Below are 55,183 nucleotides of genomic sequence, written 5' to 3' on the forward strand. Positions count from 1 at the left end.
GCTCGCTCTGGCCAGCGCCAGACCAAGGGTGGCCAACGTGCTGATGGCCTTCGTCATGCTGCCGTTGTGGACCTCTATTCTGGTGCGCACCTATGGTTGGCTCGTGCTCTTGCGGCGCGATGGCCTGATCAACGCGGCTTTGACAGGTTCAGGGCTGACAGCCGAGCCATTGCCGCTGGTCTACAACTTCACGGGAACGCTCATCGGCATGGTTCACTACATGCTGCCGCTCTTTCTGCTGCCCGTTTATGCCGCGATGCGCGATATCGACGCAAACCTCATCCGCGCGGCGGCGAGCATGGGAGCCACTCTCGGGCAGGTGGTCCGCACGGTCATTCTGCCTCTTTCGGCCGGCGGCATCTTCTCAGGTTCTACGATCGTCTTCATCTACACCATAGGTTTTTTCATCACGCCGGCGGTGCTTGGCGGCGGCAAGGTAAATCCTCTCTCCATCCGGATCGAGCGCACGCTGTCGACCTTTCAGGACTGGGGTTCGGCGAGCGTCTTGGGCATTCTGCTCCTCGTTCTGATGGCGCTGATCGGTGTGATGTTCCTGGCGGCAAGACGGCTGATGACGCGCAACAAAGTCGGTGTGGCCCATGCTTGAAGCCTATCCGCACAACAGGCTGGCCCGTATCCTGCTGTGGGGCTTTTCTGGGCTCGTAATGGCGTTTTTGATGCTGCCGACGCTGGTGGTCGTGCCGCTCTCCTTTTCGGCGTCCGATCTTCTCGAGTTTCCGCCGCGCGCATATTCGTTGCACTGGTACGAGAATTTCTTCGGTTCAGCGACATGGATGGCCGCGCTCAGGACGAGCCTGATCCTTGGGACATTGACAGCGACGGTCGCGGTGCCCTTGGCGCTGCTGGCCTGCATCTCGATGAATCGGCTCGGCGGAAAGGCTGCGGCGACCATTCAGGGCGTTCTGCTCACCCCCTCAGTCGTGCCAGGAATTCTGCTTGCGATCGGTCTCTTCTTCGTGCTGGCGGCGCAAGGTCTGATCGGAACGCTGTTCGGCGTGCTGGTCGGGCATGTGGTGCTGGCCATTCCGGTCGTGTGTATTGTGTTGTTGCCCGCTCTGGCCCGCTTTGACTGGAACCAGGTTCAGGCGGCGCGTAGCCTTGGCGCAGACTGGGCAAGAGCCATTGGCGGAATAGTTGTTCCGCAACTTCAGATCAGCTTGTTGTCGGCAACATTGATGGCCTTCCTGACGTCGCTCGATGAGTCTGTCATTTCGATCTTCGTCGCAAGTGGTCGCAACAGCACGCTGCCGAAGCTCATGTTCCTGTCGCTGCGCGATCAGATCGATCCGACCATTGCGGCGATCTCGACATTGTGGACCGCCATCGTCGTGGCCGTCGTCCTGATTGTGACCCTTCGCCAAAAATCCTGACCGAGACTGGAAACATGCCCACCAATCACCAAGCAGCCGACGATCTGACGGATCATTCGACGGACATACCCCAGGTGGAGCTGGCGATCATCACCGGGTCGGCAAACTGGGGGCTTGCGTTCCCGGAAGATGTCGAGGTCGATGGCGTGCGCACCTTGCGGCGGGACATGAGTTTTGAAACGCCTTTCGGTCGCACCGACAACTGGAAGCTGCTCCAGTTCGATGCGTCGATTACCGCCGAAGGCAAAACGAAACGGGCCTTGTGCATGTATTCGCACGGCAATCCCCGCGACCATATTGACCATTCCTGCCATCGCCGCGCGTTCTGGGTATTGATGAAAGCGGGTGTACGGCAAGTCCTGGCCTGCTCGACCATTGGCGCCGTCAACAAGGCGATCAAGCCCGGCGACATGGTGGTGAACGCCGATATCATCGAACTGACGCAGACCCCGTTTTCACTGCTTCCCGGCCGCCAGAGCTTCGACTGCTCGGGCAAGCAGATCGTATGTCCAAGATGTGCGGCAGTTCTGGTCGAAACCGCCCGCCGTCATTGGCCGGCCGAATGCCGCGTTCATGGCATCGAACAGCAATTGGTGGCTGCCCACTGTTACGGGCCGCGACTGACAACCCCAGCCGAAGCCTTGGCGTTTCGCAGCATGGGGGCGGATGTACTCAACCATTCGATCGCCCCTGAGGCCACCTTGTCGCGCGAGATCGGCGCATGTTTCGTGCCCTGCGCCTTCGTAACGGCAGGATTCAACGATTATATGGACCGTAATCGCCAGAAGTTGCTGCAGGAGGACGTGTTGCCGAACCTCTCCATAATAGCCTCGCGAGTTGCGCTGGAAACCGCCGCACGACTTCCGGCTAATCCGGAATGCTCTTGCCAGGGTTTGAAGTCGCCTCAACCAGCAGAGCGTTCCAGCCGTTTCTGAGGTATCAGGAGTGTAGGGCGAACTCGTTGGCGAGGTCTTAGCCAGCCGGTTCGAAAACGCCGTCGATGGCCGGGTCGCCGTCGGTGCTGACGAGGCCACGCGCCACCAGATCCTCCAAATGGGCAAGCACCGACAGGCCGGCCGCACCATGCAGGCGCGGGTCGGTATCGCGATAGATCGCCTCGACCATATCCCTGATCGTGCGGTCGCCACTCCCGATGCGTTCGAGGATCGCCTGCTCGCGCATCTGGCGGTGCGCCTTCAACTCACGCATGAAGCTCAGCGGCGCGGTTACCGGCCCGCCATGGCCGGGCAGCAGCAGGCGGTCGTCGCGCTCGATCAGGCGATCGAGCGAGGCCATGTAGTCGGCCATCGCGCCATCCGGCGGCGCGACGATCGAGGTCGACCATGCCATGACGTGGTCGGCCGAAAACAGCACGCCGGTTCCCTCCAGCGCAAAAGCCGCGTGATTGGCGGTATGGCCCGGCGTCAGCACCGTCCTGATCGCCCAGCCATCGCCGCTGGTCACCGTATCGTCGGGCAAAACGACATCCGGGGTAAAGCCGGTGTCGGCACTGGCATCGAGCGGATTGACCTCGCCGATGTGCAACGGCCGCGCCGGGCGGTGCGGGCCTTCGGCCAGGATAGCGGCACCCGTACGCTGCTTCAGCCGGGCCGCCAGCGGAGAATGGTCGCGATGGGTGTGGCTGACGAAAATGTGGCTGACCGGCCTGTTTGCGATCACCTCGAGCAATGTCTGGAGATGCGCATCGTCATCCGGACCCGGATCGATTACCGCCAGCGTCTCGCGGCCGATGACGTAGCTGTTTGTTCCGTGAAAGGTGAACGGGCTGGGGTTCTTGGCAGTGACGCGCTGCACGCCGGGCGCCACGGTCACGCCCTGGCCGTAGGCCGGATCGAAGCGCGTGTCGAATTTGAGGGCCATGGCAGAAGGCGTTGAACTCTGTTCCAGGAGACGGCAAAACCGATTGCCGCATAACACGGAAGCCAATATAGGAAAATGCGAGCCCGCAACCAGCGGCAGTCCGGAATGGGGAAGATCATGGCAATTACAACAACGATGCGTCCGCTCATCTCTCTCGCTCTGCCCGAAAAGGGCGCGGCCCGCCTGGTGACGCAGCTTTTGCTGGCGATCGCTGGAACCCTGGTGCTGACCTTGTCGGCAAAGACCAAGGTTGTGCTCGGACCGGTCGATATCTCGATGCAGACCTTGGCCGTCTTCCTGATCGCCGCGGCCTTCGGCATGCGCCTTGGCGTCGCCACGCTGCTTCTTTACATGGCCGAGGGCGCGATGGGCTTTCCGGTTTTCCAGAGCACGCCGGAAAAGGGCATCGGCATCGCCTACATGCTCGGCTCGACCGGCGGTTATCTGGCCGGTTTCGTGGTCATGGCGGCAATCGTCGGCTGGGCCGCCGACCGCGGCTGGGATCGCCATCCGGTCAAGCTCTTCAATGCGATGCTGGTGGCCGAGATCGTCATGATGGCAATGGGCTTTGCCTGGCTGGCACTGCTGATCGGCCCGGAAAAGTCATGGCAGTTCGGCGTCGTGCCGTTCATCGTCGGCGACCTGATCAAGGTGGCACTGGCCGCAAGCCTGGTGCCGGCCGTCTGGTCACTGCTGCCGAAACACCCCTGAAATCTGATTGAACGGAATATAGCCGGCAGCCACTTGAAGTGGCTGCCTTCCAGACGGAGCATACGTCTGAATTTTCGCGGCGGTTGTGAGCTTCACAACCCGACGCCGCGCTTCCTTCCAAAATTCCAAGTCACGCCGTCGCCGCGCGCCACCCCAGAAAGATGATTGCCGAGTCGTTTTTCGAGCGACGGCGACCAGGGCACGAGCCTAAAACCGAGCCCGTCATCGATCATCGCGAAACGGCCGGAAGCGAGCGAGAAACGCCGCCGGTAGATGCCGGCCACACGATCGCCATCTACGGCCTTCGTGAAGGACAGACCGGTTTCGGCGGCGAGTTTAGTGCCGAGCGCATCGACCTCTCGGCTACGCAGCGTGTCGATCAGGTTGCGCGCAACAATGACGCGCTGTCCCTCGCGCCTGGCCAGATCGTGCCTGACAAGGTGATCGACCCGATCCTCCAGCGCCTGTCTTACGTCCTGGCTAAAGCCACCATCGCCGAGCTCGGCTGGCTCGCGCGCAACGAGTTGCCGGTCGAGCCACGTCGCGCCACCGGCATGGATCTGTTCTTTGATCGAAAGGTCGGAGCAGACGGCGAGCGCGACACGGCCACGGCCCTTCGCATCCTCGTAACGGCGCAACTCCACGATCGAGCCCGGTGCGGAATCTCCGGTTGCGTCGAGATCATGAAAGCGGATGTGATGTGTGCTTCCGTCGATGCCGTCGACGATGGCATAAGCCGAACCGCGCAGTTCGTCATCAAAGCCACATTCGAGCAGCCGACCGATGACTGGCGTCTCGATCTGCTCGGCCGCGAGAACATAGCCCGATGTTCCCCTGTCGATGCCGTGCTCGGCGAGACTGCGGTGCATGCGCTTGATGATATCGCCTCGTTCGCCGAGAGAGCGCATCGTCGCCTCGGCTTCTTCGGCCATCATCCATGCGCCGGGACGGATCTCGTTGGCGAGGCCGAGGCTTTCGAGCCTGCGGAGCCGCCCAACCTTAATTGTCAGGAACTCGTCGGGCTGGCTGTCCAGGTGCGGCGCGAGATCGACGAGGCCATGACGATCCATGTCGCGGGCAAGCTGGCGGTCAAGCTGTGTCCAGCGCTCAGTATCGACCTGCCGCTCGATGGTTTGGCGGATGTCCTGGTCGGTGCGGAGCCCCAGCGTCTGGGTGAGAATTTCGCCTGCGCGGTCGCGCATGCCCTGGCGGATATAGTCGCGTGAGATGACGAGATTCTCGCCGTCATCGGCGACACCGCGAACGAGGATATGAACATGGGGGTGTTGGGTGTTCCAGTGGTCGATGCCGGTCCAGTCGAGTTTTGTGCCGAGATCGCGCTGCATGTCACCCATTAGGTTGCGGGCGAAGCCTTTCAGGTCGCCCAGTTCGACAGCGTCATCAGGTGAGACGACAAAACGAAAATGATGCCGGTCATCTTTGCATCGATCACAGAAGGCATCATGATCAGTCTCGTCCGTATCAGGACCAAACATCTTCGCCGTCTTGCCGTCGCGCGTCACGCCCTCGCGGCGGAGATATTTGAGGTGGGACGCCACAGATGTGACGCGGCCGAACTGACGCACCACGCGCGCCTTGACGACGGCGCCGCGCGAGCGGCTGGTGATGAGGCGATTGGCGCGGATGCTCGCCGTCCGGCCACGTCCAAAAGTCGAGAGGCGCGGCGAGATCAAATGGCCTTCGCGTGAAATGTTCCCACCGGCACGCTGTGCGGCCGCGAGCGCCTGAAAGGTGAAAGGACGCGCGCGCAGACCGGCCTTCGAACGGATACGACCAGGCCGCACGCGGAAGTCGTCATCACGGTTCATGCCCGTCGCTCCGGTGAGGTGCGGTATCTATTTGGAATAGGTTGAGAAGTGGCGATTGCGCACATCGCAGATTTCCGACACACATCGCAAAGCGAGGCGAGAACCATAAGAAAAACAGCCGATCGGCCGAGCCGCACATCGCGGTCCTTTATCCTGCCGCTCCTCTCGGCTCGCTCTGCGTCCGACCCTCCCTCCGCAATTTCCGCGACGAAACAGACCGGAATGCGATGGACCAGGAATGCGGCGATCATCGCGGTCTCAGTGACGAACGCTGAATGAACAGGCTAGGAACAACGGGTTTCGACACCGATCCAGTTTCGCCCGGTTGTGGCTCGACCGCTGTCAGGTCAACCACAGCAACGCCCTCCGGCGACCTCATAGTAGCCAAATGGATCCTCGCGAAGATGGTCTCAGCCTCAACATCCGCGTTGCGCTTGCCATGCGATGCTGCGACATTCCGGATGTCGCTAGAGTGCACGAAAATGGCCGCATCGAGTGCGCTCGTTCTGCCCGCCGCTTGCTGTGCGCGCGACAGCGTGGTGATTGTTCCGTTGATCAGCGGCGCGAGTTTCCTGACGTAGTCGATCGTCTCGCGCGGCAGCGGACGGCCTGCTGAAAGGTGCTCTTCGTATCGCCCGGGGCCGGCATTGTAGGCAGCGAGGAAGCCGTTGCGACCGAAGCGGTCGAGCATCTCGCGGAGGTAAGCTGCACCGGCAAGAATGTTGTCGCGCGGCTGATAAGGATCGTCGCCCAGATGATGCTTGATGCGCAGTTCTTCCCATGTCGCCGGCATGATCTGCATCAGGCCCATCGCACCCTTCCGCGACACAGCATGAACATCTCCAACGCTCTCGACATGCATGACGGCGCGAAGCAACTGTTCAGGAATGGCAAAACGTTTCGCCGCCTCCCGGATATGCGCCGACCAGGGATCGCCGGATGAAGTCTCGCTGTTCGAGCGCACCGGCCGCTCACTATGCGCGGGAGGTTCTGCGCAAACAACGGTCACGGAAAGGGTAAGCATGACGCATGCAGAAAGCGCTGTGACGCCTTGGCAGATAACTGCGTAAGCACTGCCGTCCCGACGCACCAGCAGCCTGCCACCGTGCTCGCTGCCGTCAAGGGCAAGGCTTCGCCGGCCGCACTTGCTTGCCGCAAATTGCGGCGCGATGAACATCCTGAACGACGGGCAAGCGTCCGGCCGCCTTTGACCTTCGTTGTGTGCGGCAGCCGCCCGACGGGCGATCGGGTCGAAGGGTTTGACCGGCACCCGATCGATCAAAGGGTTTGATGCAGAAAGTTCGCTGAGGCGCAATCGGAGCATCCGATCAGCCTTGCTCATCGCGCTTCGACGGCCGGCTCCAGTGCAAGGCCCAGACACTTTTCTCGGCATCGAACTGGAACAAATTGGCGCGGATCGGCTGCGTGAAGGACGGGTCGTCTATGGAAACAGAGAGATAGTTGCCAGCCTTCTCGCCGGTACGTTCCCACGCCGCGCCGATCTGCATGCCTTCGCAGAAGATGCGATGGTCCGGCGCGTTTTCGGCATCCGATTTCTCGGCAGGCAGGATGGCGAGCTTCGCGTCGAGCGTCAGCGTTGAGATGTTGCCGAAGAAGCCGTCATCGTTGCGGGTGAAGCTGCCGATCTGGGCCATTGCGGTGTTCCTTTCTTGAGCGTTGATACGGGTTGGTGCGAGCCGTCACGGCTTGCCAGGAGCCGGTACGCCGCTGGTATTTGGCGCCGGAGAAGTGCGGTCGGCGGTCCAGATCGGGACCGCGTGACCGATGATCGAAGTCAGCGGGAGCGGGCCGAAATAGCGGCTGTCAAAACTATCGGCCGCGTCCCAGTTCATGAGAAAGACTTCGCCATCGGCAATGCGCCGACAGCGCTGCCAGACGGGCAACGGTCGGTCGCGACTGTCACGCTCGCGCGCATGTCCAAAGGACATGCCGTAGGCGATGATGGCTGTGCCTTGCCGACAGACCGTTGCACCTGCGAGTGCCAGCACGCGCTTCAGAAGCGGCACGCCGTGCGGCAGGTATCCACGTGCGGCCATGAAACTCGCCAGTGGCTCGGGCGGCATGACGACGGCAATATCGGCAACGCTGATCTTATCGGCCGGCTCGACGCGGTAGAGCCCGATCGGGACGCTCGCCGATGCATTCCAGATGAACTTCGGTCGATGGTCGAGCACAGGTGTGGAGACCAGGATCGAGCCGCCGAGCATCGCGGCGATGATCGCTGGGCGCATACTCATAGCTCGCCCCGCCGGCGCAGGAGCAAGACCTGGTAGCGCTTCCGCATAGTAGTGTACCGCAGGTCACGAGATGCGATCGCGCTTGCCGGTGTAGGCCGGCGCGCGCGCCGCGTGCGGCTTTGCGGGCGGAACAAAGGTCGCGTTCGTATCACTGGTGGAGGTGCGCGCGCCGAGCTCGATCCAGGCGTGCAGGTCGTCGATGTCATAAAGGATGCGGCCGCCGACCTTGCGGTATTTTGGACCGGTGCCGTAAGTCCGGTGCTTTTCCAGGGTGCGGGCGCAGAGTCCCACGATGGGTGCGGCCTCCTTCGTTCGTAGGTATTTTTGGGGCGCGTCCGCGGGACCCTTCGACATCGCTCGATCTCCATTCGGTTCTGCTGTCGTCCTGGCCTGCCGGGACGCGCGAAGTGGACGATGGCTGAAATGAGAAAGGGCGAGGGAGGGCAAAGATCGGGGTCTGCGTTTTTGCTACCCGCCAAGAATGGCTTCAGCGCCTGGATTTCTGGCTACGGCTATGAGGATAGAAGAGAAGATCGCGACAGCCGCCAGCGACCAGACGATCCGCCCTTCGCAAGATTGCCCGAACCTTGTGCCGGAGATGATGATCGCGCCAGTCTCGAGGCGCGATCGACCCTCGTGACAAAAGCACCTCCGCGATACGGCGATAGGTGGCTCCTGCGCGGCGGGCGTCATGAGCGCGCAAATTGAGGATATGCCTGACATTCGTCTGTTGCGGCAGCGCTCCGTAGGCAGGGCCTGGTGGTCGACCGTTCAGCGCCCGCCAGAACCGACGCGCTGCGTCGAGCCGTGTCTCGAAGGCATCGTCGAGCGGCAGGAGGATCGCATCGATATCGGGCGGACCGTCGCGGCTTTCGGCAACCAGTCCATGCGTTGGCGACGCCGGCCAAAGAATATGAAGCTCTTCGGCCTGCTTCCAAATGCTGGCGCTACTGAGCCTGGAAAGCCGAACTGTCTGATGCGAAGGCCCGACCGAAGAATGTATCTGCATGGCCCGGAGCACGCGCGGCGATGCCTGTTCCGTCCAGACGATGTTCTCTGCTGATGGACTCCTGTCACCGGTGACTGTGAAATCGCGCGCCCCAACGGGCGGCGAAGTCGGGCGGACCGAGAAGGTCTCCTGTATTTGCCCCTAGCGACGCAAGCTCGCTGCACTCGACAATGAAGTCGTCGTTCCGTATCAGATATTCGGCAGCGAACTCCGACGCTTCGTAGTCGCGCATATGCATGTAGACCGCCGGATTGGTCCAGTCGCCTTGCAATGTGCCAAGTCCTCTCTCGATACCCGCATTGGATCGAGCTTCGAAATCAGCATCACGAGCTATACGCAGGCTGGGTAGTTGGAGAGTCAGCAAACCGCTGTGCTGAATCAGCAAAGCGTGGCGAAGGCTGCGCTTAGTGAGGTGCACCGCCCGCCAGAAGATACCGATAGCCATTGGTCGTCATCCACCGCGCGCGGGCAAGATGGGTCTCCCACGACCTGAATGCCCGCTCCGGCTCCTGGTCGGGATCGATGTGCAGGACGATCCTGGCCACCTCGCGCCAATCAGCATCTTCGGCCGCAGCGTCGAGCAGGCGGATGTACGTAAGCAGTCGTTCCTCGTCATAGCCGGTCAGGGTCGAGGCATCCGGCGCAATGTCGGCGACATCGGGATCGAGTAAGGGCTTAAGCACAGGATTGATCGCTCATGTTTCTACTGCGATCTCGAAGGAACCATCCTCTTGATGAACCCTGATCATAACGAATAGGAACGATCATTCCTAGAACGATAGTTCCCTTTCTGGTCCCTAGTCCGTCATGGATCTCAAGGAGATCATGGCGGTCAACATGCGTCGTCTGCGCCATGACCAGAACGTGACGCAGGAGGAGCTGGCCGCGCGCTCTGGACTGAGCATGCGTTACGTCGGATCGATCGAGCGCGCGCGGGTTTCGGCAAGCGTCAGTGTTCTAGGCAGGATCGCAAGCGCACTAAATGTGGACCCATGCGAGTTGATCAGAAAATCGGCACCGTGAGTTGGCGCGGGAAATACTATCGAATTTTCGATGATTGGCGAGACGACACGTGGGACTAAAGTGCTCCAGTCACGAACATGGCCGCAGTCGCCCCCGAGCCGGCTCGGCGAGCGGCAGCTGCGCTCGGCTTGGTCGCAAAAAAGAGGTTCGGCCCCGACCGGTTCGATCCGGGCGGGGCCTTGGTCTGGGGCCTTACTCCCCGTTGCGGCGACCGCTGGGACGGGACCAGATGAGGCTATAGCCTTCGCCTTTCTCGTCATTGAAGAGGTTGGCGTAGATCGGAGCGGCGAAGCTCGGATCGTCCAGCTTCAGACCGAGGTAGTCACGGCCCTCGTTGGAGCGCTTGGACCAGGCGGCTCCGATCTCGACCCGGTCGAGGAAGACGCGGTGGCTGGGAGCGTTGTCGCCCGGGTGGTTGGCTTCGGGAACGATGCGGACGTTCTTGGCTTGGACCGTGAGGGTAACGATGTCGCCCGTGAACTCGTTGTTGCCAACGCTTTTAAATGTGCCGATGGTCGCCATGATAGTTCTCCTTGATCACTGCTTCCGAGCCCGCACCATTGCGGTCTCGATGGCGATCCACGGCCGGAGGCGACCGCCGCCGCACCCGCTTGCGGGCCGCAGCGCAAGCGTAGGATGGCGCGAGAGCGACTTTGTTGTTTCGCGAGGAATGGCGGCGCAGCCGTCAGGGGAAGAAAGTCGATCGGAGCTATTGCGGCATAGGCGGTCGAGGCGCAGCCGGCCTTCGGTCAGATCTGGCCATTGAAGAGGCCGTTTGGAGCGGTCGACCTGGCAGGGACGGATCAATGGAGGGCGTGGCGCACCTGAAGCACGGTTTTCGCTTCGTTGGCCCCTGCCTTCGCGCGGCGTGCGCACAACGGACGGGCGAACGCTGCGGCGTAATCGAGACCTGGTGCGCTATGTGAAGGTCCGCTCCACGGAAGGGTGGAATTACGAGCCCGGAGAAGAACCGCTCCTCGGCGATAACATGTTCGCCGTTGGGCAAATGAGCCACAAATTCTCGGCTTCCCACGTGGTGCGGAACGCGGTCCACCAGGACTCCAGTTTCCATGCGCAGTTAGCGGATGGTCCACGCCCGCGACTCGCCGTGGGAAAAGGTATCCTCGCATACGACCCACCCCAATCTCGCTGCGCGACCACCGCAGTCGTGCAAGGCTACGGGAGATAGGCGTCGGTCACCCGCCGCCGAACTGCCAGACCGGGATGCCGAGCCTGCGGGCCTTGTCGGCGAGATTGTGTTGGATACCAGTGCCGGGGAACAGCATCACGCCGATTGGCAGGACGTCGAGCATCTCGTCGTTGCGTTTGAAGGGGGCAGCACGGCCATGTTTCGTCCAATCGGGGGCAAAGCCGATCTGCGGCACTTTGCGATGGTCTGCCCAGCGGGAGGCGATTTTCTCGGCGCCTTTCGGCGACTTGCCGTGCATCAAAACCATGTCGGGGTGCTTGGCGTGGACCTGGTCGAGCTTGGCCCAAATCAGGCTATGGTCGTTGAAGTCGAGCCCGCCGGTAAACGCGATCTTTGGCCCTGGTGGCAGCAGCACCTCGTGTTCGGTACGCTTTTTCGCCGAGAGGAAATCGCGGCTATCGATCATCGCCGAAGTCAGCGCCTTGTGGTTGACCATCGATCCGCTGCGTGGTTTCCAGCTTGATCCGGCGTGTTGCTCGTAGTGAGCGGCGGCCTCATCGCGCATCAGCTCGAAGGTATTGCGGCGCTCGATCAGCGTCCGCCCCTCAGCCGTCAGGCGCTCCAACTCGACGGATTTCACTTCACTGCCGTCCTGTTCGCGTTGGCTGCGCCGCTGCGCCTGCTCGTTGTCGTCGAGCTCGCGTTCGACGTGGCCGGTGGCGCGGTGAAAGATATTGACAGCTGACCACAGCAAATCATCAAGGTCGGGCTCAAGTCGGGTATCGGAGAGCGCCATCACCAGGGCGTCGAACACGTCGGTGATCGCGCCGACGACGACATTGCCTTCCGGGAGAGGCCGAGGGTCGGGTTCGTCCGTAAAGGAGCGATAGCCGTAGAGCTGGAGTTCAGTGAGGACATGGTCGATCGGGGATGACGCGTGGGCGGGTTCGAAGTCGGGATCGTGCTCGCTCATGGAATTCTCCTTCGCCGGATATGACCGCGACTTTTCACGGCCTTCTGGCGACGAAAGCCGGCGGGCGCCGATGACCTGCACCCGGAGCGAAGCGCGGGCCGAAGCGGCAGCGGAGGATGACAAAGGCCGGCTATTTTGTTTCGCGCTGCAAAGCCCGAAGGGCGGCGGAAAATAGTCGGCCGCAGGCATTGCCGGTCAGAGACGTTTGCCGGCCGATCGCCCTCTCGAAGGCCGGGTCGCGTTCCTCGCCGGTGTCAAGGGGGAGCCAAGCCCGCGAGCCACGTTGGTGCGATTTCGCCAATGCGATCCTTCGGCTTATGCCGCGGTCGACATGAAGCGGCCGACGTCGTCGGGCGCGACCTGCATCCGGCTTTCCGCCCGCAGGGCCTCAAGGCCGAGGTTGCGGAGATCATCGTTGAAGTCGCAGAGCTGGGGCGACAGCACGATCGTGTCGATACCAACAGCGCGCGCCCGCGTGATGAGCGTATTGCAAGCCCAGTCGCCTGTCGGATCGTTGTCGCGGGCAACGTATAATCTGCGGAGAGTCGGCGGAAATAAGATGGCGGCAAGATGGGCGGCGGAAAGTGCGGCCAGCATCGGCATGTCCGGAAGAATCGAACGGAGTGACAAGACGGTCTCGATCCCTTCACCGGCCGCCATGACATCGTCCCCTATGCCGAAGCGTACCGCGTTGCCGAGAAGCATGCCCATTGCCCGTCGCGGGGTGTCGATTGGCGCCTTGTCACGGCTTCGGGGGTCAAGCCAAGTTCGATGCGCTCCGGTGATCCGGCCGTCGAGATCGGTGACAGCTGCAATCATCGCCGGCCAGATTGCGGCCGGGCTGTGCTCGTCAGGTCGATAGTAGCAGCGGGGATGGAACCGCACGCTTTCGGTCCCCTGCAAATGGACTATGCCGCGCTCACGCAAATACGCTTCCACGATTGTGCCCAAAATCGGCTTCGACATGCCGAAGAGACGGCGGGCTGCTTCGGGCGATCCCGTCGCTACTGGTGCCGGCTGCCCGCGGGACTGACGCTCTGGCTCGGGAGGCGGCATGCTGAGGAAGGCCCGCGCCTCGTCGGCGATATCTTTGAAGTCCACCAGGCCGCAGCTCTCGCGGATGAGGTCGAGAAGGTCGCCGTGCTCGCCGGTGGCGGCGTCGGTCCATTTGCCGGCAGCGCCTTTGCCGGATTCCGGTCCCGTCAGTCGGACGAACAATGAGCGGCCAGGCGTATTGCGGGCATCGCCGACCAGCCAATAGCGGCCCTCGCGATGTCCAGCTGAGAGATAGTAACGGCAGACGGCTTCGGCCTGGCGACCGAGACGTTGCGCAAGATCCGTTGCTGTTTGCATAGCGAACTCTCCAGACGAAAAGGGGCTCCGCCGTTGCCGGCTGGGCCTTGGGTGGACGTATTGCTCCTTCGGGTAGCCGCCTGCGATCCATCGCCGGGCCGCTCGGTCGCGACGGGAAATGACGAACTGGTTGAACCGGATGTCGCGCTACGACGACAGGGTGATTTTCTCAGTAGCCATCGGAATGACGGGCGGCCAAAGCCTCTATCGGGCTCCAACCCGTCACGAAGCCTGCGGCCCACCTCTTACTCTGAGGCGAGCCGCAGAACCGGACACACGAAGGGCATGGAACCGGGAAGCCGTGAACCGGCTCAGGCGACGAGATCTAGCAATTTCTTCGCCCGGCCCTCGAGGTCGAGCCGCGCGTCCTGGTGCGTCTTATCGCGCGCCACGGCAGTGATGCCTTGGACGAAGTCGAAAACGCTCTCGGGCTTGCGGCCTTCCTCGGCGAGTACTGTCTCTATGATCTTCGTGGTCTCGGCCTTGCTAAAGCCTCGCTTGCGGAGGAAATCGGTTCGATCTTCATCGGAGCGGGCAGCGATCCGGGCACGGGCTGCCTTGATGCCGTTGATGAAGGGTGCCGGGCTGGAGTCTGCGAACCGCGCGAGCGCAGGTGCTGCCTCGTGCGCGAAGCGTGAGGCCGCGTATTTCGAATGCCGGATCGTGATCTCCTCGAAATCCTCCACGCCCCAGAGGTTGCGGTTCTGGCAGACGGCGCGGAGATAGAAAGACGCCATGCCGAGGGTTTTGGCGCCCACCTCCGAATTCCAGCAATAGAAGCCGCGGAAGTAGAGGTCAGGTGAGCCGTCCGGCAGCCGGCCGGCCTCGATCGGATTGAGGTCGTCGACCAGGAAAAGGAAGACGTCGCGATCGGAGGCGTAGAGTGTGGTCGTGTCCTTCGTCACGTCGACACGGGGGTTGTAGGTGCCTGTCGACCAATCCAGCACGCCCGGCACCTTCCAGCGTGTGTCGCCTGTGCCGTTGCCGGCGATCCGGCGAACGGCGGCGACCAGTTCGTAGTCGTAGATCCGGCCATAGTCCGGACCCGTGACGGCGCGGAGTTCGACGCGGCCGTCATCGGTCTCAAGTGTTTTGACCTGCTCGGCCCGGTGCGAGAATAAGCCATATTGCAGGTTGATGCCCGCCAGTGCGGCGGGAAGCTGGCGAAGATAAGCGGCCGGTGCGCCGATCAGGCCCGTGAGTTGGCCAAAGCTCCAATGGGTCGGCGAGACCGGGTCGGCCGCGCCGGGGAGGATGAGGGATAGGCGTTCGGCGTTGTCGCGGCTGGCTTCGACGTGAACCGCTGCGGTCTCGATGGTCCGTGTCCTGCTGCGTTCGCTGCGGCTGTTCACGGAATTGAACAGCTCCGACAAGGACAGAAAGCGCTCGTCTTCGGGCCGGGAAAACCATTCCGACGATACGCGGCCGATCCGCTGGCCCCGACCGACATCGACCTTGTAACTGCCGTTCGCGTCGCGAGTTGCGTCCAGAACTTCAACATTGCTCATGGCTGATCTCCACGACGGACCGTCAAGAGCCTCTCTCTCGACCTTCAATCCGTCACGGCGACAGCCGCAGCCCTCTCACTCTGTCGGGGCCGTTGCGGGGCGGAGCGTCTGCTGACGGGATTAACGAGACCTTGGCTAGGGCGCGGGGGAAAGGCCCCGTTTCGATGAATTTGCCAAGTGCCCATATTGCTGAGGCTTCACGCCACAATCCGGGACCTGGCGCAAGAATCCTGGCTAATCCGCAACGATGCTCCTTTGGCTTGGGGCCGGCCAGGGCCTAAGCCACCGACGAGGCGAACCCAGACCGATGTTCGCGATGGGAACTGCGAACTTTCCGATTAGCAGGTCAAAGGGACATCTTTGCTGCAGAATCTCAAACTGCCACTTTTCGTAGTCCCAATTTTGGGCATATCCAATGCAGCGGGCGTCCCGAAACGGTGAGACATTGGTGGACACGGTGCGCTCAATTGCGACCAACTCACGGTTGGCTTCATGTGGAATACTGCGCCTGCCCGCATCGTGATGAACATACGCCTGCCATGCCACCAATCGCGATCTTGCGGCTACCTGCGGCCATGCTTCCTATTTCGGCGGAAGTAATGCTACCAACGCCGACACATCGTTACTTGCACCCGGTGCGACACATCCTCCGCTCGCGCGCTCAACGAGACCCGCGGCCCGTCTATTCTTGGGCGAAACGGTCGTACTATTGGCGATTGCCTGAGGGCTCCGCATTGAGAATTCCAGAGCAATTCGACAATACCACACCTCTTCGCGTTGAGATGGCTGCGCAAATTGCATTTCCCGACGGCTCGATGGGCGCCGCGGGCTTGCGCAAGGAACGTGACGCCGGTCGACTTGAAACGGAGTTAATCGCCGGAAAGGAGTATGTCACCTTGGCGGCCATAGCGAGAATGAGGGAGTTATGCCGCGGACGTCGAAAGGGCCCCGCCTCGTCTGGCGGGACGAAAGCTGGAAAAAGGACGGAACGCTCCGAAATAGGGCTGGATGGTTCATCCGCGACGGGTCAACCTTCATCAGCGCTGGCGGCGGCGAAAAAGGCCGTCCAGGAATTGAAAACGAAAAAGCGCTCGCGGCCTACATCGCCAATAAGTACCAGCCAGCGCGCGAGTACGGACGCAGTTCTGACGATGTCTTGATCGCCGATGTGATCAATGTCTACCTGAACGAGGTTGCGCCGAAGCATGCCGCGCCAGAACAGACGGCGGCTCGGCTGGAAAAAATCCTCGATTTCTTCGGCGAAAAGACGCTCGCCGTCATCAACGGCAAGCTCTGCCGTAACTACGTCGCGTCCAGGCCATCCGAAGCCGCTGCGCGCCGCCAACTCGAGGATCTTCGCGCGGCCATCAACTATTACCGGCGGGAAGGTTATACCACAGCCGTCCCGACGATTCCCCTGCCTGAGAAGCGCCGGGCGCGCGAGCGTTGGCTGACGCGCAGTGAAGCGGCCACCCTCGTCTGGGCCGCGTGGCGCATGAAGCAGACGTGGAAAGGCCACGAGAGCGGCCGGCGCACCGGACGCCATCTGGCCCGCTTCATGCTCGTCGCCCTCTACACGGGGACGCGCTCGGCCGCGGTCTGCGGTGCCGCCATCCGTCCAACCGAAGGGCGTGGTTATATGGACCTCGACCGCGGCGTCTTTTATCGCCGCGCTGATGGCGCCAAAAGGACCAAAAAACGCCAGCCGCCCGTGCGCCTGCCGGACCGGCTGCTGGCGCATTTGCGACGTTGGGCCTGCGCCGATCTCGATATCAAGACCAAGGGGCGGGGCAAGAGCGCGAACATTGGCCGCAAGATATCGCAGGATTTTGTCGTTGAGTGGAACGGAAAGCCGGTCGGATCGATCAAAAAGAGCTTTAGGACGGCGCGTAAAATCGCTGGCCTCGGTCCCGATGTCACTCCGCACATCTTCCGCCACACCGCCGCGACCTGGCTGATGCAGGCCGGTGCCGACCTGTGGCAGGCGGCGGGCTTTCTCGGCATGACCGTGGATGTCTTGATCGACACTTATGGTCACCATCATCCCGATTTCCAAGCAGACGCGGCCGAGAAGATCGCGAAGAAACACGTTGCCACCAACGCGTCGAAAACCATCCTCAGGACGGGCGAAAACAAAGCACGAATGCCGCGCTACTTCCAAACAAAACTGGGCACTTCGGCAGGAGTTGCCCCGCCGCCCATCACAAGCCTTTCAAGAACCGCTCTACGGCCGTGAATGCGGATTTCCGCATCGTCCACCTCTACTTCGTCGATGGCAGACCGGATGTAGGCGCGCCTGAAGGACGTATCACTGCTGAGCACGTTCGTGCGCATCACTTGCGTGAACGCTGCAATCTTCTCCTCGGTGAGACGGGCGCCCGGCCGCGGCAACGGCCCGGTCAAATGTGATCTGATGTCACATTCAGTCTTCACCGTCGCGACCCGCTCTTTGAGCGTCGCGTCGGTCGGATCGGCGATGACGCGCCGGTTCCATCCGCGTGGGAGCTGATGGCGATAGCCAACCGCTGCGATGACCCGGAATGGACTGCTGCCCTATGAAAGAGGCGAGGCGGGAATTGAGGCCCACGTGATGCGGGCCAAAAGGTCTCGTTTTTATAATGTTCATAATAATGGTCGCTAAGTCACTTTTCGTTCATTTTCCTGGACATAGCTGGCACAATGGGTTTTCGCGCTTCGAGTGCCTACAATTGATTTAACGTTCACAATCGTGTACACTAGAAACTATAACGACTACGTTTGTGAACGTAATGGACAAAAACACACCCTATAATCTGCCTATTCCTGTCCGGCGTGCTCTGCGCAAGCTGGGCCAGGATATTCGCGATGCACGGCGGCGGCGGCGCATTCCCTCGGCAATCCTCGCCGAGCGCGCCTCGATCAGCCGCACAACCCTCGTCAAGGTCGAGAAGGGCGAGCCAGGCGTGTCGCTTGGCACCTATGCCACAGTCCTGTTTGTGCTCGGGTTAACCGATCGTCTTTCCACCCTTGCGGACGTGCGGAACGACCCGCGCGGATTGGAGCTGGAAGAAGAGCATCTGCCGAAGCGCATCAGACGCCCCAGGAGCTCTCAGTCCCCGAGGGACGGATGATGGATCAAGAAACTCTCGTTTATGCCGACCTGGACGGCACCTCCCATCTTGTCGGGAGGCTCTGGGCGCACATGCGCAAGAACCGCGAAAGCGCCACTTTCGAGTATGCCCCGTCATGGCTTGAGAACAGAGAGCGTTTTGCTCTGGAGCTAGCGCTGCAGCTCGGCGAGGGCGCGTTTCATACAACAGCCGACAGATTCATGTTCGGCTCAATCGGCGATTCCGCGCCCGACCATTGGGGCCGGGCCTTGATGCGCCGCGCCGAAAGACGCCGTGCTGAAAGGGCCGGAGAAGCGCCGAACACCCTGAGAGAGATCGATTATCTTCTCGCGGTGGATGATGAAGCGCGGCCGGGGGCCTTACGGTTTGCGACCAAGGAAGGAGGGCCCTTCCTCGCGCACCATGAGGACACCACGCGCATCCCGCCACTGATTGAACTGCCGAGGCTGCTGGCCGCTACCGAGCGCATCATCGACGATGACGATGATGAGGATGAGGATGAGGATTTACGCCTGCTTCTTGCACCGGGCTCTTCGCTCGGCGGCGCGCGTCCGAAAGCGTCCGTCAGAGACAGGGACGGCGCACTCATCATCGCAAAGTTTGCGCACAAAGATGATGAATTCAACACCGTCGCCTGGGAAGCAGTCGCCCTGTCTCTCGCAGCGAGGGCCGGGATAGCGACAGCCACATCACAGTTTGAGCATATCGCCGAAAAGCCGGTTCTACTGCTCCGCCGCTTCGATCGTGACGGCGCGACACGCATTCCGTTTCTGTCGGCCATGAGCATGCTGGGCGCAAAGGACAACGAGACGCACAGTTACCTGGAGATCGTCGACGCCCTGCGGCAAAGCGGTGCGAGGCCGAAAGAAGATATGCACGAACTGTGGCGGCGGATCGTCTTCACCATCATGATCTCGAATTCAGACGACCATATGCGCAATCACGGCTTTCTCTACACAGGCCCTGACGGCTGGATTCTTTCGCCTGCCTACGATCTCAACCCCGTCCCGGTCGACATCAAGCCGCGTGTGCTCTCGACGGCGATTGACCTCGACGACCAGACTGCCTCTCTTGATGTCGCGTTGTCCGTCGCAGATTATTTTGAACTTAAGCCCGCACAGGCAGAGGGGATCGCGGCAGAGGTTGCCGCCAGCGTATCCGGATGGAGAAACGAGGCCGCGCGCATCGGGCTTAGCGCAAGAGATTGCAACCGCATGGCATCAGCCTTTGAGCACCACGATCTAGCGGCGGCGCTAAAAAATAGCCGGCGGCTCGCTTGATGACCTCTAAGAATTATATCGCGCAAACAATCACACAAGAGTCCCCAGTTTCATCCTGTCGGACGCACCATCACCCCACAGTTTCCCCACAGAACAGCCGGAGGCAAACGGGAACAAAAGCAAGCGAACGTGACGGAAGAGCCCGGGAATCTATGCCCTTGCTGGTAGCGCACCTCGTTCGGGACGAGGGGGGCGCAGGTTCAAATCCTGGCCTTCCTTGTTTGCCGATTGTTCAATCCACGCGAATTTGAAACTATCTCAAAAAAGACCGGACATGCTTCGGATTAGAAGCGCGGTGCATCAGAAGCGCTTGTCTTACTACACTGCAATGCGCGCGTAAGCTTCCGGCGGGGCGTCATTGGCACGCATGAGATCGTGCATGAGAAGCATCATTTTGCGATCGATGTCGGGCGAGGAGAGCGGCGTCATCTGCCCCGGATCATTGGCGAGATCGTACAGCCGCGTCTCGTTCTCCAGCAGCGCTCCGGGGCCGTAGTTGTCGAACATCGGCGAACGCTCGGTAACCGGGATTTTGAGGACCGGCGCGCCTTTCGTGAAGGGCAGGGGCCGCGCCAGCGACGCCCGGGCAAGTTCCTGTGGTGTGAACGGTTCCCAGATATGCGTTGGCATCAGCGTGTATTGATAGACCTCCTGCGAACGGGGATCGGGTGGGAAACGGTGATAAGTGTAGCGCCCGTCCGTCACGTTGATGGCGCCGCCGAAATAGCCGAACAAAGCGCCGGGTCGGATCGGGCGGTCGGCCCCGAGCAGTGGCAGCAGCGAATGGCCCTGCATCTCGGAGGGAGCCGGCACGCCAAACAGGTCGAGGAATGTCGGCGCGAGGTCGATGGTCTGGGTCAGCGCTGAACGGCGGACACCCGCACTGCTTGGCCGGCGCGGATCATGCACGACGAGCGGGATATGCACGATTTCCTCGTACATGTTCATCCGGTTCTTTGCCCAGAAGTCGTGCTCGCCGAGTAGGAAGCCGTGATCGGTCGTGACGACGAGCGCAGTGTCGCGCCAAAGATCGTGTGCGTCGAAATAATCGAGAAGTTGCCCCATCAGAAAATCGCAGAGCGCGACGACGGCGTAGTAGTTGGCGCGCAGCTCCTCACATTCCTGCGGCAGCTCGTCGACGCGGCCGTAGCGCGGCCAGTCGCGGATCGGACCGTTCCAGCCTGTTTTGAATTGCTCGCGAAATCGCTCGGGCGCGGTGAACGGCTCGTGCGGGTCGAATGTCTCGATCTGCAGGAACCAGTCGTCCGCGGTCCTGTTGCGGTCGAGGAACTCGAAGCCGGCGGCAAAACACTGCACCGAGGGGTAGTCGCTCTCTTCCCTGATGAACTCACGGTTGACGATGTTGCGGCGGAACTTGTCGCGCGTCGTCTGGCTGAACTGCCGCTCATGATACATTTCGCGCAGGCGCTGCCACGGCGGCTGCACCATGGCCTTCCACGGGTCGCCCTCCTGCCCGCGGATGAAGTCGTAGCTGTCGTACTTTGTATGGTAGGTGGCGCCGCCATCCTCGAAATAATGGAAGTGGTCGGTGACAAGATGGCTGTAGACGCCGGCCTCGCTCAGCAACTCGGGAAAAGAATTGTCGAACGGCTCGAGCGGCCCCCAGCTCCTGTGGAGAAAGCTGAGACGTCCGGTCTGCATGTCGCGGCGCGCCGGCATGCAGGGCAGGCTGCCGACATAATGACGCTCGAAGGTTGCGGCGCGCTCGGCAAGACGGGCGAAATTGGGCGTCGGCACCCGCTTCCCGCCATAAGGGGCGAGCAAATGGCGGTTGAGCGAGTCGAAAAGAACGAAGACGGCTTTCATCGAACCTGGCAGGCCTCACTCATAGCTGCCAAACGCTACATGCTGTTTGACTGTGTCGACCAGCGCCGGCGTCGTGGCAAGGATCTCGCAGCCTTCCGTCAGGTGCACGGCTGCGAAATCATTTGTCCAGCCTCCCGCTTCGCGGACCAGGAGCAATCCGGCCACGGCGTCCCACGAATTCATGTGGCGCTCCCAGTAGCCGTCGAAGCGTCCCGCGGCCGTATAGGCGAGGCCGAGCGCCCCGGAGCCGAGCCGCAGATACTCACACCCTCCCGAAAGCAGCGCATTGACCGCGCGAACATGCTCCGCGACCGGCCGGCGATAGCTGAAGCCGATGCAGATGCGCGCGCGCGTCGGATCGGTTTCGCCGCTCACCTTGATCGGCCGGCCGTTGAGAAAGGCGCCGCCGCCTTTTCTCGCTGAAAAGAGCTCGGCCGCCGTCGGATCGTAGATGGTCCCGAGCGTCAGCTCGCCGTCGACGACCAGCCCAACCGAGACGCACCAGAATGGAACGCCGGTCAGGAAATTGTGCGTGCCGTCGATTGGGTCGATCACCCAGACGGCGGCCGCGTCCCGGTTGCGGGACCCGCGCTCCTCGCCGAGGAAGCCGTCTTCCGGAAAGAGGCGGCTAAGGCCGGCGACGATGAGGTCCTCGCATTCGCGGTCCGCCTCGCTCACCAGGTCCTGTACGCCCTTTCGATCGATGCTGAGGAGCTCGCGCCGGGCAAAATGGTCGGCGGCGAGCCGGCCCGCTTCGCGCACGACAGCTTCCGCCGCTCGCAAACGGTTATCGAGAAGGGTCGGCTGCAGTTGAGTCATGACAAGATGTCCTCAGCCGGTCTGGCCGGCTTGTTTGACGAGCCGCGCGATGAACGGCACGTCGTCACCCGAGATTGAGTCGATCAGCCCATCGGCGATCCATCGCACGATATTCGGCAACGGGTCGCGGCCGCCGCGCCAGTATTCGGCGAGTTTGTCGGGGCGGGGCAGGCTCAGGCGAATGCTGAAGCCTGCATCATGCAGTGCATGCGCGTCGTCGGCATGGAACATGTCGAGTTCGATCGAGACCGATGCAGCGCCGCATGCTCTCAGCACACCCACAATGTCGACATGGCGGGCGTGAGTGATGGCTTCCGTCCGGAGGCCCGGATGGCGCTCGACCGCACTCTTAAGCACCCCATGGTCGAAGCTGATCACGATCACGCGGTCGAGCGTGCGGGTTGTTCGCAGCAGGGCCGCCACCCGATCGACTGCGAGGTCCGGCTGCTCGGCCTCCTTGATCTCCAGCACGATCCCCATGTCGTTTGCCTTCGCCCAATCGAGCGCCTCGGCGACAGTCGGTATCTTCGTCCCGGCGAAAGCGGGATGGAACCGCACGCCTGCATCCAGCCTGCGGACTTGCTCCAGGGTGAAGTCGGCCGCGAAGCCGTGGCCGTCCGTCGTCCGGTCGACGGTCAGGTCGTGCAGGACGATCGGCTCGCCGTCAGCCGTCAGCACGATATCGATCTCGACCGTGGTCGCGCCCGCAGCCTTTGCCGCTTCGAGCCCAGGCAGCGTGTTCTCCGGGTAGTGAAGACTGTAGCCGCGATGGCCGCAGACAAGGGTACGACCCATCTCGCGGGCCAGGAAGCTAAAGGCCATCTACTTGGATCCCTATCTCGCCGGTACTTCTCTGGTGGCGTACCTTGACCGTTTCACGAACGACGAGCTCGACCGGGAAATAGACCGAGACCGGTGGCGAGTCCGGATCCGCAATGCGCCGGTCGAGGATTGACACGACCTCCTTGGCGATACGGTGGGGATCTTGCCGCAGCGTCGTCAGCCTGTAGGAGGTCCATGCGGCAATGGGCACGTCGTCGAAGCCGATGACCGAGACGTCGTCCGGTACGCGCAGGCCTGCTTGGCGCAGGTGATCGAGCGCGCCGAACGCCATGAGATCGTTCACGCAGAAGAGAGCGTCGGGCGCCGGTCCGCTTGCCAGCAACCGGCGCGCCGCCTCTTGTCCGCCGTCGTAATCGGAGTGACCGGCGCGCACGATACTCGGCTTGAACCCGGACGCGACGGCGAACCCCGCGAACGCCTGCTCGCGGGCGGCCAGACTCGGGCTCGGATCCTCCTTGTTGATCACGGCGAAGCGGGAGGCCCCGGTCAAGGACAAGGCCTCGAAGGCCTGCTGCGCGCCGTCCCTGTCGTCGCAATGGACGCTATCGAGGCCGGTCTCGGCCCGGTTGATTAGGATCAGCGGTTGCCCGTTTCGCCGCGTGATCTCGACAAGGCTCTCCGGCGGCGAGCCTGAGAGGAAGACGGTTGCCTCCGCACGGTAGCGCAGCAATTGCCGGCTGGCATTCGCGATATCTTCGGCTGTGGTGCCGATGTTGATAATCGCCGGTACGTTGCTGCGCTCGATCAAAGCTTGCGAGAGGGCGGCAATCATCTGTGCCCGGAACGGGGAATCGGCATCGGAGGTTACCAGGCCGATCAGCCGGCTGCGATTGGCGAGAAGCCCGCGCGCGAGATCGTTGACCTGGTATCCAAGAGCCGTAGCCGCCTCATGCACCCGCGCCAGCGTTCCCGGGGCGATGCTCGCGCCGGGCGTGAAGGCGCGCGAGACCGCCGACCGCGACACGCCCGCCCGCTCGGCCACTGCTTGGGCGCTCACAAAGCGGCCCTGACCATTGTCTTTGCCCTCAGCCACGACCCTATATCCCCTCCCACTGGACATTCTCCAAAGCGCATTCATAATCCCGTTGCACAGCATTGCAACAATATGACGGCGCGGTGAAGCGTGTCGCAACAGGGAGGATAGCAGGATGATTCACTGGAAAAGCGGAACTGCTGCGGCGCTCCTGAGCGCAGCGTTGGCGGGCGGCTTAGCGGTCGCCTTCACAGCAATGCCGGTTTTCGCGCAGGAAACCGTGAAATTCGAGCTCTGGTCGCGCCAGGACCCCTCCGGGCCGCTGCGTGCGGGCAACGTGGTCAAAGCCGCCGAGCGGCTGAACAAGGAGCTCGAGGCCGAAGGTTCGCCCAAGCGCGTCGAGGTCGCGGTGCGCGAGAGCCCGGCCAAGGGCTTCGACGACGACGCGCTGCAGCTCCTCAAAGTGTTCGGCATCGGCCAGGGCCCGGACATGTTCATCGCCGCGCATGAATGGGTCTGCGCTTTCCAGCAGGACGGCTTCGTCCTCAAGCTCGACGACTATATCGCCAAATATCCCCAGCACTTCGGCACGATCTTCCCGTCGCTCTGGTCGTCGGCGAAGTGTTCCGACGGCACCTACGCCATCCCGCAGGACGCCGAGGCGCGGATGTTCTTCTACAACAAGAAGCTCCTGCGCGAGGCCGGCTACGACGCGGCTTTCGTCAACGCCTTGCCCGAACGGGCGCTGTCGGGCGATCTCACGATGGACGAGCTCCTGGATATCGCCAAGCAGGTGGTCGACAAGACGAAGGCTCATTACGGTATACTCCACCGGCCGAACAAGGGGCCTGACTACATCATGGTCTTCAATACCTACGGCAACGACTTCGTCGATCCGGCAACCGGCAACCTGCTCCTCGAACGCGACAAGCTCGCGGCGGCCTTCGGCTGGTTCGAGCGCGGGGTGAAGGAAGGGGTAATCCCGGCCAACAACACGGCGATGGAATTCGATGCGCTGCGCAAGGAGTTCTACACCGGCAACGCCGCCTTCTGGATGTACGGCATCTGGGATCTCGGCAGCGTCGCTTTCCCGACCTACGGGCTGCCGAAGGACGAGAAGGCCTTCTTCGCGGATTGGGGCTGGATCGCCGGGCCGGCAGCCACGAAGGGCGGCGCGCCGGTCAGCCTGACCCATCCGATCGTCTATGCGATATCCGCCAGCACGAAGGAGCCGGAGCTCGCCGTCCGCCTGCTCGGCCACGCCTCGGCGGCCGACCTCAACACCGACCATGCGATCACCACGACCCATATCGGCATCAAGCCGGAGCAGCTTCAGGACCCGCGCTATGCCGAGGCCTGGCCGCTCGCCCGCGCAACCGAGCTGCTCAAGATCACCAAGTTCCTGCCCAACAATGCGCAGTTCGGCGAGCTCAACGGCATCATCTATGCCGCAATCCAGGGCATAGAGTCGGGGCGGCTGTCGGCTGCGGATGCGGCGGCGTTCGTGATCGACGAGGCGTCGGCGAGCCTCGAAGACGTCGTCGTCAAATAGCTGCGATCCGCGTCGCGATGGTCGAGCCACACGCCGGATCGACCGTCGCGAGAGCAGGGCTGCGGAGCCGCCCCGCCAGGCCAGGCAATGACGACAACAGATGAACTCATGATCGAACGGCGCGGCCATGCGGGGTCCGCGACCCGCGGGCGCGCGAACTTCGCGATCTTCCTCGGGCCGGCGATCGTACTCACGGTCCTGTTCTTCATCGTTCCCGTCCTCATCGACATCGCGGTGTCCTTCACCGATCTCAACCGTTCGCTTCGCATCACCGGGCTCACTCTTGAGCAATACGAGAAGGTCTTCCGCGGCGACCGCCGGCTGACGCCGGTGATCGGGCTGACTTTCATCTACGTCTTCGGCACCCTGGCGATCTTCAACGTGACCTTCGGCCTGATCCTCGCCATCGCCACCACTTCGCTCAGAAATGTGTCCGGCAGCTTCTTCCGGGGTGTCTGGCTGCTGCCGCGCATGAGCCCGTCGGTGCTCTACATCCTGCTCTGGCTCTGGGCGGTGAGCCCCGCTGAAGCCGGCCTCGTCAACCAGGTTCTCATGCAGGGCTTCGGTCTCGACGCACCGCTCGACCTGCTCACCTCCGCCCCGATCACGCTGATCATCATCTCGAACGGCTTCATCGGCGCCTCGATGGGCATGATCATCTTCACCGCCGCGATCCGAGGCATTCCCGAGCACCTGTTCCACGCCGCCGCGGTGGACGGCGCCGGGACCTTCGCGCAGATACGCTTCATCACGCTGCCGGCGCTACGCTGGCCGATCAGCTTCGTGACGATCTACCAGACGCTCTCGTTGCTGGTCAGCTTCGAGTACATTCTGCTGCTCACCAAGGGCGGCCCGTTCTACGACACGACCGTCTACGCCCTTTACGTGTACCGGCGCGCCTTCGAGAGCGGCCAGTACGCCTATGGCGCCGCGCTGGCGCTCTTCCTCATCGTCATCGGCGTGGTCGTCGCGCTGCTTGGCTGGCGCTTCTTCGACATGGAGCGCCTGCTGCAGCGCCCGCGCATCGAGGTGCATTGAGATGGCGGGTGAGGCGATCTCCACGGCTACGACGGCGCCAGAGCCCCTGGCCGATTGGGATGCGTTAGCAGCGCGGGCGCGCAACTTGCGCCGCACCAAGGCGGTTGTCCTCTACGCCTTCCTGATCGCGGTCTCGCTGCCGATCATCCTGCCCTATTTCTGGCTGGTCACAATCGCCTTCTCGGCCAAGACCGGCGTTGCCGAGACGGCGGTGCTCTGGCGCTCGATGGCCGTGGTCGTGCCGACCGTCATCGCGCTATGGCTTGCCGCCGCGTTCGCCCAAAGCCGGCGCCAGACGTGGATCGGCATGGCGGTGATCGCTGCCGTCGCCGTCATCGCCTTTACCCTGCTCGTTGGTCCCGACCTGCATGTCGGCAATTTCATTTTCCTGTGGGAGCCGGACTTCGCTTCGGTCGTGCGGTCGCGGATCGGTGAGGTGAAGGGCGCGGTGCAATTTCCCAATGTCTGGCACGCCTTCGCCAACTCGATCCTGATCGCCGGCGCGCAGACGGCGATCGTCGTCACCGTCGCTTCGTTGGCGGCCTACTACCTGTCGCGTTTCCAGTTCCCCGGCCGCTCGGCGATGCTGCGCTCACTGCTCGTGCTTCACGCCTTCCCCGTGATGACGCTGATCGTGCCGATGTTCCTGATGCTCTACTGGATCGGGCTCCTCGACACGCTGGCCGGCGTCATACTCGTGCTCGTCGCCTTCGAGTTGCCCTTCGCCATCTTCATCATGAAAGGCTTCTTCGACGCCGTGCCGTGGGACATCGAGATGAGCGCGCTGACGGACGGCGCGTCGCGGCGGCAGGCATTCCTGAAGATCGTGCTGCCTCAGGTTAGGAACGGCATTCTCGCCATCGCCGTTTTCACCTTCATCCGCGGCTGGGAAGAATACATCTTCGTCTTCACCTTCCTGATTAGGAACACCAACTGGACCATGAGCCTCTACATGTACTGGGCGCGAGACGACGTCATGGGCGTCGACTATGGCGTCGTCTCGGCGGTCGGCGTCTTCTATCTTGTCCCGAGCCTGATCCTCTACATGGCCGCGCAGCGCTATCTCATGCAGATGTCGATCGGCGGCGTGAAGGGCTGACCACGATGGCGAAGATCGAATTCCGCAACGTCGTGAAGCGCTTCGGGAAGGTCGAGGTGATCCCCGACATGAACCTCGTCATCGAGGACGGCGAGTTCGTTGCGCTGCTCGGTCCCTCCGGCTGCGGCAAGTCGACGAGCCTGTTCATGCTCGCCGGCATCTACGTGCCGAGCGGCGGCGAGCTCTTGTTCGACGGCCATGTGGTCAACGAGGTCGAGGCACGCGACCGCAATGTCGGCATCGTCTTCCAGTCCTATGCGCTCTATCCGCATATGAGCGTGCGCGATAACATCCTGTTCCCGCTGCGCTTCAAGAAGACACCTCACGAGGAAGCGCTTGGCCGGGTTAAGGCTGCCGCCGAACTCGTCCGGGTAGCAGAACTGCTGGAGCGCCGTCCAAGCGAGCTTTCCGGCGGACAGCAGCAGCGCGTCGCACTTGCCCGCGCGCTGGTGAAGGAGCCGCAGCTCCTGCTCCTCGACGAGCCGCTCTCCAACCTCGACGCGACGCTCCGGCTTTCCATGCGCACCGAGATCAAGTCGCTGCAGGAAAAGCTCGGCGTCACGACCGTGCTCGTCACGCACGACCAGATCGAGGCCACCACGATGGCTGACCGCATCATCTGCATGCGCGCCGGCCGCATCGAGCAGATCGGCACGCCGGATGACCTTTATCTCAGGCCATCAAGCCTGTTCGTGGCTTCCTTCATCGGCTCGCCACCAATCAACCTGATCGCCGGTGAAGCGCAGAGCGGCACGGTCACAGTCAATGGCGCCAGGTTTCCGATCGAGGGTGCATCCGGGGCGGTGACCGTCGGACTGCGGCCGGAGCACCTCAAATTCGGCGACGCCGGCTTCGTCGGCCGCATCGCACAGATCGAGCCGATGGGGCGCGAGATACTGTATGTCGTCGAGACCAATATCGGCACTGTTCGCGTGCTCGAGCAGGGTTCGTCAGCCGGCTACCCCCTGGGTGAAGAGGTAAAGATCGGCTTCCTGCCAGGGCATTCGCTCGTATTCGAGACCGCGCGCCAGAAGCTCATCGCCGGCGCGCACGTCCGCGCGCCGGCTTGACACAGCCCCAGTGCCGACCGACTTGTCACGCCTTCGATCAGGAGAGTAAATGCCGGTGGCAGCGTTCGATGCCAGCAGCCAAGCGTCCAACACGCCAGTGACAGTTGACGGTCCCCATGGTCCGATCCGGCTCAAATGGCACAAGCTGCGGACACGCCCTGGCGAAGCGCCCTTCAAGCGCTCGAACCTCGCGCTCGGCTGGCAGCTCGGGGCGAGCCTCGAAGTCGACATACTCGCCACCGCCGACGGTCGCTTCGCCGTTCTCCACGACCCGACGCTCGGTCCCTCGACAACCGGCCGCGGGCGCGTCTCGCAGATGCCGATCTCGTCGATGGACGGGCTTTTCCATCGGGACTCCAACGGCACTCCCGACCCCGATGCGCCGGTTCTGTCGCTCGCCGAGTTGTTGGCCCCGCTTCGAGCGCTGCCGAAAGCGCCGTCGGCCAACCTTCAGCTCGACCTCAAACTGCTCGATGGACGTATGCTTTCGGACACAGCGATTGCCGATGCGGGAGCGGCGGTCGCGGGCTTGGCGGAGGGCATCATCGTCGGATCGCATTATCTCGATGATGCGCGCCGGATTGCCGCTGCCATCGCCGGAGCCCAGCTCGGCTATGACCCAATGTTGGCGGTCTCCCGCCAACCAGGTCTCCGCGATCCGCAGCACCTCCTGCGCCACATCGAGCGCCGTATGGCCGGCGTCACCCTCGCCTACCTCAGGTTCGACGCCATCATCGCCGCGGAAAAGCAGGGCTTCCCGCTCGTTGCCCGCTTGCTCGACCTCGGGATCGAGACCGACGCCTGGACTGTCAATCCCGGTCGAGAGACTCGCGACGCTACCCTCTGCACGCTCGTCGAAGCGAAGGTGCGCCAGATCACGACCGATGCGCCGGGCGATATCTTCCGCATGATCCGCTCGCTTTAGTCACACCAAAACCGGCGGCCGCCTCCGAGGGGCGGTCCGACCGACTGTATTGGGTGAAAGCCGACGGAGTTTGCCGTACGCGTGAATGCATTCAAGTTCCCGGTGCATCGCATTCAGCAAGTCTCTTTACGTCCGGCTACGCCTCGCTGCTTTGATCGGTCCTTTATCCTTGCACATCTGGAGACTCGAGATTCTTTATCCATTCCCGATTGTCTAGCCGGGGAGAAGAGGATTGCCGGCCACCAAAATCCTGTGGGGTCAGGTCGTGACCGTCCTTCTGATAGTACTCGTCTCCACTTGGTGCGCGACACAATGGACGGCATGGCGGCTCGGCTTCCAGCCGCAGTTGGGCTCGCCTTGGTTCGGGCTTGTTGGCCAGTCCGTCTATCCGCCACCGGCATTTTTCTGGTGGTGGTTTTTCTACGATGCCTATGCGCCTGAGGTTTTCCTCGAGGGCGCGCTGATCGCCGCGAGCGGAAGCTTTATCGCGATCACTGTGGCCATCGGCATGTCGGTGTGGCGGGCCCGCGAGGCAAAAGACGCCGCCACCTACGGCTCGGCGCGCTGGGCGACACGCGATGAAATCAGGGCCGAAGGCATGATCGGTCCCGACGGCGTGGTGCTCGGCAAGCTCGACCGCGACTATCTACGGCATGATGGTCCCGAACATGTGTTGTGCTTCGCGCCAACACGAAGCGGCAAGGGCGTTGGCCTCGTTGTGCCGACGCTGCTCACCTGGCCAGGAAGCGCTATCGTGCATGATATCAAGGGAGAGAATTGGGAACTGACGGCCGGATGGCGGTCGCGCTTCGGCCGCGTGCTGCTGTTCGATCCGACCAATGCGACCTCGGCGGCCTACAATCCTTTGCTGGAAGTGCGGCGTGGTGAATGGGAAGTGCGCGATGTTCAGAACGTCGCTGATGTGCTGGTCGACCCCGAGGGCTCCTTGGAACGCAGGAATCATTGGGAGAAGACCAGTCACGCATTGCTGGTCGGCGCCATTTTGCATGTCCTTTACGCGGAGAAGGACAAGACACTCGCTGGCGTTGCCAACGTTCTCTCAGACCCACAACGACCGATCGAGACGACGCTGCGCAACATGATGCTGACGAAGCACCTGGGTGAGGGCGGTCCGCATCCGGTCGTGGCATCGGCTGCACGGGAACTGCTCAACAAATCGGAGAACGAACGCTCCGGGGTACTCTCGACGGCCATGAGCTTTCTGGGGCTCTATCGCGACCCGGTCGTGGCGAAGGTGACATCGCGATGCGATTGGCGGATCGCCGACCTTGTCGAGGGCGAGCGGCCAACGACGCTCTATCTGGTTGTCCCGCCATCGGACATCAGCCGCACCAAGCCGATCATCCGCCTCGTGCTAAATCAGATCGGTCGCAGGCTGACGGAAGACCTTCATGCCAAGGAGCGACGACAGCGACTGATGATGATGCTCGACGAGTTTCCCGCACTCGGCCGGCTCGACTTCTTCGAAAGCGCGCTGGCCTTCATGGCGGGCTACGGCATCAAGTCTTTCCTCATTGCCCAGTCGCTCAACCAGATCGAAAAGGCCTACGGCCCGAACAACTCCATCCTCGACAACTGTCATGTGCGGGTGAGCTTCGCCACCAACGACGAACGGACGGCCAAACGCGTCTCGGATTCGCTTGGCACGGCGACCGAGCTGCGCGCGATGAAAAACTATGCCGGGCATCGGCTTTCGCCTTGGCTCGGGCATCTCATGGTGTCGCGGCAGGAAACGGCACGCGCCCTAATGACGCCTGGCGAGATCATGCAGCTGCCACCGACCGACGCCATCGTCATGGTGTCGGGTCTGTTCCCGATCCGGGCAAAGAAGGCGCGCTATTTTTCGGATCCTCGCCTTGTCGAACGCGTCGTGCCGCCACCGAGGCCCGATGTGACCGCAGGAACGTCGCGCCCCGACGACTGGGCCGACGCGACAACTCCCGCGGAACCGGGAGACGTTCCTCTGCAATTGAAACCGCCGATGGAGCCGCAGGACGAGGATCCGGCAAATAGCGGCATCCGCCGTCAGCCCGAAATTCCGGAACACGAGGACATCGCGCCCAAGCGAACCAGACAGCGCGATTACGAGTTCGACCTTGACCAGGACGAACCCGACGATGACGCCGTCCGTCGGCGCGCGGTCGATCACGCAATGCGGCGCGTCGCGCGGCAGGCCAGCCTCGACCCTAATGACGGTATTGAGCTCTGAGCCCTTGAAGAACGCGAAGAAAAAGCGGCTGTCGGCCTATCTCGATCCAGACGTCATGAACGCCTTGACTGACTACGCGGCGCGCCGCGATGTCTCGCTGTCATTGATCGCCGAGGCTGCGATTGCTTCGTTCCTATCACCAGATGCCGAGGACCGGAAGGAAGCGGCGATCACCCGGCGCCTCGACCAGATCGACCGGCGGGTACAGCGCGTCGAGCGCGATGTCGGGATCGCCATCGAGACCTTGGCGCTGTTCGTCCGCTTCTGGCTCAGCTCGACCCCGGCGTTGCCGGAATCCGCGCAGGCCGAAGCCCGCGCCAAAGGACTACTGCGCTATGATCGGTTCGTCGACGCACTTGGCCGCAGACTAAGCAAAGGGCCAAGACTCGGGCAGGAGATCGCCGAGGACGTCCCGCCGATATCGCGAGCCGACGCGGATGATTTAGCAGCGAGATAGATAGCGCAGGCTATTCGGGACGCTGCCGCACCGCATTTTGCAAGTCTCTTCGGGCCGCAGTGCCATCGCCCATTTTGCTTGTTGCAAGCCCGCCGTTACTGCCTTTTCTAATCATCCCCAACCGCGGCACAAGCCGGTTCGCCGCAACAAACGGGGATCATCGTGGCAATCAATCATCAAGTTGGCAGCGAGGCGGTGTCGCGCGGCGCGCGCATGCTGCGCACGGCGCTTGGGCCCGGCATCGCCGGCTTCCTAGAAGACCAGGCAATCGTCGAGGTGATGCTCAACCCGGATGGGCGGCTCTGGGTCGACCGGCTGAGGGAGGGACTTGTCGCCACCGACGAAAGTCTGGTCCCGGCTGATGGCGAACGCATTGTCCGGCTGGTTGCACATCATGTCGGCGCCGAGGTTCATCCCGACAGCCCACGCGTCTCGGCCGAACTGCCGGAAACGGGCGAGCGCTTCGAGGGCCTGTTGCCGCCTGTTGTCGCGGCACCGACCTTCGCCATCCGCAAGCCGGCGGTCGCCGTGTTCACGCTCGAAGATTACGTCGCCAATGGCATCATGGCGGAGAGCCAGGCCGACTCACTGCGGCTTGCCGTCGAAAAGCGCAAAAACGTGCTGGTCGCCGGCGGCACGTCGACGGGCAAGACGACGCTGGTCAACGCCCTGCTGGCGGAGGTGGCCAAAACCACCGACCGCGTCGTGCTGATCGAGGACACGCGCGAACTGCAGTGTGCTGCGCCAAATCTCGTGGCGCTGCGCACCAAGGACGGTGTCGCCTCGCTTTCCGATCTGGTGAAGTCCTCGTTACGGCTCCGCCCCGACCGCATCCCGATCGGCGAAGTGCGCGGTGCCGAGGCCCTCGACCTCCTGAAGGCATGGGGCACCGGCCATCCAGGTGGCATCGGTACGATCCACGCCAGTTCAGCCCTTGGCGCACTGCGTCGACTGGAACAGCTTGTGCAGGAGGCTGTGGTCACGGTCCCGCGCGCGCTCATTGCCGAGACGATCGACGTTGTTGCCGTGCTCGCCGGCCGCGGCCCGGCACGCCGGCTCATCGAGATCGCGATCGTCGACGGACTCGACCCGGGCACCGGCGACTATCGAACGCTCGAGGCCAAGATCGAGACCGAACCAACCGTGAATCCCCAATCTCCCAAGGAGCCTCAGCAAGGAGCCTCAGAATGAATCCGATCCGCTTCACTTTATCGTCTATCCGTAAGTTTGGTTTGCGCCCGGTCGCCGCGGCGACTGCTGCGGTCACGACTGTGATGATCGCACCTGCTCACGCTGCGGGTTCCTCCATGCCGTGGGAGGAGCCGCTTCAACAAATCCTCGAATCAATCGAGGGACCGGTCGCCAAGATCGTGGCGGTGATCATCATTATCGTCACTGGCTTGTCGCTGGCTTTTGGCGATACGTCCGGCGGATTTCGTCGACTGATCCAGATCGTGTTCGGTCTGTCGATCGCCTTCGCGGCCAGTTCTTTCTTTCTCTCGTTCTTCTCCTTCGGCGGCGGAGCACTGGTCTGATGGAGGAGGACGTTCGCGGTTTTTTCGCGCCGGTGCATCGCGCGCTCACCGAACCGATCCTGGTTGGCGGCGCGCCGCGTGCGGTGGCGATTGCCAACGGCACGCTGGCCGGAGCGGTCGGATTAGGGCTGCGTTTGTGGATTGCTGGTCTCGTCATCTGGGCAATCGGCCATTTCGCGGCCGCCTGGGCCGCCAAGCGCGATGCGCAATTCGTCGACGTGGTTCGCCGGCACCTGCGCTATCCCGTGCATTTCGGCTCCTGAGAGGTTCTCAAGATGATCAACCTCGCCGAATATCGCAGACGCTCATCGAGCCTCGCCGACTATCTGCCCTGGGCCGCCCTGGTGGCACCCGGTGTGGCGCTCAACAAGGATGGTAGTTTTCAAAGGACGGCGCGCTTCCGCGGTCCCGATCTGGATTCCGCCACGCCAGCTGAACTGGTCGGCACGACGGCGCGGCTTAATGGCGCGCTGCGCCGTCTAGGCTCCGGCTGGGCCATCTTCGTCGAAGCCCAGCGCAATCCAGCCACCGACTATCCCGATAGCAAATTCCACGACTGCGCATCAGCACTTCTCGACCTTGAGCGGCGCGAGCAATTCGAGGGCGAGGCCGACCAGGAGTCGCTCCAGGGGAGCGATCGCCGGCCGAATGGGGAGCTGTTCGAAAGCAGCTATTACCTCACTTTCGTTTGGCTGCCGCCAGCCGAGGAAGCATCGCAGATAGAGAGCTTGCTTTACGAAGGCCGAGAGATGAGCGGCATCGATCCGTGGGAGCTTCTTAAAAGTTTCGTAGACCGCACCGACCGGGTGCTGAACCTGATCGAAGGTTTTGTCCCAGAAGCCGACTGGCTCGATGATGGCGAGACGCTGACCTACCTGCACTCGACTATTTCGACCAAGCGCCATGGTGTCCGCGTTCCCGAAACGCCGATGCACCTTGATGCGCTGCTAGTCGATCAGCCGCTGACCGGCGGCCTGGAGCCGCGGCTGGGCGAATTTCACCTGCGGACACTTACCATCATCGGTTTCCCCGGCGCGACCTTTCCAGGGGTCCTCGACGACCTTAATCGGCTTGCCTTCCCATACCGCTGGTCGACGCGGGCGATCATGCTCGACAAGACTGACGCAACCAGGCTGGTGACCAAGATCCGCCGCCAGTGGTTTGCCAAACGGAAGTCTGTCGCGGCGATCCTCAAGGAGGTGATGACCAATGAGGCATCCGTTCTTATGGACACGGACGCCGCCAGCAAGGCGACCGATGCGGACGCTGCCTTGCAAGACCTCGGCTCCGACCAGATTGGCCAGGCCTATGTCACCGCCACCGTGACCGTGTGGGATGCCGATCCGTCAATCGCCGACGAGAAGCTGCGGTTGGTCGAGAAGATTATCCAGGGCAAGGATTTCACTTGCATCGCCGAAGGCGTCAACGCCATCGAAGCCTGGCTGGGCAGCATCCCTGGCCACGTCTATGCGAATGTCCGGCAGCCACCGCTGTCGACCCTGAATCTTGCTCACATGATCCCGCTCTCTGCCGTCTGGGCAGGTCCCGTCGAGGACGAGCATTTTGGCGCCCCGCCGCTGTTCTTCGCCAGGACGGAAGGCGCGACGCCGTTCCGGTTCAGCCTGCATATCGGCGACGTTGGCCACACGCTCGTCGTCGGCCCGACGGGTGCGGGCAAGTCAGTCCTGCTCGCGCTGATGGCACTGCAATTTCGGCGGTACGAGAACAACCAGGTCTTTGCCTTCGACTTCGGCGGCTCGATCCGCGCGGCCATGCTCGCGATGGATGGCGACTGGCACAATCTTGCCAGCAATGCGGCGAGCGGTCAGGGGCCGGACGATCCGCTTGCCTTGCTGACCCTGGCGGATCTCTCGGATGACGTCGCCGCTGTTCCGCTGCAGCCGCTTAGAGGGATCCACCACACACCGGAGCGTGCCTGGGCGGCCGACTGGCTGGTCGACATTCTTCAGCGCGAAGGCGTCCCTGTCACGCCGGAGGTCAGGGAATATCTCTGGTCGGCGCTGACCTCGCTGGCCAGCGCGCCGGTTCAGGAACGGACGCTGACTGGTCTGACCGTGCTGCTGCAATCTTCGTCTCTCAAGCAGGCGCTGCGGCCCTATTGCATTGGGGGTCCTTATGGCCGTCTGCTCGACGCCGAGCACGAGCGTCTGGGTGATGCTTCCGTCCAGGCCTTCGAGACCGAAGGTCTGATCGGCACAGGTGCGGCTGCGGCTGTGCTTGCCTATCTCTTCCACCGCATCGAGCAGAGGATGGATGGGCGGCCGACGCTGCTGATCATCGACGAGGGCTGGCTGGCGCTCGATGATGGCGGCTTCGCCTCTCAGCTGCGCGAATGGCTGAAGACTCTTCGCAAGAAGAACGCTTCCGTCATCTTCGCTACGCAGTCGCTCTCCGACATCGACGGATCGCCAATCGCACCGGCCATCGTCGAAAGCTGTCCGACACGGCTTTTTCTGCCGAACGAACGCGCCATCGAGCCGCAGATCACCGAAATCTACCGGCGCTTCGGTCTCAACGATCGCCAGATCGAGATCGTCGCCCGCGCAACACCCAAGCGCGATTATTACTGCCAGTCGCGGCGCGGAAACCGGCTGTTCGAACTAGGCCTCGGCCCGATCGCGCTGGCGCTCTGCGCTGCGTCCTCGAAGTCTGACCAGGCGGCCATCGACCGGATCATCGCGGCCGGCGGCCGGCAATACTTCCTCCAGGCCTGGCTTACGAACCGCGGTCTCACCTGGGCGGCCGACCTCGTTCCCGATCTCACCAACGTCATCGACCAATCCGCAAAGGAGGTTTCGTCATGATTTCCGTTCTTGCACGTCACCGTATCCGCCGCATGGCCGCCGGTGCGATCACCGTCGCCGCTGCGTGGTCATCGACGCCGGCATCTGCGTTCATCGTATTCGACCCCAGGAACTACGCTGAGAACCTGCTTTCGGCATCGCGTGCCCTGGAGCAGATCAACAACCAGATCACCTCGCTTCAAAACGAAGCACAGATGCTGATCAACCAGGCGAAGAATCTCACCTCGCTGCCGACCTCATTGCTCGGCCAGATCGAAGGCAACTTTTCCGAGATGAAGAACCTGCTCGGCGAGGCCGACAAGCTCGCCTACAGCGTCCAGGACATCGAGAGCCAATTTACGTCAACCTACGAGAATTTTGGCTCGGACCTTTCGAGCCAGCAGCTTGTCAACGGCGCACGCGAACGCTGGCAGACCTCGGTGTCTGCCTTCGAGCATTCATTGAGAGCCGGAGCCGTCGCCGTCGACAACATCAAGGGGACACAGGAACAGACCAGCGAGCTGGTCGATGCCAGTCAGTCGGCCGTCGGCGTGCTGCAGGCGACACAAGCCGGCAATCAGCTTCTCGCCGTGCAGGCAAAGCAGATCGCCGATCTCACAGCGATGCTCGCCGCGCAAGGGAGAGCCGATGCGTTGGAGCAGGCGAGAAAGGCCGCAGCGCAGGAACAAGCGCGAGCGCAATTCAGCCGCTTCATGACGGGCAGCAGCTACAGCCCGTCATCGGTAAAAATGTTCCACGACTGAGGCGGGTCATGGATCTCAAGATCGCCGCCCGGATGATAGCCGTTCTTGCCCTTGGCGCCGCCATGACCGCCGCCTTCATGGCGTTGCGCGGCAACAGCTCGCAGGACGCGTCCTCCCCGCGCTCCGCGCATCCGGGCGGCGAGCCGGCAAGGTTCGAGCTTGCCCGATGTCGCGACATCGGCATGGCCGCGATCGCTGACGAGGTCTGCAGGAAGATCTGGGCGGAAGATCGCCGGCGTTTCCTTGGGCCGCCGATACGGCCTGCGACACCCTATGCCATTCCGTTAGTCGAGAAGGACCAGAGCCGGCTTTCGCCCCTTCATCCGTCGACCACGCCGGGCGCGGAAGACCAAACTGACGCCGAAAGGTCGCGCCATGAATGACACCGGCGTTATCGACCGTTTCCTGGAGACTTTCACCCGCTATATCGATTCGGGGTTTGGCCTTTTGGGTGGAGAAGTCGCGTTCCTCACCTCCACCCTGATCGTCATCGACATCACGCTCGCCGGCCTGTTCTGGGCGTGGGGAGCGGACGAAGATGTGCTGCACCGGCTGGTGAACAAGACGCTCTATATCGGCTTCTTCGCCTTCATCATCGGCAATTTCAATCGTCTCGCCGACATCGTCTTCGAGAGCTTTTCCGGGCTCGGGCTGAAGGCCGGAGGATCCGCACTTTCGGGCTCGGCTCTGCTGCAGCCCGGCCGCGTCGCCCAGGTCGGCATCGACGCCGGCAATCCGATCCTCGAGGCCGCCAGCCAATTGATGGGCTACGTCTCCTTCTTCGAGAATTTTGTCCAGATCGCGGTATTGATGATCGCCTGGGCGATCGTGCTCATCGCCTTTTTCATCCTCGCCGTCCAGATCTTCGTAACCCTGATCGAGTTCAAGCTGACGACGCTTGCCGGCTTCGTGCTGATCCCCTTCGCGCTGTTCAACCGGACCGCCTTCCTTGCCGAAAAGGTGCTCGGCAACATCGTCGCGTCAGGGGTGAAGATTCTTGTGCTTGCCGTCATCGTCGGCATCGGCTCTGGCCTGTTCGACGAGTTCACCCAAGGGTTTGGCGCGGACCAGCCTACGATCACGGATGCGCTGTCGCTTGTGCTGGGCGCCTTGTCCCTGATGGGGCTTTCGATCTTCGGTCCCGGCATCGCGACGGGCCTCGTCTCCGGCGCCCCGCAACTCGGCGCGGGTGCAGCTGTTGGCACGAGCCTCGCCGCCGGCGGCCTCGGAGTGGCCGGCTACATGGGTACCCGGGCCTTGCTGAGCGGCGCGGCAAGTGCTGCCGGTGCCGGCGGCCGCATGTCGGCGGCGGCCGCGCGTGGTGGCGCGCATTTGTCCGGTAGCACTTCGACAGCTTACGGCCTCGCCGCAGCAACATCGGGCCAGAGCGGTGCGGGCTCAATCGCTGCCGGCATGGCGAGTGTCGCCAAGGCGGGCGCCGGCGCCGCCGTTCAGCCAGTGAAGCAGGCAATGTCGCGCGCGGCTTCAGCCCTGTCTTCCAGCCATCAGGGTGGCCGCTCGGCCGCGTGGACCGCGACCGGTGGAGAGCAGCCATCGGCAGCAGCCTCTTCAGGTCGTGCGTCGACTGCCGAAGCCAGTGCCGGATCGCCGCCCGCGTGGGCCGCTCGCATGAAGCGCGGCCAGGCCATGAGCCATGGCGCCAGCATGGCCGCCCATTCCGTCCGCTCCGGCGACCAGGGCGGCGCCTCGATGAATGTTTCCCTCAATCAGGATGACCGCCGATGAAGCCTTTTAGACGCCCGTCCGTTCGCTATGGAAAAACGCCTCAGCCGCAGACGCCGTATCAGCGTGCCCAGCAGGTCTGGGATGAGCGCATCGGCTCGGCCCGTGTGCAAGCGAAAAACTGGCGGCTGATGGCGTTTGGCTCACTCATGCTGGCCGGTGGTTTCGCCGTGACGTTGATGTGGCAGTCGACGCGCGGCTCCGTGGTTCCCTGGGTGGTACAGGTCGACAAGCTTGGCGATGCGCAGGCAGTTGCCCCGGCCGTTGCCGACTATCGGCCGACCGATCCGCAGATAGCGTGGCATCTCGCCCGCTTCATCGAAGAGGTGCGAAGCATCTCGAATGATCCGGTCATTGTCCGCCAGAACTGGTTGCGCGCCTACGACTACACGACCGACCGAGGCGCCGTCTCTCTCAATGACTACGCCCGCGTGAACGATCCTTTTGCCAAGGTCGGCAAGATCCAGGTCGCAATCGAGGTCTCCAGCGTCATCCGCGCCTCGCCGGACTCGTTCCGCGTCGCCTGGATAGAGCGCCTCTACGAGAACGGCAGCCTGGCCAGCACCGAGCGCTGGACCGCCATCCTCACCATCGTCATTCAACAACCCCGCGATGCCGACCGGCTGAAGGCCAATCCCCTCGGTGTCTACGTCAACGCCATCAACTGGTCGAAGGAACTTTCATGATGTGTGTGCCATGGACACGCAAAACGCTTGCCGTAGCGCTGCTTTCAACAGCGCTCGCCGGCTGCGCCTCGAAGAAATTCATTCCGCCGGAGATCCAATATGACGATGCCAGGCCTGCCGTGCACACGGTCGACCCGCCCGGCCCGGTGAAGGTGGTGGAACTGCCGAAACCCCTTCCACTGCCCGGGCAGCTGAAGCCGGTCGACAGCGGTAAAGCGAAGCCGGACCCGACCGATCCGAAACAGCGGATCAGCCAGGCCAATGAGGCTGCACGAATGCAGCCCGTTCGCGACGGTTTCGTCAACGCGATCCAGCTTTATCCCTGGAGCGAAGGGGCGCTCTATCAGATCTATGCAGCGCCCGGTCAGGTCACCGACATTGCGCTGCAGCCGGGCGAGCAGCTTGTCGGCTCGGGGCCAGTGGCTGCCGGCGACACGGTGCGCTGGATCATCGGCGACACGCAAAGCGGAGCAGGGGACCAGTTGCAGGTCCACATCCTGGTCAAGCCGACGCGGCCCGATCTTCAGACCAACCTCGTCGTCAACAGCGACCGCCGCACCTATCATCTCGAGCTGCGCTCGACCGAAAAGACCTACATGGCCTCCGTATCCTGGCAGTACCCGCAAGACCAGCTGATCGCGCTCCGACGCCAGAACGCCCAGGCCTCCGCCGCGCAGCCGGTCGCGTCCGGCGTCGACATCCAGAAGCTCGACTTCCGTTACCGCATCGAGGGTGACGCAGCACCCTGGAAGCCGCTACGCGCGTTCGATGACGGTTCGAAAGTCTATATCGAGTTTCCGTCGGGCATAGGGCAAGGGGAGATGCCGCCGCTCTTCGTCATCGGGCCTTCGGGTGGCTCCGAGCTGGTCAACTACCGCGCTTCCCAAAACTACTACGTTGTCGACCGGCTGTTCGCCGCCGCAGAACTGCGGCTTGGTGACAAGACGAGCGAGAAGCGCGTTCGGATCGTGCGCACCGATGGACGGCCGCAGCGCAGCGCGGGGCTGTTTCGATGATCGACGCCGCCAATGTTCCGAACCAGGACATCCGAGCCGACCTGCGCCTGCGGCCCGAACCCGCTCGGGTGACACGTCTATCGCGCAAGGTGCTGATAGGTCTTGGCGGGATCGCCAGCATTGCGATCGTTGGCGCACTCGTTTGGGCGCTCGACGCCAGACGGCGCGGCAACCAACAGCCCTCGGAACTCTTCACCACCGAAAATCGAACGACCGCCGACGGGCTGCAGACGCTGCCGAAGGACTATTCCGGCGTTCCGAAACTCGGTCCTGCACTACCCGGGGATCTTGGACGGCCGATACTGCGCGCACGGGAACGTGGCGAGCCGGTCGGCGTGACGAACATCAGTACACCGAGCGACGATCCGGACGAGCAGCGCCGCCTGGCCGAGATCGAAGCCGCGCGTATCGCAAAGCTCTTCACTGATACCAATGCTAGGACAAATCTGGCGCGACAAGGTGCTGGCGCAGGGAGTTCGGCCGCGAACACCATATCCGGTTTGACACCCCCGATCGAACCGCCGCTGCTCAAGCCAGTCGTCGATCAAAACATGCAGGACCGCAAGCTCGCTTTCGTCAACGCTGAGCCGGATCACCGCACCGTCAGTCCCGATCGTCTCGCCGAAAAGGCCTCGCCCTATGTCGTTCAGGCCGGCACGGTCATCCCGGCTGCCCTCATCACCGGAATCCGTTCCGACCTTCCTGGACAAATCACCGCCCAGGTCACCGAGAACGTCTACGACAGCCCGACAGGATCCTACCTCCTTATCCCGCAGGGCGCGAGGCTGATCGGCCAGTACGACAGTCAGGTCGCCTTCGGCCAGTCACGCGTGCTGCTCGTTTGGAATCGGCTGAATATGCCGGACGGCACCTCGATCGTGCTGGAGCGTCAACAAGGCGCAGACGCTGCAGGGTTTTCCGGGCTGGAGGACGAGGTCGACCATCATTGGGGCCAGTTGTTCAGGGCAGCAGTGCTCTCGAGCCTGCTCGGCATCGGAACCTCGCTTGGTTCTAGCGACGATGAAAGCGACATTGCCAAGGCCGTTCGCGAAAGCGCGCAGGATTCGGTGAGCAATGTCGGCCAGCAGATCGTGCGCAATCAGCTTGACGTCCAGCCGACGCTTACTGTCCGGCCCGGGTTCCCGATCCGCGTCATCGTCAATCGCGATCTTGTGCTAAAGCCCTATGGAACGGCGAGAGACCCATCATGATCAAGCTGAAACTCTCCGCCATTCCCGACGACCGCCCGGTGAAGATCGCGGTCGAATTGCCGGCCGCCGTTCACCGCGATCTTGTCATCTGTGCCGATTATCTGAACAGTCAACATGTCTTTGTCTCACAAGCAGGAGGTGAACAATGCCGGATCTGAGGCTCGGCCGGCTGCCGAAGGTTGGCGTCGTACGCATGACTATCATCCTGCCGGAGCCTCTCAAGGAGGAACTCGATCAGTATGCGGCCGAGCACAGCCGGCTCTATGAACCCGTGGACACCGCAGCCCTGATTCCGCACATGCTGGAAGCCTTCGTCGGTTCGGATCGCGGTTGGCGCAGCAGTAAGGCGAAGGCAGGCCGTGCCCGTCAACGAGGGGCGTCTCCAGCCAGCAGTACGACGCGAAGCGGTGCTGAAGGTGATGGCTCCTGAAGCTGTCCTAGTGGCTTTACCCTAAGCGGAATACCGGTTCCGAACCCGAGCGGAAGTTCATTCGCCAACGGACGAATTCACGCCGCTGACCCATTCAGTGCACTTTAAGTGCATTCCGGTCATCCGCGTTCGAGCATGCTATACTGCAGGATGGCTTTTAGAGCAGTCTCTGATGGCTAATGGTTCGTAACCGGAACCAATGCGGATGGGCAGGTCAGATCGACGGCGATTGAACGGTGGCTCCCCGGAGGAGACGGATCAGCGCGCCCTCGGTCGTGAGGCTTATGAGGAAAGGGCGTGGGACGACGCCTATCGACGGCTGTCCAAAGCCGATGACGTGGCGCTGCTCGGCGTCGAGGATCTCGAACGCTTAGCGATGTCGGCCTATTTGACCGGGCGCGACGAGGAGTACCTGCGGGCCCTGGAGCGAACCCATCATGCATATCTGGACGCGGGCGAGTGCCATCGGGCCGCCCGCTGCGCCTTCTGGCTGGGCCTGCGCCTTGTCTTTCGTGGGGAGATGGCTCAGGCGGCCGGCTGGTTTGGACGGGCCCATCGGCTGCTCGAACGCGAGCCACATGATTGTGCCGAACAGGGTTACCTGATGCTGCCCCACGTCGAACAGCATCTTGCTGCGGGCAATCTCGAGGCGGCCTACGCTGCGGCCAGCGGCGCAGTCGAGATCGGCGAGCGCTTTGCGGACACGGATCTCGTGGCCTGCGCACGGCACCTTCAAGGCCGTGTTCTGTTGCGACAGCGGCGGACGACAGAAGGCTTCGCGCTTCTCGACGAGGCGATGGTTTCGGTGACGGCTGGCGAATTGTCGCCACTCCTCACCGGCTTGATCTACTGCAGCGTGATCGAAGCGTGTCAGCAAGTCCATGCTCTGGGCCGCGCACGCGAATGGACCTCCGCCCTGGGGCGATGGTGCGCCGAACAGCCCCAGCTGATCAGTTTCAGCGGCACCTGCCTGATGCATCGCGCCGAGATCAAGCGGCTCAGCGGCGCATGGCAGGACGCGATCGACGAAGCGCAGCAGGCCGTGGAGCGTTTGACGCAGTCGAACAATCGGAAAGATACGGCTGGGGCGTGGTACCAGCTGGCGGAAGTACACCGCCTTCGCGGAGACTTTGACGCGGCCGAGCAGGCATATCGGAGTGCAAACCAATATGGCTTCGAACCGCAGCCGGGCCTTGCCCTGTTGCGGTTGGCCGAAAGGCACATCGAGGCGGCTGCGGCCGCAATCCGGCGCGTCATGGCCGCGACGACCGACCAAGTGAAGCGCATTCGGCTGCTGCCTGCTCACGTCGAGATCATGCTGGCAGCTGACAATATCGAGGAAGCACGGTGCGCCTGCCGCGAACTGGAGGATGTCGCAGAAGGCTACGGAACCGAACCGTTGCGCGCCCTTGCCGCCCAAGCGCGGGGAGCGGTGGAACTGGCAGGCGGCGAAGCGCAAGCCGCGGCGATTTGGCTGCGCCGGGCAATCGAGGCGTGGCAGCAAGTCGACGCGCCATACGAAGCAGCGCGCGTAGGCGTCATGATGGGCTTGGCTTGCCGCGCCCTCGGTGACAGCGACGGTGCGGTACTGGAGCTGCAGGCAGCCCGGACAGTATTTCAGCAGCTTGGTGCCACGCCCGACGTTTCTCGCATCGATACACTGCTTGACACGCGGCCGGACGAAGCCCGCGGCCTCTCTGCCCGCGAACTGCAGGTTCTCCGCCTGATCGCTTCCGGTAAAACCAACAAGGAAATCGCCAACGAACTGCATTTGAGCGGGAAGACAGTGGACAGGCACGTCAGCAATATTTTCAACAAGCTCGATGTCCCCACTCGCACCGCAGCCACTGCCTGGGCTTACGAACACCGCCTCATCTGATCGCGTCCGGCGTGGGTGGAATCACCCATGCATCGTCGGCACCGATTGGGTGGTTCGCCCGAAGCGCCGCCCTCCCTTCCGCCTTAACCTAGCTTGCACCTGAAACTGACCGGCCATGGATGCGCGGCGCCTCGGCGCAGCTCGCCCATAGATCGCGGGACGGCCCCGGGAATCGCGCTGCAAACATCCGGCCACAATGAAAGGAAGGAAGCGATGTCACATACTGACATGGGAGCGCGAGCCGCAGGCGCCTGGCTTGCGATCGCATCGTTCATCCTGACCGTGTCGCTTCTATTTCACGGTCCGATTTCTCCCGATTTCGGCACCCAAATGGACAGAATTGCCGATGGGGGTTTGCGATGGTCCATCGCCCACTGGGCAGCCGCGGCGGCGCTATCGTTCTTCGCTGTTGCAAGCCTGATCATGCTCGCTGCCGGCTCGCGTCTCACGCGGGAATGGTGGATGTTGTCGGCGTGGGCGCTGCTGCCTGTCGGCGCGCTGTGGACAGCAAGCACGGCCGTGGCCGAAGCCACGGTGATCTTCAATGCCGCGGTGACGGGGAACCGCGAAGTCTACGAGTCCTGGTGGATGTTTGCAGAAGGCCAGGCCAACGGCTTTGCCGCCATGGCGCTCGCGTTCACCGTGATCGCCGCGAACGAGGCGTGGGCGTCCCACAGCGTTACGCCACATTGGGCGTCGCGCATCGCAGCCGTTGCGGGGGCCGCTTCCGTGCTCGGATGGGTACTTGGGAGCTGGCTGCGGTTCCCGTTTGGCGCCCCGATTTGGCTGGTAGGCGCGATCGTAATGTGCCTGTGGCTTGTCTGGTTCGGGCTCTCATTGGCGCGGGTCGACGCTGGTCAGGCAAGCATCCGGCGAGACGCACCGTCCGGCGCCTGAGGAAATGGAGGAACACGATGACTGAGCAAGTTTACGGAAAATCTTTTGGAGGAACCCCTGCCGAGAATTACCAGCGCTTGGTGCGCCGGTGGCCGACGATCTCATCGGCATCGCTCGGCTTCAACCGGGCCAGCGCGTGCTCGATGTCGCGTGCGGCACCGGTGTCGTGACGCGGCTCGCGGCGGACTGCGTCGGTGCTAGCGGCACGGGTGCTGGCCTCGACGTGAATGCGGGCATGCTGGCAGTGGCCCGTTCTCATACCCCGCCGAATATCTCGATCGAGTGGTACGAGGCGTCCAGTTCTCGACAGAGAATGCTTTGCGCGGGCCGCCTGCCACTTGTGCTGTCGGTCGGCCGCGCCAGGGCCGACAGGAGAAGCTGCCGAGGGTGAGGTACGGGCCGTAGCGATCGAGCAGGATCGGATAGGCCAGCAGATGGGTGATGAGCGTTCCGCGGTGCGCCCTTGTTTGCTCTTCAGTTCGGCAAGGTACGCATCGAGCAGGGCTGATCGACCGCCTGTAGGCTGCCGATCCGGGGTCGTCGGTTGGCCCATGGGCCAGAACGGAGCCGATCTGTTCGTGGATGAGCATCGACAGCATATGGACGGCAAAGGTGTGCCGAAGTGCGTGCGGCGTGACCACCAGATCGAGGCCCGCCCTACAGCAGCGGGCGCTTGCCCGCCGGAATTCCGCCGCCCATGCTGCCGGCGTCATAGTACGGCCCGCTTCGTTCAGCCACAATGCAAGGGGCTCTCCGGCCGGAGTGACGACGCGCTGGCGGTGCAACGGGGTCAGCGTGTCGAGCCGTACGGCGCTGACAACATCCTCGTCATCGGCAAGATCGACCGAGGTTCGGTTGGAGGCGCCCGCTGCGATCAAGGGCCGTGACGGAAGGCCCTGATCCTGGTGAGCGCGTTCGCGCGCTCGATCTCGGTACCGCGCGACAAACAAGGTGAGATTCAGCGTCAATCAGGATGAGACTCTGCGGCGGGGGTGTGACGTAGGAGGATCAGGGTGCAGGACAACGCTTCAGAAGAAACGCGATGAAAGCAGCCAGCACCGGATTTGAATTGTCCCGACGCCACGTTGCACAATGCCTGATTCTCATCGGCCTTTCTCGCCAATGCAGTGGACGAAAAACAATATCGTGCGGCATTGACCGGGCATCGCTTTCCCTAAGCAGGGTAATCCCCAATCCGCGACGGACCAGGTTGATCAAGCTGATCCGGCTTACATCGTGCCGAATGATCGGCCGCGGGAGTTCGCGCAATATCGTGCCGGGGACCAAGCTTAGATCACTGCAGTGTGTATTTGCTAGAATCGTCTGTTGTCCAATCCCGTCGCACTCCACCACATCGAAGTCGGCAAGAGGATTGTCGGGCGCCATCGCTACCATGATCCGATCCCACCAGAGTGGAAGACTGGCGTAGTCAGGATGCTCACCGCGCGAAGGTGCAATTACCGTCTCCAAGCTCCTGTCCCTCAAACCTGAAGCTAATTCGGCAGTCGGTGCCTCCGTCAGGATGACGGCAGTGTCGGGATTGTCGCCCATGAACGCGACGACAGCATCGAGAAACGCGCAATTGGAAAGAGGCGCATCCAACCCGATCGATAGCTGGTCACTCTTGCCCAGCCCAGTTGAAAGCGTATCGTCCAGATCCTTCAAGACGCGGCGCATACTGGCCAGGAAACGCTTGCCGGCTACCGTCGCCCTGACGCCGCCGGGGTGGCGTTCGAACAAGGCCATGCCCAACGCCAGCTCGAGATCCTTGACGCGTCGGCTAAGCGCCGAATGATGAATTCCCAAGCGCCGAGAGGCACCAAGGAGGCTGCGCTCCTCGCCAACCGCGACCGCAAATCGAAGGCTGGCTAGCTGGACGGAGCGTCGCGTTGCGTCTCCGCCATGCGGAGATGAATTCAGCGCGATCACGATGCGGACTTGCGGTTGCCTGTGCTTCGTGTTTCGCGAAGTCTTTGCAGTGTCCGTTCATCGAAACTCGCTGTCACGGCGATGGTCTCTTCGCCGCCGATGACCTTCGGCAATCCCAGGGGCGTCACCCTGAAATGCAACTGGACCAGGCGCAGCAGCCAAAGCGGGTTCATTTCGATGATGATCGTATCGATGTTGGTGGCCAGGCCCCACTCGACGATGCTGGACAAAAGCGCATTCGCCACTGGGCTGAGCATTCGTCCTCGTTCGCGATGTTGTGGCTCGACGCAGTAGCGCGTCCATTCCCAGATGTTTTCTCCGACGAGCCGCAGGCCTTCGCACAGGTCCGACAGGACCTCCGACAGCAGATGGGGTTGCGTCGAAGGCAGCATGCGTTGATAGCCGACGACACGGTTTTCAGCGATAACGAGCATGTGAACTGCGTGCTCGTCGTCGAAGCGGTCGATCTCGCGCCTATCTTCGCGCCTCAGGTCCGTCCAACCTTTTTCTTCAACAAATACCTTGTGGCGAAGACGGAATGCCTGGTCCAATTCTGTCTGATGTTTTGCCGCGTTCTGCGCTGTGACGATGAGAAGCATCTCGGTTGTCCTCCAGTTGCGAAGTCAACCAATGGTCGGTCCTGGACGAAGGCGGCATCACGCAATTGCGTGAGACTAGTCTAAGTCTGGGGTCTGTCGGCAAAGCTGCGATTTCCTTCCAAGGACCTTGCTGAGAAGGTCAGGGAGAGGGTCGCGGATCGGGTATAGTCAATTCCGCATCGGTGAACAGATTCGGGAAGAGTCTCTCGCGATAGTCCAGCGGGAAAGCAATGCGGACAGGGGCTTTGGGCGTTTCGGACTTTAGGAAACCTTGTCTAACCAGTGCTGACATCGTGTTCCGTGCCGTTCTTTCCGATGTCTTGAGAACAAGATGAACATCACCGCGCTCGAATGATCCGTGTTTGAGGACTGCCGCTAAGAGATCGGGCGCGCGTTTGTCGTCGCTGATGTCCTTGATCAGTAAGCGGTACCGATCTTGCAGGCGATCAAGGTCGAAAATCGCTGTGGAGAAGCGTATTTGATCGAGTGCCACGGTAAGGAACCACTCGCAAAAGTCCTTGAGAGCTGCTTCCGAGAGATTGCCTCGACCATCGAGGTCTCCGCGACGAGGGCTGTCTGCGTGGTCCATCATCCGTTTGTATTCGCCTCGATCCTTGAGACCGCGGGCCAGGCCTCTGGAAATCGACCACAAGCCATGTCCCCCGATGCCTGCTTTCAGCGCCATCGCATGCGACATCAACCGGGACACACGGTCGTTGCCGTCAGGGAACGGGTGGATGTAGTTGAAACGGTGGTGAGCGGAAGCGATGGCAATGATACGGGTGCTCGCCCATTTTTCCGCTACTCCAAAACGCTTTGAGAAGTGCGCCATGAAGGCTTCGACGCGATCTGAAGAGGGGGGCTGATGTCTTCCGACAGCCACGTCGTCGTTCGCAGTCTTTCTGAACTCGCCGGGAACGATCTCGACCTTCGATCCATCGGGTCGTTCCATGAACCTGAACTCTGCGGGCATCTCGTGATAGAATATGCGATGCATCCAAGCGATGAACTCAACCGACGTCGGGCTCGGCAAATCTCCTTTGGAGTACATCTCATCGATTTTGCGCTGGACGATAACGTGCGCCTTGGCCTCGAGTGCTAATGCTCGCCGTTCAGGTTCGACCTCCGAACCCGCGAGTGCCTTTTCGATGTCCTTGGGACATGTATTGTGACCCTCGATAAGGTTCGAGTAATAGCAATTCATCATCCGAACCAAGTCGGCGAGTTCTGCGGCCGATTCTGGATGGAGGCCACGCCCCAAATTGTCCGCCTCCTTCTGCAGTTCTACCGTGAGGTCTGCTAAGACGGACGGTATGGTGTCCTGGAAGAAGCACGGCTCGATACGAGCAGGTGTTTCAATCATTTTTTGCCGATCCTACAAGCTGCCAATTGCCTTTGATATAAGGCATTTACGTCAGCAACAGGCAGGGGGTTGCCGATTATTATTGCCGATCTTCGTTGTCGCATTTTCCGAAGTCGGCGCAGTGTGCGGAGCAGGGCGAGGCTGAAGCGAATGCCCTGTGATCTCGATACGATAAATCGTTCCCCGTTTATCTTATTACAAGGAACCGATCGTCTCCTGCGGCCAGATCCGCTAAAGGCCCGATCATGTTCAGGCGGATACGCATACAGCGCTGATTTCGACGGGCCTCCCGAGGCCGCCGCATCGCCACGCGTATCGACGACTGCCAGCCCTGGAGCCTGAACATGAACACCCACACCTCTAGTGACCGCACGCCCCGCCTGACCCCGAGGATCCTGGAACATCCGGAGCCTTGGGATTTCATCCACGTCGATCACGACGCTGCGGCGCGGAGGTTTGAAATACCAGGCCGGCCAGCACTTCCTGATGTCTCCGGAATGCCGGGACATGCCCATCCAGCATCTCGTCAAGATTGACGAAGAGGAAGCGTACGCGATCTTCCGTCAGTTCCGCTGGCCGAAGCCCCGGGGCCAGCCTGTCTGCCCCCAATTGTGGCGTTCTCGACTGCTACGCGCTCCGCAGACGCGCGTTCAAGTGCTCTGGGTGCCGTCGCGAGTTCTCCGTCACCTCCGGCACCGTGTTTGCCTTCCACAAGCTGAGCTTCTGGAAGATGCTGGCGGCGATCTGGATGTCCGTGAACGCCGTGAAGGGCAAGGCCGCGCTCCGCCTCTGCCGCGAGCTCGGCGTGCAGTACAAGACCGCCTGGGTGCTGTCGCTGAAGATCAAGGAGGCTCTGGGCCTGCGCCGCGTCGGCATGAAGCTCGAGGGCGAGGTCCAGATGGACGGCAAGTACGCGGGCGGCCACCTCAAGCAGGAGAACAAGGCCGAGGACCGGATCGATCGCCGCCTGAAGAAGTACCAGAACATGAAGCGGCTCTGCGTGCTCGCGCTGCGCGAGAAGAACGGCAGCGGTTTCGAGCGCACCTTCACGCCGATCGTCCGCGAGGAACAGGGCGAGGCCGCTTGGGCGACGGTCCGCGACCATGTCAGCCGGGACGCTACCGTCGTCACCGACTAACACCCCAGCTATGCCGACCTGGCAGGCCTCAACGAGCACAGGCAGGTGAACCACTCGGAAGCCTACCAAACCGAGGACGGCACGAACACGAACCACGTCGAGAGCTTCTTCTCACGCATCCAGCGTGCCTATGTCGGCATCCACCACCGCTTCTCGCTGAAGTATTTCGACTATTACGTCGCCGATCTCGCCTGGCGCGAGGACAATCGCCGGAAGAGCAACGGCCAGCTGACGGCGCTGGTCCTGTTCGCCACGATGTTGAACCCGACCTCGAGGCTTCTGCGGCTATTGCCAGGGGAACAACCCGCCCGATCTGGACTTCGAGGACTTCGACAGGCCCTTCGCGCCCGCCTGAGACTGAGGCAGCGATCTCCCACTGGCGGCGATTGCCGTCCAGCATGCCAGCGTGGCGGACGCGTCCGGCCTTCTGAAGGGCATCGAGGATCGAAGACAGGCGGTTCTCGATGAGAGCGACCCTGGGGTCGTCACCGGAAAGGCCATGCCTTGTCGCGAATTCCTGCGCGCATTCGGCGGTCGACAGCGGCCGCTTGGCGGTGCGCAGGATGTCCAGGGCCATCTGGCGCTTGTTCGTCCCACCGATGAGCCTGTCGAGTTCTTTCGCGGCCGTCCGCGGCGCCTTTTCGGCTGCTCTTCCGACTTCCATTCCGGCTCGTAGATCGAGATCACCTTGTCGACGGCCGCGATCTGCGCCTGCAACTCGGCAAGCGCCGCCGTTAGATCGCGGGCACGCCCTGCCAGCTCGCTTCGCTTGGCCTTCAGTTCCTCTGGTACGCCCATCTCGCCCCTGAAATCTTGCTTTCAGGGGTACCAGATCAAGGATTAAACTTCTGGTGGCGTTTGCTACCGAATAGCGGAAATGCGCGCTGGGCGACGTCGGTCTCGGCAGACACGCAGAAATTGAGCTTGCACCACAGGTTCTTCATCGCCGGCATGCGGATCGATTGGAAGCGGGATCGGTGGATAACGTCGGTGCTCGACGACCTAGGCGATCAAACCCTGGCGGAAAGCTTCTGCGACAGCATGTATGGTGCTTGTTACACCAAGCCTTTCACGCACCAGTCGCAGGTGAGTATCGGCTGTATTGCGGCTGATATTGAGGCGATCGGCGATTTCGTCCACGGTGAGGCCTTCGGAAGCCCAGCGCAGAACATCGCTCTGTCGCGGAGATAAGTGCGTGGGCTTCGAGTTGCGTTTCCCGTCCGCCAGAATAGCCGCGCAACCAAAAGCGCAAGCAGCGACGAACTGCAAGGCGAGACGGTCGTGAGAATCCAGACCCAGCTTTTCGCCTGCGACGGAAAAGCCCGCCGCCCGTCCTTCCAATGTCACAAACGGTATTGTGAACCCTTCGCATAATCCAAATTCGGTCGCCTCGTCCATGATCCGCTGGCCGTGAGGGCATAGCCTGCACATTTCGTCGATCTCGCTCCAGTGGAAGGGGCTGCTACCGCGGTTTACAAGTCGAATGGTTGGATCGCGATAAAGATAGCCGTTTGAAAAATAGCGTTCGGACCATTCTTCTGGCCAGGCATCGAGCAACACATGTGAAACCTGCTCTCGTTTCAGAGCACGAGGCGGAGGAATTGGCCCCGCCAGCAAATTCGTGGCGACCAGTCGTTTCGCATAGCAAAGTAGGTGCCGACAGATTTCTTGTTGGGTTGAGCTCTTCTGGACGAGATTCAGAAATTCGAACGTATCATCAAGGCGTCGGCGCCAAACCGCAGTTGCTCTTGCCATTGTTGTCGTAATAGCCAGGCTGAGGTGGGATGGTTGCTGATGGTCAGGAGGGCGGAAGCGGCTTGCTCGGCAAGGGGGAGCGCGACACAACTGCCGACGAGACCGAGAAGGAGATTGCCGACGGTCGTGCGTCGGGCGACAGCCCCGTGACCAAAGGTGGCAATCATTGGCGCAACGGCTCTGCCAAGATTGGCGCCCAGCGCCAGAGCGATGCCAAGACCCGGTCCGATCATTCCGCCTGCGGCCAGCAATACGGCAAGAAGCACAACCGCGAGACTGGACGACGAGCCAATCGCCAGCACGGCTGCAACGATGACAGCAGGCACTGGCACTGCTTCCAGAAGAGCCATCAAGGCCAGAAGAACCGCCCTAGGACTGGATGACATGGCACGTCGGCCGAAGCCAGCCAATCAAGCCGGACCGTTGCTACGGCGTGCCAACTGGTGCCGATCAAGGGTTCGACCCCTCGAGCGAATAGCCGGCCGAGCGTATGGTGCGGATGAGGGTGCGCGATGAGACCTGGTTCAGGGTCTTTCTGAGCCGGCTGATATGCACGTCGACGGTGCGGGCGTCGACATAGACGTTGCCCGGCCACACCGCGCCGATCAGCTCATCGCGACTGAAGACCTTTCCGGGATGTTGAAGCAGGTGCCGCAGCAGGTTGAACTCGATCGATCCCAGATGGATCTCCTGGCCGTTGCGGGAGACCCGATGGGTGTCGAGCCGCATTTCGAGGTCGCCATAGCTGAGGATCTTGCCTGCGACATCGCCAGCGGCCGGCCGTGCCCTGGCCAGTTTCGTGCGCAGGTAGGCGAGCAGCTTGGCCGGCGCGATCGGCCGCACAAAGCTCTCATCGATGCCGGCCTTCAAGAGATCGAGGTGCTGGTGCTCGGCTCCGGGTGCAATCAGGGCAACGACCGGCATGGCGCCGGTGTGGAGTTCCCGCTTGAGCCGGGCGCAAATGGCTGGCCCTGCTGTGCTCCCCGGTTGGCAGTCGAGCACCACCGCCTGCGGCTCCCGTTCGGCGGCCAGTGCGAGCGCCTCCTCGATATTGCCGGCCAGCTCGCTCGCGAAGCCGTCCACGTCCAGGATGTGGCTGAAGACCAGATAGAACTCGGCATCCTCCGAGCAGATCAGCACCAGTGGCTTCATCAGCAGAGCCTTGCCTCAAAACACGAAACCGGCCCCTCTATTGCGTGGTGAGTGCCTCGGAATGCCGGTCCGTTGCCGCCGCCAAGATAATCTCATCTTCCCGTGTTACGGACGGCTACCGTCAGCTACGTTAGTAGCCCACTTTGCCGGCTAGGGGTTCTTGGTTGTTGTGTAGACGTAGACGCACTCAAAACGAATACCCCCATATGGGCAGGTTGCTCTTGGCGAGGACCAGAGGGTGTGTCGGCTTATCCCGATCATCCAGGTCGATCTGGACGCCCCGGACTGCCGGCAGCATCTGGTCTATCGGTTTCTTTGGCATGGCTACCTCAAAGGCACTTCTCGCCATCGCTGCGATGCTTGAAACAGAACCAATGCGGTGCCTGCTTTGGCTTTGCGAAACCCCAGCCAGCATCCTTGCCGCACGGCACATGCTCGCGCCGATGATGCTGGATACCGGGCGCCGTGACGTGTTCGGGACTAGGCACATTCGCCGCGTGACCTTCCCACGAGGAATCGCCAACGAAGCCACCCCACGTGGCAATCTGGCTAGGCAGTCGTGCGATGTTTGGCACCGGTTCAAAATCGCTACCTCATGGCAGCCGGCGAGCGAAAGCCAAGGGCGGCGGAAATACGATGGGCGGCCTAGGCTACCATGTCGCCCAGTTCGCTTATGCGCTCTTCCGGTACCCGGTTTTCCGGCGCTGCGATGTTCAGCGCCGCGATTATCTTACCCGGCGCCACAAACACCGGTGCGGTGATCGAAATCAGATCGTCGTTGATCTCGCCGCGACTGACGAAAAACTTTGAGGAAATCGAGAAGCTGTTTGGCGGCGACGCATGAAACTTCTGCTCGATACCCATCTTCTGCTCTGGGCGGCGGGCGAGCCCGACAAGCTGCCGCCTGCCGCCCTCGCTGAGATCGAGAATGCCGACAACGACCTGACGTTCAGTGCTGCAAGTCTCTGGGAGATCGCAATCAAACGGGGTCTGGGCCGCGCGGACTTTACGGTCGATGCGCGTCTTTTGCGCCGGGGCCTGATCGACAACGGCTATTATGAGCTGCCAATCACAAGCGAGCATGCCATAACCGTGGAGGGGCTTCCCGCTATCCATGAGGACCCCTTCGATCGGATCCTGATTGCTCAGTCGATCGTGGAGGGCATTATATTGCTGACCGTCGACGATCTGGTTGCACGGTATCCCGCGCCTATACGTCGCCTTTGACAACCCCCGCCCGGAGCCCGAGCCACAGATCGGCTGCTTCAGCGAGGCCTTCTTCCTGCCGCTCCCGCGCATTCGACCACTTCTTAGTCTTTGCCTTCGTGGTCGCTTCGGCTCTATCGCGAGCGCTCGCATTTCGACGGTCAAAACGTGCTCGAAAGCGGCGGCACCTCGCCCGATGAACGCAAGGACGGCTGGCTGAACCGACTGGTCGGCATGCTGCCGAAATCTCGCGGCGAGGCGATCGCCTTCGCGCCGACCATCCCGCTGGCGCTGCGAGGCCAGTTGGAGGTCACCTCCTATGCGCCATCCGTGCTGCCAGCAGGGCGGGATTGATGGAGAGGTTTTCGCGGCCGGCCTTCATCTCCTGTAGCAATCCCTACTCTGTCAGAGCCGGCAAGACCGTCGTACAAACACACCCACGTCCGGATGGCAAGCCATCATGCGCCATCTTGCTAGCAGTGCGATGAAGGTCTATATTTACAGCAAAAGGAGTCCTTTATGGCCGAACCCCAGCTTTCCGTACGCAGCGCCAAGGCGCGTGATCTTGCGCATCGGCTTGCTCGACGCGAGAACCGGTCGATCGCCGACGTGGTTGAGCGCGCGCTGGAATCTTATGAGGTCCGGGAAGCAGGTCGCGAGCCGGCAACGACGTTCTATCCTCGTATTGCTAGCGCCTATGGTACTGAAATCAACCTCGAAGCAGTGATCCGGGATAATCGGCAGGTTCATGCGGGACCTGACCTTTG

59 protein-coding genes and 2 pseudogenes (3 of these 61 cut by a window edge) are annotated in these 55,183 nt (G+C 62.1%); 36 read left to right on the plus strand and 25 right to left on the minus strand.

All coding sequences use genetic code 11. From position 1 onward, the window contains the following. The 3 genes in view from EN859_RS22330 to EN859_RS22340 are tightly spaced (at most 14 nt apart) and all read left to right on the plus strand, a layout consistent with a single transcriptional unit that may run on beyond the window. Positions 1-607: the 3' portion of an ABC transporter permease gene (locus EN859_RS22330; RefSeq protein ID WP_127854923.1), read on the plus strand. 281 nt of this gene lie to the left of the window's left edge; the window shows 607 of its 888 coding nt (coding positions 282-888); its start codon lies off the left edge, out of view; its stop codon occupies positions 605-607. After that, positions 600-1,391 carry an ABC transporter permease gene (locus EN859_RS22335; protein WP_127854922.1) on the plus strand — a complete coding sequence of 264 codons (792 nt, stop codon included), beginning with the start codon at positions 600-602 and terminating at the stop codon, positions 1,389-1,391. The genes EN859_RS22330 and EN859_RS22335 overlap by 8 nt, the downstream gene beginning before the upstream one ends. Positions 1,392-1,405: 14 nt before the next feature. Further along, positions 1,406-2,326, plus strand: coding sequence for a 5'-methylthioadenosine phosphorylase (locus EN859_RS22340; protein WP_127854921.1), 921 nt, complete (start codon positions 1,406-1,408; stop codon positions 2,324-2,326). Positions 2,327-2,363: 37 nt separating this feature from the next. On the opposite strand, the gene EN859_RS22345 is transcribed toward EN859_RS22340, so the two are convergent. Next, a complete protein-coding gene (locus EN859_RS22345; protein ID WP_127854920.1) occupies positions 2,364-3,272 on the minus strand; it encodes an MBL fold metallo-hydrolase in 909 nt (302 codons plus the stop codon). 117 nt (positions 3,273-3,389) lie between these two features. Between EN859_RS22345 and EN859_RS22350 the strand changes: the two genes are divergently transcribed. After that, positions 3,390-3,983: a biotin transporter BioY gene (locus EN859_RS22350; protein WP_127854919.1), complete on the plus strand. Its 594-nt coding sequence runs from the start codon at positions 3,390-3,392 to the stop codon at positions 3,981-3,983. A gap of 92 nt (positions 3,984-4,075) precedes the next feature. Here EN859_RS22350 and EN859_RS22355 read toward each other — a convergent pair whose 3' ends face one another. From EN859_RS22355 to EN859_RS22390, 7 genes are all read right to left on the minus strand, one after another. Next, complete coding sequence (locus EN859_RS22355) at positions 4,076-5,812, minus strand: VirD2 family relaxase/mobilization nuclease (protein WP_127854918.1); 1,737 nt, start codon at positions 5,810-5,812, stop codon at positions 4,076-4,078. A gap of 247 nt (positions 5,813-6,059) precedes the next feature. Next, positions 6,060-6,776, minus strand: a complete 717-nt coding sequence (locus tag EN859_RS22360) for a lytic transglycosylase domain-containing protein (RefSeq protein WP_245525654.1) — start codon at positions 6,774-6,776, stop codon at positions 6,060-6,062. Positions 6,777-7,140: 364 nt separating this feature from the next. Beyond that, the gene (locus EN859_RS22365; protein WP_127854917.1) at positions 7,141-7,467 is read right to left on the minus strand and encodes a DUF736 domain-containing protein; all 327 of its coding nucleotides are present in this window, start codon (positions 7,465-7,467) and stop codon (positions 7,141-7,143) included. A 45-nt stretch (positions 7,468-7,512) separates the two neighbouring features. After that, on the minus strand, positions 7,513-8,070 hold the full coding sequence (locus tag EN859_RS22370) for a S26 family signal peptidase (RefSeq protein WP_127854916.1): 558 nt from the start codon (positions 8,068-8,070) through the stop codon (positions 7,513-7,515). A 63-nt stretch (positions 8,071-8,133) separates the two neighbouring features. Next, entirely contained in the window at positions 8,134-8,424 is a 291-nt protein-coding gene (locus EN859_RS22375) for a helix-turn-helix domain-containing protein (protein WP_127854915.1), read from the minus strand. Positions 8,425-9,143: 719 nt separating this feature from the next. Then, entirely contained in the window at positions 9,144-9,524 is a 381-nt protein-coding gene (locus tag EN859_RS22385; protein WP_127854913.1) for a DUF6499 domain-containing protein, read from the minus strand. Beyond that, a complete protein-coding gene (locus EN859_RS22390; protein WP_127854912.1) occupies positions 9,484-9,762 on the minus strand; it encodes a DUF2285 domain-containing protein in 279 nt (92 codons plus the stop codon). Before EN859_RS22390 ends, EN859_RS22385 begins: the two co-directional genes overlap by 41 nt. 124 nt (positions 9,763-9,886) lie before the next feature. Here EN859_RS22390 and EN859_RS22395 point away from each other — a divergent pair, with 124 nt between their 5' ends. Beyond that, positions 9,887-10,102: a helix-turn-helix transcriptional regulator gene (locus EN859_RS22395; RefSeq protein ID WP_127854911.1), complete on the plus strand. Its 216-nt coding sequence runs from the start codon at positions 9,887-9,889 to the stop codon at positions 10,100-10,102. Positions 10,103-10,294: 192 nt separating this feature from the next. Here the strand turns inward: EN859_RS22395 and EN859_RS22400 are convergent, their stop codons facing one another. The 4 genes from EN859_RS22400 to EN859_RS22420 form a co-directional block, all read right to left on the minus strand. Continuing rightward, on the minus strand, positions 10,295-10,624 hold the full coding sequence (locus EN859_RS22400; protein WP_127854910.1) for a DUF736 domain-containing protein: 330 nt from the start codon (positions 10,622-10,624) through the stop codon (positions 10,295-10,297). A gap of 674 nt (positions 10,625-11,298) precedes the next feature. Next, a complete protein-coding gene (locus EN859_RS22410) occupies positions 11,299-12,225 on the minus strand; it encodes a DUF2493 domain-containing protein (RefSeq protein ID WP_127854909.1) in 927 nt (308 codons plus the stop codon). A gap of 315 nt (positions 12,226-12,540) precedes the next feature. Continuing rightward, entirely contained in the window at positions 12,541-13,578 is a 1,038-nt protein-coding gene (locus EN859_RS22415) for a toprim domain-containing protein (protein ID WP_127854908.1), read from the minus strand. Between the two features lie 311 nt (positions 13,579-13,889). Continuing rightward, positions 13,890-15,086, minus strand: a complete 1,197-nt coding sequence (locus tag EN859_RS22420; RefSeq protein WP_127854907.1) for a DUF932 domain-containing protein — start codon at positions 15,084-15,086, stop codon at positions 13,890-13,892. A gap of 925 nt (positions 15,087-16,011) precedes the next feature. Between EN859_RS22420 and EN859_RS22425 the strand changes: the two genes are divergently transcribed. From EN859_RS22425 to EN859_RS22440, 3 genes are all read left to right on the plus strand, one after another. Beyond that, entirely contained in the window at positions 16,012-17,322 is a 1,311-nt protein-coding gene (locus EN859_RS22425; protein ID WP_127854906.1) for a site-specific integrase, read from the plus strand. 532 nt (positions 17,323-17,854) lie between these two features. Then, on the plus strand, positions 17,855-18,196 hold the full coding sequence (locus tag EN859_RS22435; protein WP_127854905.1) for a hypothetical protein: 342 nt from the start codon (positions 17,855-17,857) through the stop codon (positions 18,194-18,196). Then, positions 18,193-19,476, plus strand: a complete 1,284-nt coding sequence (locus tag EN859_RS22440) for a HipA domain-containing protein (protein WP_127854904.1) — start codon at positions 18,193-18,195, stop codon at positions 19,474-19,476. The genes EN859_RS22435 and EN859_RS22440 overlap by 4 nt, the downstream gene beginning before the upstream one ends. 318 nt (positions 19,477-19,794) lie before the next feature. On the opposite strand, the gene EN859_RS22445 is transcribed toward EN859_RS22440, so the two are convergent. From EN859_RS22445 to EN859_RS22460, 4 genes are read right to left on the minus strand one after another with little or no spacing between them, the layout of a single operon-like run. Next, positions 19,795-21,303, minus strand: a complete 1,509-nt coding sequence (locus EN859_RS22445; protein ID WP_127854903.1) for a sulfatase-like hydrolase/transferase — start codon at positions 21,301-21,303, stop codon at positions 19,795-19,797. A gap of 15 nt (positions 21,304-21,318) precedes the next feature. Next, positions 21,319-22,122, minus strand: coding sequence for an inositol monophosphatase family protein (locus EN859_RS22450; RefSeq protein WP_127854902.1), 804 nt, complete (start codon positions 22,120-22,122; stop codon positions 21,319-21,321). Positions 22,123-22,134: 12 nt separating this feature from the next. Next, on the minus strand, positions 22,135-22,944 hold the full coding sequence (locus EN859_RS22455) for a glycerophosphodiester phosphodiesterase family protein (protein WP_127854901.1): 810 nt from the start codon (positions 22,942-22,944) through the stop codon (positions 22,135-22,137). Beyond that, complete coding sequence (locus tag EN859_RS22460) at positions 22,934-23,998, minus strand: LacI family DNA-binding transcriptional regulator (protein WP_245525655.1); 1,065 nt, start codon at positions 23,996-23,998, stop codon at positions 22,934-22,936. Before EN859_RS22460 ends, EN859_RS22455 begins: the two co-directional genes overlap by 11 nt. A 115-nt stretch (positions 23,999-24,113) precedes the next feature. Between EN859_RS22460 and EN859_RS22465 the strand changes: the two genes are divergently transcribed. The 21 genes and pseudogenes from EN859_RS22465 (at position 24,114) to EN859_RS22565 (ending at position 45,274) form a co-directional block, all read left to right on the plus strand. Next, complete coding sequence (locus EN859_RS22465) at positions 24,114-25,490, plus strand: extracellular solute-binding protein (protein ID WP_127854899.1); 1,377 nt, start codon at positions 24,114-24,116, stop codon at positions 25,488-25,490. Positions 25,491-25,577: 87 nt separating this feature from the next. Beyond that, the gene (locus tag EN859_RS22470) at positions 25,578-26,528 is read left to right on the plus strand and encodes a sugar ABC transporter permease (RefSeq protein WP_127854898.1); all 951 of its coding nucleotides are present in this window, start codon (positions 25,578-25,580) and stop codon (positions 26,526-26,528) included. Position 26,529: 1 nt separating this feature from the next. Further along, positions 26,530-27,627 carry a carbohydrate ABC transporter permease gene (locus EN859_RS22475; RefSeq protein WP_127854897.1) on the plus strand — a complete coding sequence of 366 codons (1,098 nt, stop codon included), beginning with the start codon at positions 26,530-26,532 and terminating at the stop codon, positions 27,625-27,627. Positions 27,628-27,632: 5 nt separating this feature from the next. Further along, positions 27,633-28,697, plus strand: a complete 1,065-nt coding sequence (locus tag EN859_RS22480) for an ABC transporter ATP-binding protein (RefSeq protein WP_127854896.1) — start codon at positions 27,633-27,635, stop codon at positions 28,695-28,697. A 49-nt stretch (positions 28,698-28,746) separates the two neighbouring features. Beyond that, positions 28,747-29,622 (plus strand): hypothetical protein, encoded by an 876-nt coding sequence (locus EN859_RS22485; protein WP_127854895.1) that lies wholly within the window; start codon positions 28,747-28,749, stop codon positions 29,620-29,622. 232 nt (positions 29,623-29,854) lie between these two features. Continuing rightward, positions 29,855-31,852 (plus strand): conjugal transfer protein TraG, encoded by a 1,998-nt coding sequence (locus EN859_RS22490; RefSeq protein WP_127854894.1) that lies wholly within the window; start codon positions 29,855-29,857, stop codon positions 31,850-31,852. A gap of 55 nt (positions 31,853-31,907) precedes the next feature. Continuing rightward, positions 31,908-32,309, plus strand: coding sequence for a CopG family transcriptional regulator (locus tag EN859_RS22495; protein WP_245525661.1), 402 nt, complete (start codon positions 31,908-31,910; stop codon positions 32,307-32,309). Between the two features lie 162 nt (positions 32,310-32,471). Next, a complete protein-coding gene (gene trbB, locus EN859_RS22500; RefSeq protein WP_127854893.1) occupies positions 32,472-33,500 on the plus strand; it encodes a P-type conjugative transfer ATPase TrbB in 1,029 nt (342 codons plus the stop codon). Next, positions 33,497-33,844, plus strand: a complete 348-nt coding sequence (locus EN859_RS22505) for a TrbC/VirB2 family protein (RefSeq protein ID WP_127854892.1) — start codon at positions 33,497-33,499, stop codon at positions 33,842-33,844. Before trbB ends, EN859_RS22505 begins: the two co-directional genes overlap by 4 nt. Continuing rightward, entirely contained in the window at positions 33,844-34,107 is a 264-nt protein-coding gene (locus EN859_RS22510) for a VirB3 family type IV secretion system protein (RefSeq protein WP_127854891.1), read from the plus strand. The genes EN859_RS22505 and EN859_RS22510 overlap by 1 nt, the downstream gene beginning before the upstream one ends. 12 nt (positions 34,108-34,119) lie before the next feature. Continuing rightward, complete coding sequence (trbE, locus tag EN859_RS22515; RefSeq protein WP_127854890.1) at positions 34,120-36,669, plus strand: conjugal transfer protein TrbE; 2,550 nt, start codon at positions 34,120-34,122, stop codon at positions 36,667-36,669. 32 nt (positions 36,670-36,701) lie between these two features. Beyond that, positions 36,702-37,412 (plus strand): P-type conjugative transfer protein TrbJ, encoded by a 711-nt coding sequence (gene trbJ / locus EN859_RS22520; protein WP_127854977.1) that lies wholly within the window; start codon positions 36,702-36,704, stop codon positions 37,410-37,412. A gap of 8 nt (positions 37,413-37,420) precedes the next feature. After that, a complete protein-coding gene (trbK-alt, locus tag EN859_RS22525) occupies positions 37,421-37,795 on the plus strand; it encodes a putative entry exclusion protein TrbK-alt (RefSeq protein WP_127854889.1) in 375 nt (124 codons plus the stop codon). Continuing rightward, the gene (trbL, locus tag EN859_RS22530) at positions 37,788-39,158 is read left to right on the plus strand and encodes a P-type conjugative transfer protein TrbL (protein WP_127854888.1); all 1,371 of its coding nucleotides are present in this window, start codon (positions 37,788-37,790) and stop codon (positions 39,156-39,158) included. The genes trbK-alt and trbL overlap by 8 nt, the downstream gene beginning before the upstream one ends. Next, positions 39,155-39,841, plus strand: a complete 687-nt coding sequence (trbF, locus tag EN859_RS22535) for a conjugal transfer protein TrbF (RefSeq protein WP_127854887.1) — start codon at positions 39,155-39,157, stop codon at positions 39,839-39,841. Before trbL ends, trbF begins: the two co-directional genes overlap by 4 nt. Beyond that, positions 39,838-40,857: a P-type conjugative transfer protein TrbG gene (trbG, locus tag EN859_RS22540; RefSeq protein WP_127854886.1), complete on the plus strand. Its 1,020-nt coding sequence runs from the start codon at positions 39,838-39,840 to the stop codon at positions 40,855-40,857. Before trbF ends, trbG begins: the two co-directional genes overlap by 4 nt. After that, on the plus strand, positions 40,854-42,068 hold the full coding sequence (locus EN859_RS22545) for a TrbI/VirB10 family protein (protein ID WP_127854885.1): 1,215 nt from the start codon (positions 40,854-40,856) through the stop codon (positions 42,066-42,068). The genes trbG and EN859_RS22545 overlap by 4 nt, the downstream gene beginning before the upstream one ends. Further along, positions 42,065-42,172, plus strand: a pseudogene (locus EN859_RS22550) (DUF2274 domain-containing protein); the annotation flags it as partial. The gene EN859_RS22545 and the pseudogene EN859_RS22550, both read left to right, overlap by 4 nt. A gap of 41 nt (positions 42,173-42,213) precedes the next feature. Next, entirely contained in the window at positions 42,214-42,498 is a 285-nt protein-coding gene (locus EN859_RS22555; protein WP_127854883.1) for a DUF2274 domain-containing protein, read from the plus strand. A gap of 229 nt (positions 42,499-42,727) precedes the next feature. Continuing rightward, positions 42,728-44,377 carry a LuxR C-terminal-related transcriptional regulator gene (locus tag EN859_RS40310; RefSeq protein ID WP_281015626.1) on the plus strand — a complete coding sequence of 550 codons (1,650 nt, stop codon included), beginning with the start codon at positions 42,728-42,730 and terminating at the stop codon, positions 44,375-44,377. Positions 44,378-44,470: 93 nt separating this feature from the next. Beyond that, positions 44,471-45,274: a hypothetical protein gene (locus EN859_RS22565; protein ID WP_135913544.1), complete on the plus strand. Its 804-nt coding sequence runs from the start codon at positions 44,471-44,473 to the stop codon at positions 45,272-45,274. Between the two features lie 67 nt (positions 45,275-45,341). Here the strand turns inward: EN859_RS22565 and EN859_RS39480 are convergent, their stop codons facing one another. Then, positions 45,342-45,533 carry a hypothetical protein gene (locus EN859_RS39480; RefSeq protein ID WP_245525663.1) on the minus strand — a complete coding sequence of 64 codons (192 nt, stop codon included), beginning with the start codon at positions 45,531-45,533 and terminating at the stop codon, positions 45,342-45,344. Here EN859_RS39480 and EN859_RS22570 point away from each other — a divergent pair. Next, positions 45,441-45,665, plus strand: coding sequence for a hypothetical protein (locus EN859_RS22570; protein WP_245525662.1), 225 nt, complete (start codon positions 45,441-45,443; stop codon positions 45,663-45,665). The two genes, EN859_RS39480 and EN859_RS22570, sit on opposite strands and share 93 nt — an antisense overlap. Before the next feature lie 617 nt (positions 45,666-46,282). Here EN859_RS22570 and EN859_RS22580 read toward each other — a convergent pair. The 3 genes from EN859_RS22580 to EN859_RS22590 all read right to left on the minus strand — a co-directional run bounded on the left by EN859_RS22580 (position 46,283) and on the right by EN859_RS22590 (position 49,165). Then, on the minus strand, positions 46,283-47,203 hold the full coding sequence (locus tag EN859_RS22580; RefSeq protein WP_189502160.1) for a LysR family transcriptional regulator: 921 nt from the start codon (positions 47,201-47,203) through the stop codon (positions 46,283-46,285). Further along, a complete protein-coding gene (locus tag EN859_RS22585) occupies positions 47,200-47,802 on the minus strand; it encodes an acyl-homoserine-lactone synthase (RefSeq protein ID WP_127854879.1) in 603 nt (200 codons plus the stop codon). The genes EN859_RS22580 and EN859_RS22585 overlap by 4 nt, the downstream gene beginning before the upstream one ends. A 139-nt stretch (positions 47,803-47,941) precedes the next feature. Further along, positions 47,942-49,165, minus strand: coding sequence for a Fic family protein (locus EN859_RS22590; protein WP_127854878.1), 1,224 nt, complete (start codon positions 49,163-49,165; stop codon positions 47,942-47,944). 874 nt (positions 49,166-50,039) lie between these two features. Here EN859_RS22590 and EN859_RS39485 point away from each other — a divergent pair. Together EN859_RS39485 and EN859_RS22605 are read left to right on the plus strand one after the other, a co-directional pair. Further along, positions 50,040-50,771: pseudogene (locus tag EN859_RS39485) on the plus strand (IS1595 family transposase). Next, positions 50,710-50,979 (plus strand): hypothetical protein, encoded by a 270-nt coding sequence (locus tag EN859_RS22605; protein ID WP_127854876.1) that lies wholly within the window; start codon positions 50,710-50,712, stop codon positions 50,977-50,979. The pseudogene EN859_RS39485 and the gene EN859_RS22605 overlap by 62 nt, the downstream one beginning before the upstream one ends. A gap of 157 nt (positions 50,980-51,136) precedes the next feature. Here the strand turns inward: EN859_RS22605 and EN859_RS40550 are convergent, their stop codons facing one another. The 5 genes from EN859_RS40550 to EN859_RS22630 all read right to left on the minus strand — a co-directional run bounded on the left by EN859_RS40550 (position 51,137) and on the right by EN859_RS22630 (position 54,074). Continuing rightward, the gene (locus EN859_RS40550; RefSeq protein ID WP_348632940.1) at positions 51,137-51,286 is read right to left on the minus strand and encodes a DUF6772 family protein; all 150 of its coding nucleotides are present in this window, start codon (positions 51,284-51,286) and stop codon (positions 51,137-51,139) included. Between the two features lie 19 nt (positions 51,287-51,305). Beyond that, the gene (locus EN859_RS22610; RefSeq protein WP_135913546.1) at positions 51,306-52,058 is read right to left on the minus strand and encodes a LuxR family transcriptional regulator; all 753 of its coding nucleotides are present in this window, start codon (positions 52,056-52,058) and stop codon (positions 51,306-51,308) included. After that, on the minus strand, positions 52,001-52,384 hold the full coding sequence (locus tag EN859_RS22615; RefSeq protein ID WP_127854868.1) for a hypothetical protein: 384 nt from the start codon (positions 52,382-52,384) through the stop codon (positions 52,001-52,003). Before EN859_RS22615 ends, EN859_RS22610 begins: the two co-directional genes overlap by 58 nt. Before the next feature lie 124 nt (positions 52,385-52,508). After that, the gene (locus EN859_RS22620; RefSeq protein WP_127854874.1) at positions 52,509-53,210 is read right to left on the minus strand and encodes a response regulator transcription factor; all 702 of its coding nucleotides are present in this window, start codon (positions 53,208-53,210) and stop codon (positions 52,509-52,511) included. Positions 53,211-53,855: 645 nt separating this feature from the next. Beyond that, a complete protein-coding gene (locus EN859_RS22630; protein WP_127854873.1) occupies positions 53,856-54,074 on the minus strand; it encodes an IclR family transcriptional regulator C-terminal domain-containing protein in 219 nt (72 codons plus the stop codon). Here EN859_RS22630 and EN859_RS22635 point away from each other — a divergent pair. Beyond that, the gene (locus EN859_RS22635; protein WP_127854872.1) at positions 54,051-54,437 is read left to right on the plus strand and encodes a type II toxin-antitoxin system VapC family toxin; all 387 of its coding nucleotides are present in this window, start codon (positions 54,051-54,053) and stop codon (positions 54,435-54,437) included. The genes EN859_RS22630 and EN859_RS22635 overlap by 24 nt on opposite strands. Before the next feature lie 147 nt (positions 54,438-54,584). Continuing rightward, positions 54,585-54,770, plus strand: a complete 186-nt coding sequence (locus tag EN859_RS22640) for a hypothetical protein (protein WP_210237711.1) — start codon at positions 54,585-54,587, stop codon at positions 54,768-54,770. 165 nt (positions 54,771-54,935) lie between these two features. Beyond that, a protein-coding gene (locus EN859_RS22645) for a plasmid stabilization protein (RefSeq protein WP_127854871.1) crosses the window boundary here: on the plus strand, positions 54,936-55,183 show its 5' portion. The gene runs 1 nt beyond the window's last position; 248 of the gene's 249 nt are visible here — the first part of the coding sequence; the start codon lies at positions 54,936-54,938; only part of the stop codon is in view: it crosses the right edge, with 2 bases visible at positions 55,182-55,183. Further along, positions 55,181-55,183, plus strand: the 5' portion of a protein-coding gene (locus tag EN859_RS22650) for a type II toxin-antitoxin system VapC family toxin (protein ID WP_127854870.1). It continues 411 nt past the right edge of the window; 3 of the gene's 414 nt are visible here — the first part of the coding sequence; its start codon is at positions 55,181-55,183; its stop codon lies beyond the right edge, outside the window. Before EN859_RS22645 ends, EN859_RS22650 begins: the two co-directional genes overlap by 4 nt.

Origin of the sequence: Mesorhizobium sp. M00.F.Ca.ET.216.01.1.1 (genome assembly GCF_004010325.2) — a bacterium.
Lineage (GTDB): Bacteria > Pseudomonadota > Alphaproteobacteria > Rhizobiales > Rhizobiaceae > Mesorhizobium.

What these genes read in the sequence shown, in the direction of transcription:
- EN859_RS22335 (WP_127854922.1), top strand. Translation starts at nt 600, where the DNA reads ATGCTTGAAGCCTATCCGCACAACAGGCTGGCCCGTATCCTGCTGTGG.
- EN859_RS22340 (WP_127854921.1), top strand. Translation starts at nt 1,406, where the DNA reads ATGCCCACCAATCACCAAGCAGCCGACGATCTGACGGATCATTCGACG.
- EN859_RS22345 (WP_127854920.1), bottom strand. Translation starts at nt 3,272, where the DNA reads ATGGCCCTCAAATTCGACACGCGCTTCGATCCGGCCTACGGCCAGGGC.
- EN859_RS22350 (WP_127854919.1), top strand. Translation starts at nt 3,390, where the DNA reads ATGGCAATTACAACAACGATGCGTCCGCTCATCTCTCTCGCTCTGCCC.
- EN859_RS22355 (WP_127854918.1), bottom strand. Translation starts at nt 5,812, where the DNA reads ATGAACCGTGATGACGACTTCCGCGTGCGGCCTGGTCGTATCCGTTCG.
- EN859_RS22365 (WP_127854917.1), bottom strand. Translation starts at nt 7,467, where the DNA reads ATGGCCCAGATCGGCAGCTTCACCCGCAACGATGACGGCTTCTTCGGC.
- EN859_RS22370 (WP_127854916.1), bottom strand. Translation starts at nt 8,070, where the DNA reads ATGAGTATGCGCCCAGCGATCATCGCCGCGATGCTCGGCGGCTCGATC.
- EN859_RS22375 (WP_127854915.1), bottom strand. Translation starts at nt 8,424, where the DNA reads ATGTCGAAGGGTCCCGCGGACGCGCCCCAAAAATACCTACGAACGAAG.
- EN859_RS22385 (WP_127854913.1), bottom strand. Translation starts at nt 9,524, where the DNA reads ATGGCTATCGGTATCTTCTGGCGGGCGGTGCACCTCACTAAGCGCAGC.
- EN859_RS22395 (WP_127854911.1), top strand. Translation starts at nt 9,887, where the DNA reads ATGGATCTCAAGGAGATCATGGCGGTCAACATGCGTCGTCTGCGCCAT.
- EN859_RS22400 (WP_127854910.1), bottom strand. Translation starts at nt 10,624, where the DNA reads ATGGCGACCATCGGCACATTTAAAAGCGTTGGCAACAACGAGTTCACG.
- EN859_RS22410 (WP_127854909.1), bottom strand. Translation starts at nt 12,225, where the DNA reads ATGAGCGAGCACGATCCCGACTTCGAACCCGCCCACGCGTCATCCCCG.
- EN859_RS22415 (WP_127854908.1), bottom strand. Translation starts at nt 13,578, where the DNA reads ATGCAAACAGCAACGGATCTTGCGCAACGTCTCGGTCGCCAGGCCGAA.
- EN859_RS22420 (WP_127854907.1), bottom strand. Translation starts at nt 15,086, where the DNA reads ATGAGCAATGTTGAAGTTCTGGACGCAACTCGCGACGCGAACGGCAGT.
- EN859_RS22425 (WP_127854906.1), top strand. Translation starts at nt 16,012, where the DNA reads ATGCCGCGGACGTCGAAAGGGCCCCGCCTCGTCTGGCGGGACGAAAGC.
- EN859_RS22435 (WP_127854905.1), top strand. Translation starts at nt 17,855, where the DNA reads ATGGACAAAAACACACCCTATAATCTGCCTATTCCTGTCCGGCGTGCT.
- EN859_RS22440 (WP_127854904.1), top strand. Translation starts at nt 18,193, where the DNA reads ATGATGGATCAAGAAACTCTCGTTTATGCCGACCTGGACGGCACCTCC.
- EN859_RS22445 (WP_127854903.1), bottom strand. Translation starts at nt 21,303, where the DNA reads ATGAAAGCCGTCTTCGTTCTTTTCGACTCGCTCAACCGCCATTTGCTC.
- EN859_RS22450 (WP_127854902.1), bottom strand. Translation starts at nt 22,122, where the DNA reads ATGACTCAACTGCAGCCGACCCTTCTCGATAACCGTTTGCGAGCGGCG.
- EN859_RS22455 (WP_127854901.1), bottom strand. Translation starts at nt 22,944, where the DNA reads ATGGCCTTTAGCTTCCTGGCCCGCGAGATGGGTCGTACCCTTGTCTGC.
- EN859_RS22465 (WP_127854899.1), top strand. Translation starts at nt 24,114, where the DNA reads ATGATTCACTGGAAAAGCGGAACTGCTGCGGCGCTCCTGAGCGCAGCG.
- EN859_RS22470 (WP_127854898.1), top strand. Translation starts at nt 25,578, where the DNA reads ATGACGACAACAGATGAACTCATGATCGAACGGCGCGGCCATGCGGGG.
- EN859_RS22475 (WP_127854897.1), top strand. Translation starts at nt 26,530, where the DNA reads ATGGCGGGTGAGGCGATCTCCACGGCTACGACGGCGCCAGAGCCCCTG.
- EN859_RS22480 (WP_127854896.1), top strand. Translation starts at nt 27,633, where the DNA reads ATGGCGAAGATCGAATTCCGCAACGTCGTGAAGCGCTTCGGGAAGGTC.
- EN859_RS22485 (WP_127854895.1), top strand. Translation starts at nt 28,747, where the DNA reads ATGCCGGTGGCAGCGTTCGATGCCAGCAGCCAAGCGTCCAACACGCCA.
- EN859_RS22495 (WP_245525661.1), top strand. Translation starts at nt 31,908, where the DNA reads ATGAACGCCTTGACTGACTACGCGGCGCGCCGCGATGTCTCGCTGTCA.
- EN859_RS22505 (WP_127854892.1), top strand. Translation starts at nt 33,497, where the DNA reads ATGAATCCGATCCGCTTCACTTTATCGTCTATCCGTAAGTTTGGTTTG.
- EN859_RS22510 (WP_127854891.1), top strand. Translation starts at nt 33,844, where the DNA reads ATGGAGGAGGACGTTCGCGGTTTTTTCGCGCCGGTGCATCGCGCGCTC.
- trbE (WP_127854890.1), top strand. Translation starts at nt 34,120, where the DNA reads ATGATCAACCTCGCCGAATATCGCAGACGCTCATCGAGCCTCGCCGAC.
- trbJ (WP_127854977.1), top strand. Translation starts at nt 36,702, where the DNA reads ATGGCCGCCGGTGCGATCACCGTCGCCGCTGCGTGGTCATCGACGCCG.
- trbK-alt (WP_127854889.1), top strand. Translation starts at nt 37,421, where the DNA reads ATGGATCTCAAGATCGCCGCCCGGATGATAGCCGTTCTTGCCCTTGGC.
- trbL (WP_127854888.1), top strand. Translation starts at nt 37,788, where the DNA reads ATGAATGACACCGGCGTTATCGACCGTTTCCTGGAGACTTTCACCCGC.
- trbF (WP_127854887.1), top strand. Translation starts at nt 39,155, where the DNA reads ATGAAGCCTTTTAGACGCCCGTCCGTTCGCTATGGAAAAACGCCTCAG.
- trbG (WP_127854886.1), top strand. Translation starts at nt 39,838, where the DNA reads ATGATGTGTGTGCCATGGACACGCAAAACGCTTGCCGTAGCGCTGCTT.
- EN859_RS22545 (WP_127854885.1), top strand. Translation starts at nt 40,854, where the DNA reads ATGATCGACGCCGCCAATGTTCCGAACCAGGACATCCGAGCCGACCTG.
- EN859_RS22555 (WP_127854883.1), top strand. Translation starts at nt 42,214, where the DNA reads ATGCCGGATCTGAGGCTCGGCCGGCTGCCGAAGGTTGGCGTCGTACGC.
- EN859_RS39480 (WP_245525663.1), bottom strand. Translation starts at nt 45,533, where the DNA reads ATGAGAACGGGCCACTGCCAGCATGCCCGCATTCACGTCGAGGCCAGC.
- EN859_RS22585 (WP_127854879.1), bottom strand. Translation starts at nt 47,802, where the DNA reads ATGCTTCTCATCGTCACAGCGCAGAACGCGGCAAAACATCAGACAGAA.
- EN859_RS22590 (WP_127854878.1), bottom strand. Translation starts at nt 49,165, where the DNA reads ATGATTGAAACACCTGCTCGTATCGAGCCGTGCTTCTTCCAGGACACC.
- EN859_RS22610 (WP_135913546.1), bottom strand. Translation starts at nt 52,058, where the DNA reads ATGGCAAGAGCAACTGCGGTTTGGCGCCGACGCCTTGATGATACGTTC.
- EN859_RS22620 (WP_127854874.1), bottom strand. Translation starts at nt 53,210, where the DNA reads ATGAAGCCACTGGTGCTGATCTGCTCGGAGGATGCCGAGTTCTATCTG.
- EN859_RS22635 (WP_127854872.1), top strand. Translation starts at nt 54,051, where the DNA reads ATGAAACTTCTGCTCGATACCCATCTTCTGCTCTGGGCGGCGGGCGAG.
- EN859_RS22630 (WP_127854873.1), bottom strand. Translation starts at nt 54,074, where the DNA reads ATGGGTATCGAGCAGAAGTTTCATGCGTCGCCGCCAAACAGCTTCTCG.